This is a genomic window from Mycobacteroides chelonae (assembly GCF_016767715.1).
GTDB classification, from domain to species: Bacteria; Actinomycetota; Actinomycetes; order Mycobacteriales; family Mycobacteriaceae; genus Mycobacterium; species Mycobacterium gwanakae.
In genome coordinates this window covers 1-57,136 of the sequence record NZ_CP050145.1, presented here as the reverse complement: position 1 = coordinate 57,136, position 57,136 = coordinate 1, and the positions used below count along the sequence as shown (strand labels likewise).

Annotated in this window: 55 protein-coding genes and 3 tRNA genes (1 of these 58 cut by a window edge); 28 read left to right on the top strand and 30 right to left on the bottom strand. The window is 63.7% G+C overall.

The window, feature by feature from the left end; translation table 11 throughout:
- On the top strand, window positions 1-2,611 hold the 3' portion of the coding sequence (gene hrpA, locus HBA99_RS00290; RefSeq protein ID WP_070951741.1) for an ATP-dependent RNA helicase HrpA. The gene continues 1,274 nt to the left of window position 1, outside the view; only the last 2,611 of its 3,885 coding nucleotides appear in the window; its start codon lies beyond the left edge, outside the window; the stop codon is at window positions 2,609-2,611.
- Window positions 2,612-2,689: 78 nt separating this feature from the next.
- On the opposite strand, the gene HBA99_RS00285 is transcribed toward hrpA, so the two are convergent.
- The 5 genes from HBA99_RS00285 to HBA99_RS00265 form a co-directional block, all read right to left on the bottom strand.
- Window positions 2,690-2,980, bottom strand: coding sequence for a WXG100 family type VII secretion target (locus HBA99_RS00285; protein WP_005062633.1), 291 nt, complete (start codon window positions 2,978-2,980; stop codon window positions 2,690-2,692).
- A gap of 24 nt (window positions 2,981-3,004) precedes the next feature.
- Window positions 3,005-3,298 carry a type VII secretion protein EsxS gene (locus tag HBA99_RS00280; protein ID WP_030098163.1) on the bottom strand — a complete coding sequence of 98 codons (294 nt, stop codon included), beginning with the start codon at window positions 3,296-3,298 and terminating at the stop codon, window positions 3,005-3,007.
- Window positions 3,299-3,361: 63 nt separating this feature from the next.
- A complete protein-coding gene (locus HBA99_RS00275; protein ID WP_070951742.1) occupies window positions 3,362-4,879 on the bottom strand; it encodes a PPE family protein in 1,518 nt (505 codons plus the stop codon).
- 4 nt (window positions 4,880-4,883) lie between these two features.
- Entirely contained in the window at window positions 4,884-5,192 is a 309-nt protein-coding gene (locus tag HBA99_RS00270) for a PE family protein (protein ID WP_030095676.1), read from the bottom strand.
- 425 nt (window positions 5,193-5,617) lie between these two features.
- The gene (locus tag HBA99_RS00265) at window positions 5,618-6,199 is read right to left on the bottom strand and encodes a TetR/AcrR family transcriptional regulator (protein ID WP_057966667.1); all 582 of its coding nucleotides are present in this window, start codon (window positions 6,197-6,199) and stop codon (window positions 5,618-5,620) included.
- A 193-nt stretch (window positions 6,200-6,392) separates the two neighbouring features.
- On the opposite strand from HBA99_RS00265, the gene HBA99_RS00260 reads away from it, so the two are divergent.
- Both HBA99_RS00260 and HBA99_RS00255 read left to right on the top strand, forming a co-directional pair.
- Window positions 6,393-7,886, top strand: coding sequence for a flavin-containing monooxygenase (locus HBA99_RS00260; RefSeq protein ID WP_070951743.1), 1,494 nt, complete (start codon window positions 6,393-6,395; stop codon window positions 7,884-7,886).
- On the top strand, window positions 7,883-8,953 hold the full coding sequence (locus HBA99_RS00255; RefSeq protein ID WP_070950353.1) for a DUF6670 family protein: 1,071 nt from the start codon (window positions 7,883-7,885) through the stop codon (window positions 8,951-8,953). Before HBA99_RS00260 ends, HBA99_RS00255 begins: the two co-directional genes overlap by 4 nt.
- 18 nt (window positions 8,954-8,971) lie before the next feature.
- Here the strand turns inward: HBA99_RS00255 and HBA99_RS00250 are convergent, their stop codons facing one another.
- The 4 genes from HBA99_RS00250 to HBA99_RS00235 form a co-directional block, all read right to left on the bottom strand.
- Window positions 8,972-9,409: a DUF350 domain-containing protein gene (locus tag HBA99_RS00250; protein WP_070931873.1), complete on the bottom strand. Its 438-nt coding sequence runs from the start codon at window positions 9,407-9,409 to the stop codon at window positions 8,972-8,974.
- Between the two features lie 34 nt (window positions 9,410-9,443).
- Window positions 9,444-10,610, bottom strand: a complete 1,167-nt coding sequence (locus HBA99_RS00245) for a glutathionylspermidine synthase family protein (RefSeq protein WP_070951744.1) — start codon at window positions 10,608-10,610, stop codon at window positions 9,444-9,446.
- Window positions 10,610-11,227, bottom strand: coding sequence for a hypothetical protein (locus tag HBA99_RS00240; protein WP_030098151.1), 618 nt, complete (start codon window positions 11,225-11,227; stop codon window positions 10,610-10,612). Before HBA99_RS00240 ends, HBA99_RS00245 begins: the two co-directional genes overlap by 1 nt.
- 242 nt (window positions 11,228-11,469) lie before the next feature.
- Window positions 11,470-11,552, bottom strand: a tRNA-Leu gene (locus HBA99_RS00235).
- Between the two features lie 255 nt (window positions 11,553-11,807).
- On the opposite strand from HBA99_RS00235, the gene HBA99_RS00230 reads away from it, so the two are divergent.
- The 7 genes from HBA99_RS00230 to pknB all read left to right on the top strand — a co-directional run bounded on the left by HBA99_RS00230 (window position 11,808) and on the right by pknB (window position 21,386).
- A complete protein-coding gene (locus tag HBA99_RS00230; protein ID WP_030098150.1) occupies window positions 11,808-13,163 on the top strand; it encodes an FhaA domain-containing protein in 1,356 nt (451 codons plus the stop codon).
- Window positions 13,164-13,324: 161 nt separating this feature from the next.
- Window positions 13,325-13,789, top strand: coding sequence for an FHA domain-containing protein FhaB/FipA (locus tag HBA99_RS00225; protein WP_030098149.1), 465 nt, complete (start codon window positions 13,325-13,327; stop codon window positions 13,787-13,789).
- The gene (locus HBA99_RS00220; RefSeq protein ID WP_070951745.1) at window positions 13,786-15,300 is read left to right on the top strand and encodes a PP2C family protein-serine/threonine phosphatase; all 1,515 of its coding nucleotides are present in this window, start codon (window positions 13,786-13,788) and stop codon (window positions 15,298-15,300) included. Before HBA99_RS00225 ends, HBA99_RS00220 begins: the two co-directional genes overlap by 4 nt.
- Window positions 15,297-16,730: an FtsW/RodA/SpoVE family cell cycle protein gene (locus tag HBA99_RS00215; RefSeq protein ID WP_057966662.1), complete on the top strand. Its 1,434-nt coding sequence runs from the start codon at window positions 15,297-15,299 to the stop codon at window positions 16,728-16,730. The genes HBA99_RS00220 and HBA99_RS00215 overlap by 4 nt, the downstream gene beginning before the upstream one ends.
- Window positions 16,727-18,241, top strand: a complete 1,515-nt coding sequence (locus tag HBA99_RS00210; RefSeq protein ID WP_030098146.1) for a penicillin-binding transpeptidase domain-containing protein — start codon at window positions 16,727-16,729, stop codon at window positions 18,239-18,241. The genes HBA99_RS00215 and HBA99_RS00210 overlap by 4 nt, the downstream gene beginning before the upstream one ends.
- Window positions 18,238-19,500 (top strand): serine/threonine-protein kinase, encoded by a 1,263-nt coding sequence (locus tag HBA99_RS00205; protein ID WP_030098145.1) that lies wholly within the window; start codon window positions 18,238-18,240, stop codon window positions 19,498-19,500. Before HBA99_RS00210 ends, HBA99_RS00205 begins: the two co-directional genes overlap by 4 nt.
- Window positions 19,500-21,386 carry a Stk1 family PASTA domain-containing Ser/Thr kinase gene (gene pknB, locus HBA99_RS00200; protein WP_057966661.1) on the top strand — a complete coding sequence of 629 codons (1,887 nt, stop codon included), beginning with the start codon at window positions 19,500-19,502 and terminating at the stop codon, window positions 21,384-21,386. Before HBA99_RS00205 ends, pknB begins: the two co-directional genes overlap by 1 nt.
- A gap of 3 nt (window positions 21,387-21,389) precedes the next feature.
- Here pknB and HBA99_RS00195 read toward each other — a convergent pair whose 3' ends face one another.
- The gene (locus tag HBA99_RS00195; RefSeq protein WP_057966660.1) at window positions 21,390-22,064 is read right to left on the bottom strand and encodes an aminodeoxychorismate/anthranilate synthase component II; all 675 of its coding nucleotides are present in this window, start codon (window positions 22,062-22,064) and stop codon (window positions 21,390-21,392) included.
- Between the two features lie 68 nt (window positions 22,065-22,132).
- Window positions 22,133-22,849, bottom strand: coding sequence for a DUF881 domain-containing protein (locus HBA99_RS00190; protein WP_030098142.1), 717 nt, complete (start codon window positions 22,847-22,849; stop codon window positions 22,133-22,135).
- 203 nt (window positions 22,850-23,052) lie between these two features.
- On the opposite strand from HBA99_RS00190, the gene crgA reads away from it, so the two are divergent.
- The 5 genes from crgA (at window position 23,053) to HBA99_RS00165 (ending at window position 26,981) form a co-directional block, all read left to right on the top strand.
- The gene (crgA, locus tag HBA99_RS00185; RefSeq protein ID WP_005082859.1) at window positions 23,053-23,316 is read left to right on the top strand and encodes a cell division protein CrgA; all 264 of its coding nucleotides are present in this window, start codon (window positions 23,053-23,055) and stop codon (window positions 23,314-23,316) included.
- Between the two features lie 121 nt (window positions 23,317-23,437).
- Window positions 23,438-23,860, top strand: a complete 423-nt coding sequence (locus HBA99_RS00180; protein ID WP_070951747.1) for a PH domain-containing protein — start codon at window positions 23,438-23,440, stop codon at window positions 23,858-23,860.
- A gap of 58 nt (window positions 23,861-23,918) precedes the next feature.
- The gene (locus HBA99_RS00175) at window positions 23,919-24,818 is read left to right on the top strand and encodes a class I SAM-dependent methyltransferase (protein ID WP_070951748.1); all 900 of its coding nucleotides are present in this window, start codon (window positions 23,919-23,921) and stop codon (window positions 24,816-24,818) included.
- 161 nt (window positions 24,819-24,979) lie between these two features.
- Window positions 24,980-25,945 carry an SAM-dependent methyltransferase gene (locus HBA99_RS00170; RefSeq protein WP_070951749.1) on the top strand — a complete coding sequence of 322 codons (966 nt, stop codon included), beginning with the start codon at window positions 24,980-24,982 and terminating at the stop codon, window positions 25,943-25,945.
- Between the two features lie 130 nt (window positions 25,946-26,075).
- Window positions 26,076-26,981 carry an SAM-dependent methyltransferase gene (locus HBA99_RS00165; RefSeq protein ID WP_070951750.1) on the top strand — a complete coding sequence of 302 codons (906 nt, stop codon included), beginning with the start codon at window positions 26,076-26,078 and terminating at the stop codon, window positions 26,979-26,981.
- Here the strand turns inward: HBA99_RS00165 and HBA99_RS00160 are convergent.
- Together HBA99_RS00160 and HBA99_RS00155 are read right to left on the bottom strand one after the other, a co-directional pair.
- Window positions 26,969-27,730 carry a rhomboid family intramembrane serine protease gene (locus HBA99_RS00160; protein ID WP_070951751.1) on the bottom strand — a complete coding sequence of 254 codons (762 nt, stop codon included), beginning with the start codon at window positions 27,728-27,730 and terminating at the stop codon, window positions 26,969-26,971. The genes HBA99_RS00165 and HBA99_RS00160 overlap by 13 nt on opposite strands.
- A 111-nt stretch (window positions 27,731-27,841) precedes the next feature.
- Window positions 27,842-28,378 (bottom strand): peptidylprolyl isomerase, encoded by a 537-nt coding sequence (locus HBA99_RS00155; RefSeq protein ID WP_193601848.1) that lies wholly within the window; start codon window positions 28,376-28,378, stop codon window positions 27,842-27,844.
- A gap of 116 nt (window positions 28,379-28,494) precedes the next feature.
- Here HBA99_RS00155 and cwsA point away from each other — a divergent pair, with 116 nt between their 5' ends.
- The gene (cwsA, locus tag HBA99_RS00150; RefSeq protein WP_030098135.1) at window positions 28,495-28,899 is read left to right on the top strand and encodes a cell wall synthesis protein CwsA; all 405 of its coding nucleotides are present in this window, start codon (window positions 28,495-28,497) and stop codon (window positions 28,897-28,899) included.
- Between the two features lie 34 nt (window positions 28,900-28,933).
- Here the strand turns inward: cwsA and HBA99_RS00145 are convergent.
- The 4 genes from HBA99_RS00145 to gyrA form a co-directional block, all read right to left on the bottom strand.
- Window positions 28,934-29,006 (bottom strand) — tRNA-Ala (locus HBA99_RS00145).
- Window positions 29,007-29,132: 126 nt separating this feature from the next.
- Window positions 29,133-29,209, bottom strand: a tRNA-Ile gene (locus HBA99_RS00140).
- Window positions 29,210-29,257: 48 nt separating this feature from the next.
- On the bottom strand, window positions 29,258-30,214 hold the full coding sequence (locus HBA99_RS00135; protein WP_070951752.1) for a DUF3566 domain-containing protein: 957 nt from the start codon (window positions 30,212-30,214) through the stop codon (window positions 29,258-29,260).
- Window positions 30,215-30,224: 10 nt separating this feature from the next.
- Window positions 30,225-32,738 carry a DNA gyrase subunit A gene (gene gyrA, locus HBA99_RS00130; RefSeq protein ID WP_030098132.1) on the bottom strand — a complete coding sequence of 838 codons (2,514 nt, stop codon included), beginning with the start codon at window positions 32,736-32,738 and terminating at the stop codon, window positions 30,225-30,227.
- A 154-nt stretch (window positions 32,739-32,892) separates the two neighbouring features.
- Between gyrA and HBA99_RS00125 the strand changes: the two genes are divergently transcribed.
- Window positions 32,893-33,858: an SAM-dependent methyltransferase gene (locus tag HBA99_RS00125; protein WP_070931884.1), complete on the top strand. Its 966-nt coding sequence runs from the start codon at window positions 32,893-32,895 to the stop codon at window positions 33,856-33,858.
- A 3-nt stretch (window positions 33,859-33,861) separates the two neighbouring features.
- On the opposite strand, the gene HBA99_RS00120 is transcribed toward HBA99_RS00125, so the two are convergent.
- From HBA99_RS00120 to HBA99_RS00105, 4 genes are all read right to left on the bottom strand, one after another.
- Complete coding sequence (locus tag HBA99_RS00120) at window positions 33,862-34,434, bottom strand: YdeI/OmpD-associated family protein (protein ID WP_070951753.1); 573 nt, start codon at window positions 34,432-34,434, stop codon at window positions 33,862-33,864.
- A 547-nt stretch (window positions 34,435-34,981) separates the two neighbouring features.
- Window positions 34,982-36,529: a hypothetical protein gene (locus HBA99_RS00115; protein WP_070951754.1), complete on the bottom strand. Its 1,548-nt coding sequence runs from the start codon at window positions 36,527-36,529 to the stop codon at window positions 34,982-34,984.
- 9 nt (window positions 36,530-36,538) lie between these two features.
- Window positions 36,539-36,826, bottom strand: a complete 288-nt coding sequence (locus HBA99_RS00110; RefSeq protein WP_070951755.1) for a hypothetical protein — start codon at window positions 36,824-36,826, stop codon at window positions 36,539-36,541.
- A gap of 16 nt (window positions 36,827-36,842) precedes the next feature.
- On the bottom strand, window positions 36,843-37,067 hold the full coding sequence (locus HBA99_RS00105; protein WP_070952379.1) for a hypothetical protein: 225 nt from the start codon (window positions 37,065-37,067) through the stop codon (window positions 36,843-36,845).
- Window positions 37,068-37,209: 142 nt separating this feature from the next.
- On the opposite strand from HBA99_RS00105, the gene HBA99_RS00100 reads away from it, so the two are divergent.
- From HBA99_RS00100 to HBA99_RS00050, 11 genes are all read left to right on the top strand, one after another.
- Window positions 37,210-38,046: an arylamine N-acetyltransferase family protein gene (locus HBA99_RS00100; protein ID WP_070951756.1), complete on the top strand. Its 837-nt coding sequence runs from the start codon at window positions 37,210-37,212 to the stop codon at window positions 38,044-38,046.
- A 9-nt stretch (window positions 38,047-38,055) separates the two neighbouring features.
- Window positions 38,056-38,760, top strand: a complete 705-nt coding sequence (locus HBA99_RS00095) for a methyltransferase family protein (protein WP_199252992.1) — start codon at window positions 38,056-38,058, stop codon at window positions 38,758-38,760.
- 205 nt (window positions 38,761-38,965) lie between these two features.
- Window positions 38,966-39,241: a hypothetical protein gene (locus tag HBA99_RS00090; protein ID WP_131822819.1), complete on the top strand. Its 276-nt coding sequence runs from the start codon at window positions 38,966-38,968 to the stop codon at window positions 39,239-39,241.
- A gap of 17 nt (window positions 39,242-39,258) precedes the next feature.
- Window positions 39,259-40,701 (top strand): hypothetical protein, encoded by a 1,443-nt coding sequence (locus HBA99_RS00085; RefSeq protein WP_131821695.1) that lies wholly within the window; start codon window positions 39,259-39,261, stop codon window positions 40,699-40,701.
- Between the two features lie 15 nt (window positions 40,702-40,716).
- Window positions 40,717-42,111, top strand: coding sequence for a glycoside hydrolase family 19 protein (locus tag HBA99_RS00080; RefSeq protein WP_199252991.1), 1,395 nt, complete (start codon window positions 40,717-40,719; stop codon window positions 42,109-42,111).
- Between the two features lie 13 nt (window positions 42,112-42,124).
- Window positions 42,125-42,901: a DUF3298 domain-containing protein gene (locus HBA99_RS00075; protein ID WP_081347655.1), complete on the top strand. Its 777-nt coding sequence runs from the start codon at window positions 42,125-42,127 to the stop codon at window positions 42,899-42,901.
- A 59-nt stretch (window positions 42,902-42,960) separates the two neighbouring features.
- Entirely contained in the window at window positions 42,961-43,890 is a 930-nt protein-coding gene (locus HBA99_RS00070; protein ID WP_070951758.1) for a lipoprotein LpqH, read from the top strand.
- 76 nt (window positions 43,891-43,966) lie between these two features.
- Window positions 43,967-44,275 (top strand): hypothetical protein, encoded by a 309-nt coding sequence (locus tag HBA99_RS00065; RefSeq protein WP_030097714.1) that lies wholly within the window; start codon window positions 43,967-43,969, stop codon window positions 44,273-44,275.
- A gap of 160 nt (window positions 44,276-44,435) precedes the next feature.
- A complete protein-coding gene (locus HBA99_RS00060; protein ID WP_070951759.1) occupies window positions 44,436-44,834 on the top strand; it encodes a hypothetical protein in 399 nt (132 codons plus the stop codon).
- The gene (locus tag HBA99_RS00055) at window positions 44,831-45,433 is read left to right on the top strand and encodes a DUF3558 family protein (protein ID WP_070951760.1); all 603 of its coding nucleotides are present in this window, start codon (window positions 44,831-44,833) and stop codon (window positions 45,431-45,433) included. Before HBA99_RS00060 ends, HBA99_RS00055 begins: the two co-directional genes overlap by 4 nt.
- A gap of 18 nt (window positions 45,434-45,451) precedes the next feature.
- Entirely contained in the window at window positions 45,452-46,657 is a 1,206-nt protein-coding gene (locus tag HBA99_RS00050; protein ID WP_070951761.1) for a hypothetical protein, read from the top strand.
- 48 nt (window positions 46,658-46,705) lie between these two features.
- Here the strand turns inward: HBA99_RS00050 and HBA99_RS00045 are convergent, their stop codons facing one another.
- The 9 genes from HBA99_RS00045 to dnaA all read right to left on the bottom strand — a co-directional run bounded on the left by HBA99_RS00045 (window position 46,706) and on the right by dnaA (window position 57,136).
- Complete coding sequence (locus HBA99_RS00045; protein WP_234798063.1) at window positions 46,706-47,260, bottom strand: DUF3558 family protein; 555 nt, start codon at window positions 47,258-47,260, stop codon at window positions 46,706-46,708.
- 28 nt (window positions 47,261-47,288) lie between these two features.
- Window positions 47,289-47,531: a hypothetical protein gene (locus HBA99_RS00040; protein ID WP_070931904.1), complete on the bottom strand. Its 243-nt coding sequence runs from the start codon at window positions 47,529-47,531 to the stop codon at window positions 47,289-47,291.
- Window positions 47,531-48,742: a hypothetical protein gene (locus tag HBA99_RS00035; protein WP_070951762.1), complete on the bottom strand. Its 1,212-nt coding sequence runs from the start codon at window positions 48,740-48,742 to the stop codon at window positions 47,531-47,533. Before HBA99_RS00035 ends, HBA99_RS00040 begins: the two co-directional genes overlap by 1 nt.
- A 132-nt stretch (window positions 48,743-48,874) precedes the next feature.
- Window positions 48,875-50,902 (bottom strand): DNA topoisomerase (ATP-hydrolyzing) subunit B, encoded by a 2,028-nt coding sequence (gene gyrB, locus HBA99_RS00030; RefSeq protein WP_030097703.1) that lies wholly within the window; start codon window positions 50,900-50,902, stop codon window positions 48,875-48,877.
- 212 nt (window positions 50,903-51,114) lie between these two features.
- On the bottom strand, window positions 51,115-51,666 hold the full coding sequence (locus HBA99_RS00025; protein WP_070923930.1) for a DUF721 family protein: 552 nt from the start codon (window positions 51,664-51,666) through the stop codon (window positions 51,115-51,117).
- Complete coding sequence (gene recF / locus HBA99_RS00020; RefSeq protein ID WP_070951763.1) at window positions 51,659-52,807, bottom strand: DNA replication/repair protein RecF; 1,149 nt, start codon at window positions 52,805-52,807, stop codon at window positions 51,659-51,661. The genes HBA99_RS00025 and recF overlap by 8 nt, the downstream gene beginning before the upstream one ends.
- Window positions 52,808-52,826: 19 nt before the next feature.
- Complete coding sequence (gnd, locus tag HBA99_RS00015; RefSeq protein WP_030097700.1) at window positions 52,827-53,720, bottom strand: phosphogluconate dehydrogenase (NAD(+)-dependent, decarboxylating); 894 nt, start codon at window positions 53,718-53,720, stop codon at window positions 52,827-52,829.
- Between the two features lie 49 nt (window positions 53,721-53,769).
- Window positions 53,770-54,969, bottom strand: a complete 1,200-nt coding sequence (gene dnaN, locus HBA99_RS00010; protein WP_030097699.1) for a DNA polymerase III subunit beta — start codon at window positions 54,967-54,969, stop codon at window positions 53,770-53,772.
- Between the two features lie 691 nt (window positions 54,970-55,660).
- Window positions 55,661-57,136 (bottom strand): chromosomal replication initiator protein DnaA, encoded by a 1,476-nt coding sequence (dnaA, locus tag HBA99_RS00005; protein ID WP_057968880.1) that lies wholly within the window; start codon window positions 57,134-57,136, stop codon window positions 55,661-55,663.

Sequence of the window (57,136 nt, the reverse complement as noted above, 5' to 3'; positions counted from 1 at the left end):
CCGCTACACCGATCCGGAGATCCTGCGCACCAACCTTGCCGCCGTCATCCTGCAGATGGCGGCGCTGCAGCTCGGCGATATCGAGAACTTCCCGTTTCTGGATCCACCCGACAAACGCAGCATCCGCGATGGTGTGCAGCTGCTGCAGGAATTGGGTGCGTTCGATACCGGCGGCGCCATCACCGAGCTGGGGCGACGGCTGGCACGGCTGCCCCTCGACCCACGCATCGGCCGGATGATCTTGCAGGCCGATGCCGAGGGCTGCGTCGGGGAAATCCTGGTACTCGCGGCCGCACTGTCGATTCCCGATCCACGGGAACGACCGGCCGACCGCGAAGAGGCGGCTCGCCAAAAGCACGCGCGCTTCGCCGACGACCATTCCGACTTCAGTGCCTATCTCAATCTCTGGCGATACATCCAAGATCAACGAAGCCAACTCTCGGGCAGCGCCTTCCGGCGCATGTGCCGCGAGGAGTTCCTGCATTACCTGCGCATCCGGGAATGGCAGGACTTGGTGGGGCAGCTACGCAGCATCGCGCGTGACCTCGGCATCCGCGAGTCGGGTGAGCCCGCCGATCCGGGATTGGTCCACGCGGCCCTGATCGCGGGCCTGCTGTCCCATATCGGTCTGCGCGAAGGCGACTCCCGCGACTATTCCGGTGCGCGCAACACCAAATTCGTACTCGCCCCCGGCTCGGTGCTGACCAAGAAGCCACCCCGATGGGTGGTCGTTGCCGATCTGGTGGAGACCAGTCGGCTGTTCGGCCGGATCGCGGCCCGCGTCGAACCACAATCGGTAGAGCGGATCGCCGGGGATCTGGTGCAGCGCACCTACAGCGAGCCGCACTGGGACGCCGAGCGCGGATCTGTGATGGCCTTCGAGCGGGTGACTCTCTACGGGCTGCCACTGGTGCCGCGCCGCCGGGTGGGCTACGCGCAGGTGGATCCGGAGCTGGCTCGCGAGATGTTCATCCGGCACGCGCTGGTAGAGGGCGACTGGCAGAGCAAGCACCACTTCCTGCGGGACAACGCGCGACTGCTGCGCGAGCTGTCCGAGCTCGAGGACAAGGCGCGCCGGCGCGATCTGCTGGTGGGCGATGACGAGATCTTCACCCTGTACGCGGCACGCATACCGGAGGATGCCGTGTCCGCCAGGCATTTTGATGCCTGGTGGCGCAAACAGCGGCACAAGACGCCCGCTCTACTGACGTTCACACGTGACGATCTGCTGCGTTCCGAGCACGCGACCGACGATATGCCCAACACCTGGAGATCCGGTGATGTGGCGTTGCCTGTCAGTTATCGATTCGAACCCGGTGCGGCTGATGACGGCGTATCCGTGCATATTCCGGTCGAGGTTCTTGCTCGCCTGGGCGGTGACGAATTCGCTTGGCATGTACCGGCTCTGCGTGAAGAGCTGGTCACCGCCCTCATCCGTTCGCTACCGAAGGATCTGCGCCGCAACTTTGTTCCCGCGCCTGACACCGCCCGTGCGGTGCTCGAGAACATTGAGCCCGGATCCGAACCGCTGGTGTACGCGTTGGGGCGGGAGCTGCACCGGCTCACCGGCATCCGTGTACCCACCGATGCGTTCGACCTGGACAAAGTGCCCCCGCACCTGCGCGTGACCTTCGTGGTCGAGTCCGCCGACGGCACCGAGGTGGCACGTGACAAGAACCTCGATGCGCTGCAGCAACAGCTCGCGGGCTCCACCCGCCAGGCCGTGGCGGCGGCGGTCGCGGGGGATTGGGCGCGCAGGGATCTACGCGGCTGGCCGGAGGACTTACCCGAATTGCCCTGCACCGTCGAACAAGTCAGCGGCGCCCACACCGTACGCGGATATCCGGCGCTGGTGGATACGGGCAACGCGGTGGACATTCACGTCTTCGCCACCGCTGCCGAGCAACGGGCCTCCATGGCGGCGGGCACCCGCCGCCTGCTGCGGCTGTCGATTCCATCACCGATGAAAGCCGTTGAACGCGGCCTGGACCCGCGATCCCGGCTCGTACTCTCGTCCAACCCAGATGGTTCCTTGGCCGCGTTGCTCGACGACTGTGCCGACGCAGCCGTCGATCTGCTGGCCCCCGCACCGGTATGGACCCGGGCAGAGTTCACGGCGCTCCGCGACCGTACGGCACAGAGTCTGGCAGCCACCACGCTCGATACCGTGCGCCGTGCCGAGAAGGTTGTGACGGCCTGGAGTGAGGTACACGTGGCGCTGCCCACCACAGTGCCTGGGGTGCAGGCCGATGCGATCGCCGACATGCGCGATCAGCTCGCCAGACTCCTGGAGGCGGGATTCGTCGCGGCCACCGGCGCCGCGAAGCTGGCCGACCTTGCGCGTTACGTCACCGCGATCGGTAAGCGACTGGAACGTCTGCCCCAGGGGGTGGAGGCGGACCGCGAACGCATGCAACGCGTGCATGCAGTCGAGGACGTCTACGACGATCTGCTGCGTGATCTACCCGCCGGGCGCTCCGATGATCCCGATATCAGGGATATCGCGTGGTTCATCGAGGAATTGCGGGTGAGCCTGTGGGCCCAGCAGCTCGGCACCGCGCGTGCGGTCAGTGAGCAACGAATCATCAAGGCCATCAACGCAGCTCGATAGGTTTCGTCGGATCGGCAAAGCATAAGGGCCAGAAACTCTTGAGAGTTTCTGGCCCTTATGCGAATTGCTAGCCGGCGTTTATGCGCCCCATTTGGCGCCTTCGGCCATGTCGCGGGCGTTCATCGACAAGGTGTTGGTTTCGTGGGTGGAGCCCATCGCGCGGTAAGCGCGGATGAGCTCTTCCATCGCGGTGTTCCACTGAGCCTGCCAAGCGGCCTGGCTCATCGAGGTATCACCGTGCCAGGCCGCCTGCAGGGAAGCCTGCTGGGCGGCCAGGTCAGCACCCAGGGCGGTCAGCACACCGGAATAGGTGTTCATCTCACCGGCATGGGCCAGCATCGCGGGGTAGTTGAAAGTAATCTGCGACATTTCTATCTCCTCAAAAGTCCGGTCTTAGACACCGACGTAACGGCTGGCGGCGGCGGCATCCTCGGCCACATAGGTGGCGGCGGCATCACCAAGGTTGATCTGCGCGATATCGAGCAGCGCGTTGACCTTCGCGGCGACCTCCACGAACCGGGCGTGCGCGGCCTGGAAAGCCACCGAAGACTCACCGACATGGAACGCCTGCGCCGACAACGCCGCCGACTCCGCCTGCGAGATCGTCGAACGCATCAGAGCAGTCTTAGCACCAAAGGTGCCCTCCGCAGCCACCAGGGCCGGAATGTGCGCATCAAGCAAACTCATTGTTCCTCCTGAATTGTGTTGTGTTGCATGTGATTCAAATGGTCAGTGAAGTGGGGCGGCCGGTCAGCTGCTGGACCCCCCTTCGGCGGGTCCGTCAGGTTCGGCTCCCCACGTGGTGGGGATCATGGGCATGGTGCGCGTGCCGTCCATGCTCTCCGAGGCGGTCTCGCGTTCGATCAGACCGGCCGCGCTGGTGCTCGAGGTACTCCTGGACACGGTCCCGGAAAAGCCGAGCTGGCCAGTGCCGCGAGAAGAAGCCCCCACGCCAGCGGGCTGACGATCTGCCGGTTCCGAAAAGTCCGGGTCCACGGTGGAATTCATGTCCATGAACTGCGGGGCCGGATCTTTGATCCGCGCCGCGCGCTTGCGGCGGGCACGTGAACGCGCCGACGCGGCCGCTGCGGCCGCTGCGGAGATCCCCGCTGCCGGCGCCTTGGCACCTGCACCTTCATTCAATGTCGGCCCAAACCGCGCCGCCGGCGGATCCTCCTGCACCGCGTACACCATGTATGCGGGAGTGGCGGCCACCGGAGCCGGTGATGTGGACGTGGGTGCACTGGAAGTCGTTGGGGCGGAGGATGAGCCGCCCGGCATCGACTGCCCCGACGGCACCTGCGCGAGCTGTAGATCCTGTTGGAGGTTGCGGCGCTCGATCCGTGCAGGCTCGCGGCCGGGCTCGTCCTCATGCCCGGGCTCTTCGATACCGGCGGGCGGAACCAGGGCTGAAAGAGCGAGTCCGAGCACAATCGGCAGCCAGGCCGGCGCCGAAAGCACAATGCCCCAGAAGGTGAACCCGAAGGGAATGAAGAACGCCTCGTACGCGATGAAGAACAACAGTGGGAACCACGCGAAGAACGCAGCGATCGGGTTCTTCATGAAGTCTTCGATCATGTCCTGGAGCGTGCCGAGCGGATTGGTCATGAACCGCATGAGCTGGTCGATCATGTTGTTGCTGTTATCCAGCGCGGTACCGGATTCGAGGGCTTGCGGTTGCGCCGCCATCGAGGTCATATCAGCGGACATCCGCGACATTTCCCCGCCCGGAGCCATGATCATCGGCGCGGGTGTCGTCGGCGCGACCGACGCCACAGCGGCCGTGGAAACCCCTTGGTAGACGCCCATGGTGGTGGCGGCCTGGACCCACATCCGGATGTAGTCGGCCTCATTGAGCGCGATCGGAATGGTGTTGATACCCAGGAAATTGGTGGCCAATAGCACGCCGTGAATCATGTGGTTGGCCGCCAGCTCGGCCAGCGTCGGCATCGCGGCCAGAGCCGTCGTGTAGGCGGCGGCGGCCGTCTCCTGCAGCACGGCATTGGTGGCGCTCAGCGCGCTCTGCTGGGTCAGCCAGGCCAGATACGGTGCGTGGCTGACGACGTACTGGGTGGCGCTGGGCCCCTGCCAGGGCCCGGCGTTGGTGGCAGCGAGCAACTGCGTCAACTCCGTTGCGGCAGTGGTGTATTGCACCGAGAGTGCCTGCCACTGAGCGGCTGCCGCCAACAGTGCTCCCGGCCCGGGTCCAGCGCTCAGTAGCGCCGAGTGGACCTCGGGAGGGAAAGCCATCCAGATGGGGGCAGACAATGAACTACCCCCGCGCGATCATGTACGTTGCCGCGGCCTGCATATCCCCGGTGGTGTAGCTGGCCGCGGACTCCGAAACACCCAGCCCGGCCCGGCCCAGCTCCTCAACAGCCAGCGCCGCCACCCCGGTGTGTTCCACACCGCGGGCACTGAAACCGGCCGCGGTCTCCAACGACACCGGATCGGCCGCCGGCGGTACCACCGCACCGATCACCGGCGCGGCAGCAGCATGTGCGGCCGCCAGACGCGCGGTCAGCGCCTCCACCGCAGCACTGGTGGCAAGCAGACCTTCCGGAATGACATTCAGATTCATCGTGGGTACTCCCTTCCCTGAGCAGCATGCTCACTGATGAGCGAAGACGCGGCCTGGGCGCATCTGCGCGCATCGGCACGAGGAAACGTCCTCACCTGCAGGCGATTTGAAGTAGCTGTAAAGATCATTGGTGATCGACCAACCCTGCGAATCGATGACCGCATAAAGGGAAGTTAGCATCGCCTAACACTGTTGTCGATAGTTCGCTCAATGCTTATTCACTAGTGCTGAGCTGTTTCAATTAGAAACTTATAGGTTGCTGAGATCGGTATTCGGCCCCATTGACGCCCCGCGCTTGGGTGTGAACTGCGCTTATTACGCCCTCGGTCTAGAAAAATCTCTTTAGTGCGCTAACGGCTTGGGCTTCGCGAATCACCGGACCACTGTGGCGCAAGTCACTAGCAACGACGCCTCCGGCGTTGGGATCACCCAACCGGACGGTCGGACAGTGCCGAGAGAACTCTGCGTGCACGCGCCGCCATCTCATCAGCCGACCGCTCGGGGTGGTGCCACCACCACTGCACCAAGGCCGAAACCATGTTCTCCCAGACCAGAGTCGCGGCCGACAGGTCATCCTCATCACTCAGGCCCAAGGCACCGAGCGCCTCCGTCACCGCCGCTGCGGCCTGTTCACGCAGTACGGTTCGCTGGCGCCTAGCCGCATCCCGGGCTCGTCCGCGGGGCACTGTTCTGTCGTAGAGAACCGGCCAGTCGCTGCGCCGGTCCTCCAAGGTGGCGAAGATCGCCGTCAACACCGATTCAGCGACCTCCTTACCCGCGGACGATCCGGACAGCGCACCGCCGATTGCCGCGGCCAGCCGCTCCCCGGCCCTTTCGACACACGCGACGTAGAGATCTTCTTTGGACCCGAAATAGGCCAATACGAGGGCTTTCGATACCCCGGCACGGGCAGCGATCCCGTTCATGCTCGACGCCACGAAGGTCGATTCCCCGAACTCGTCCGCGGCGGCAGTCAAGATCCACTGCTCCCGCTCCTGCCGGGGCATTCCCTTGCTGCCGGACCGGACGGGTTGCACGCGTATGACGGTAGCGGAGTGCCCTCGCACGTTCCTGACGCATGCCACCTGTGCTCGCGATTCACACCAACGAAGGGATTGACCGCACGGTCACTTAGTCATATATTACCGAGCGGTCAATTCGTGACGCCGAAAGCCGTCGCAACGCAGAGAGGCGGTTGAAATGACATCAGTAGCGATCATCGGTGCGGGTTTCTCGGGCCTGGCAGCAGCCATCGAGCTCCTTGCCGCAGGCCACGACGTCATCCTCTACGAGCGAGCCGAAGACGTCGGCGGCGTCTGGCGCGAGAACACCTACCCGGGCGCGGCCTGCGACGTACCGTCTGCCTATTACTGCTTTTCCTTCGACCCGCACCCCCGCTGGTCACGGCGGTATGCCCCGCAACCCGAGATTCTGAAGTATCTGCGCACGGCAGCGGACAAGTACGGGGTGCGCGAGCGAATTCGCTTTGGCACCGCCATCGTGTCCGCGTCCTTTGATGCGGACGCCGGCCGATGGTGTCTCGAGTCTTCCCACGGTGACCGCTTCTGGGCCGACATCCTCGTGCCTGCCGTCGGGCAGCTGTCACGACCCACGCTCCCGGAAATCCCGGGGCGTGAATCCTTCGCCGGCCCCTCGTTCCACTCCGCCCAGTGGGATGACACCGTGTCCCTTGCCGGAAAACGCGTCGCCGTCATCGGCACCGGCGCGAGCTCCATACAACTGGTGCCGGAGATCGCTCCGATCGTGCATTCTCTCAAGGTCTTTCAGCGCTCCGCGCCGTACATCGTGCCGCGCCCCGATTCGCCGCTCACGCGCCTGCACCATGTCCTGGCGTCTCGGATTCCCGCCACCCTGCGCGCGCAACGCCTGAGCTGGCAGGCACTCACCGAAGGATTCACCGGCGTGCTGCACTACTCGCCACTGTTATCGCGCGCCATGACCAGCATGTCCCGTGCCTTCATGCGATATCAGACCCGTGGCGACGCGGAACTTTTCGGCAAGGTCTGGCCGGACTACCCGTTGGGATGCAAACGGGTGCTGTTCTCCAACACCTATCTGCCCGCCCTGCGCCGCGACAATGCCACGCTCATCACGGATTCGATCGCCGAGATCACTCCCCACGGAGTCTTATCCGCGACCGGCGAGCACCACGCCGCCGATATCATCATCTACGGAACGGGCTTCGCCGCAGGCGGTTTCCTCGATCATGTGACCATCACCGGACTCACCGGCACCGAGTTGCGTGAGCAATGGAGCCAGGGCGCGCGTGCCTATCTGGGTATGGCGGTCCCGGGATTTCCCAACATGTTCCTCATGTACGGACCGAACACAAACCTCGGGTCCGGTTCCATTGTGGCGATGCTCGAATGCCAGGCGGCATACATCCGCCAGGCCGTCGATGCCGTCGGCCCGGGTCTTGCCCTTGATGTCCATCCCGGCACCGAAGACGTGCACGACGCTGCGCTGCAGGCGCGTCTCGGCGGCGGTGTGTGGTCACGCTGCGAGAGCTGGTATGTGGGTCCCAACGGCCGGGTTACCACGAACTGGCCCGGTCTGGTCAGTGAATACCGGAGCCGCACCAAGGAATTCGCGATATCCGACTACCGTGTCCTACAGCCCGAATCCGGAAAACCGACTCGGCGTGCCGCAATGACCGACGGAGGGAATCGATGAACGGCCAGCCCATCTCCCGTGCACTGTCCCGCCTCATCGTGGACGGGCTCCTTCCCCGTATCGATCGCCGCCTCGAGGCGTCCCGAAAACCCTTCACCGACCAGTCCATCTTGCGACCGCACGCCAGTAGCGGCCCCTGGACGGCAACGCACTACGGCGTCTTCATCCCGGACCTGGACTCGCCGTATCGGTACCTGAACACCATGACCCTGATCGGCGCGATTGGCGCGGAACTGTTCGACAACGACTACCTGACCGTCGCCGATGCGCGGCATACCGCCACGGTCCTGTCCTCGACCGCATCCGGCGACCAGCATCACTACCGTGCCTACGACTCCCAGCGCGACTGCCTCTTCGCCCCAGATGGCAGCGTCTTGCGCTGGGGAGAGGACTTACAGATCGAGGTCGATCTCCCACGGGTAACCGTTCGCGGCCGTTACCAACACTTTTCAGCTGATATCGAGCTGACCGTCACCGATCAGGTCTCCTACTTCGTCAAGACCCCAATTTATGACCACCTGAGCCTGCTCGCCGAATACACGGGCGTCATCGCCGACGCGACGGGAGCGACGGCGATCAACGGACTCGGCACCTTCGAGTACGCACGGTTCCTCAGCCATCAGTCGCTCACGCGGCGGGCGCTGCCCAGCCAACTCAAACTTCCCATCGACTTCTTCACCTATCAGATCATCGATCTGGGTAATCGAACCCAGGTGCTGCTCACCGATGTCCGCGCCCGCGGTGCCATCGCCTGCCGGCTGGCGCATGTACGTGTCCTGGGCAAGTCCACCGAGGTGTACACCGATGTCCGAATGGACGTCACCGAATACCGAGAGAAGCCGACGATCGACGAGCAGGGGCGTTCCATGCGGCTCCCTCGCCGCCTGAACTGGACCGTCCGCGACGACCACGGACACCTTGTTCTCGCTGTCGACGGGCTCGTCGACTCACCTCTGCGCTACGGCCATGGCCGGGGCTACGTGGGTGCCTACAGCTATACCGGTGAATACCAAGGTAATCCGGTAGGCGGTTCGGCCTACATGGAGTGGGTGGACACCGCGCGATAGGTGGCCCGCGGGTACGGACTACAGAATCGCGGCGGCGATGATCAGACCCACGGCCACGTAAGCCGCGGCGACGACGAGGGTCGCGGGTGCGAACCTCCTGTGCGCCAGCAGGTCTCCCACATCCAGACCCACCGCCCACTCGATCAACCTGATGCAGATCGTCTGGGCCGCGATACCGATAAGCCCGAATACCAACGCGCGCACCAGGCCCTCGGTGATGTTTCCCGAGGCCGTGTAGATCGCCAGCACGATCACGAATGCCTGTGAGAGAAGTCCCGCTGCGGTAATCACGGCAGCGTTGGGCAATCCCGCGCGGACCATCTGGCGCAGCGGGCCCGGAGTCGTCCAGTCCAGCACAAAGAATCCGATGACCATCAACGCGAAACCGACAGCCGCGTAAAGCCAGATCGCGGCCGCTCCATGAGCGACTATCGACCAGTACCCTGCTGCGCTCATGGTTGCCGTCCCCATCTCTCGTGTTCGGGTGTCGCTACTGAGGTGATATCCGGTGTGGAATGAACGCGGCGCCGTCGTCGGTGATCAGGCCTGCGGTCTCCCGGATACCCAGCCCTGCCGATTCGTCGCCGACAATCCAGGCACCCAGGGCCGGCCTCATACCGTCGAACTCCGGCAACGGGTCCAGCAGCTGGTAGACATAGCCTTCCTCACCGTAGACGCCGCCGGTGGCCGTCTCATAGCCCGCTCCCACCACCGTGATGTTGGCACCTTCCCGGCCCAGTTTTGGCTTGCGGACGTACTCGGTCAGTTCGTGTGGGCTGTCGACGTAGGCCGGAAGCAGATTGGGGTGGCCGGGGTACATCTCCCACAGCACCGCCAAGATCGCCTTGTTGCTCAACAGCGCTTTCCACAGGGGTTCGATCCACAGCGTCTCGGGCAGCAGGTCCAGGGCATGGCGGCCGAAGTCGTCGTCGACGATCCACTCCCACGGATACAGCTTGAAGATCGATTCGATCGGCGCCTCTTCCAGATCCACGAGACGGTTCAGATCGTGATCCCAGCCGATGTCCTCGATCGGCAGGCCCACCGTGTTGATGCCGGCCTCCGCTGCGCATTCCTGGAGATAGGCCAGGGTGACGTTGTCTTCACCGCTCTGGTCCGCCGATGACCACGTGAAATGTGTTTCAGCACCGGCTAGTTGCTTGCCGATCTGTTTCCAGCGCGCGACTAGTTGTTCATGCAGAGAGTTCCATTGGTCGTCTTCGGGGAACACCTCTGTCTTCCAGTGCCACTGCAGGATCGAAGCCTCCAGCAGCGAGGTGGGGGTATCGGCGTTGTACTCCAAGAGAACCGGCGGCCGTCGGCCGTCATAACGAAGATCAAAGCGCCCGTAAAGGTGTGGATCTCTTCTGCGCCAAGATTTTTCGATGTGTTCCCATGTCCATTCCGGCAGCCCGAAGTCTTGGTAGCGCCCGGTGAGGACAACGTGCTCGACGGCGTCCAGGCACATGGAATGCAGTACTTCCACGATCGCCTCGAGGGAGAGCACCTCGTCCATATCGAAGACGTAGTGCACCGACTCGTCCCAATAGGGACGGTCGCTGCCGTCTGCCATCCGCGCCGGTGTGCCGTAGCACATTCCTTGGGAGGCCACGATTTCTTCCCAGCCCGCGCGGGGCCGCGCATGCTCACGGCGCATCAGCTTCCCGAACTTCCCGAGCTGCTGGATCCGAAGCCACCTCGCGAGACCGACGGAGACCGGGAAACACTGCCCGAGTTATCGGATTTGGTGAGGGTGGTGCCCGAACTGGTTTTGGCCCTCGTGCCCCTGGGCAGCTCCACACTGCCGCCGGTCGCGATGGTGCCGATACCTCGGTTGTGTCCGCCGTAGTAGTAGCGATAGGGCGAACCGGCGTAGATGAACACGCCGCCCGAGGACGAAGCGGTGCCCCGCTCGCAGTACTCCTCAGGGGCCACGACATTGGAGCCGTCCTGCACGCAGGTCGCCTCGATGTCGTCATCACGGTCGATCACCGCGTAACCCACCGCCACCACCGCCGCGATACCGGCGACCACCATCGAACCCATCAGGACGTGGTTGCGGGTCCGGCGCCGTTCCTCGGCCTTCTGAGCCTGAACCTCTGCGAGCCTGCGCTCGGCTTCGCGCGTCCGGCGCGCCTTGTCGCGGGCCCGTGACTCGGCGACGGTGGGCGGCCGCGGCAGGGTGATACCTGGCTCCTGCCAGCGAACGGCGCCGCGGACCGGTGGCGGCTCGCGGTGTTCAGATTCTTCGTCGCCTAAGGACGAATCGGGCATCTCTTCCCCCCTAGGACCCGAATCATAGGAAACACACTACGAATCAACTTACAGCAGCAGCCTCGAATGACGGCCTGTGCGGGAAACGTTGCAGCAAATACTCTGGCGCCAGCGTGCGGCACCCACGCCGACCGCCGTACGCGGCGGCTGCCCGAACCTGACGTCTCTACCAACAAACAAGAAGGCCGGAAACCCTCGGGTTTCCGGCCTTCTGTCGTTGGGCTTCTTGGCCCACTCACTTGTGGGCGAAGGGGGACTTGAACCCCCACGTCCCGAAGGACACTGGCACCTGAAGCCAGCGCGTCTGCCATTCCGCCACTCGCCCCAACGACCGCGAGAGCCTATCACGCTCCCGGCCTCATCTTGGAACCGCGAACAGCCCGCCAGAGCCCGCGCACACACGTCAATCCTCTCAAATGGCGAGCATAGAAGGCCTCTTGGTGCCAAGACGATGTCGTCTCGTAATAGAGGAGTGGGTGCCGACGATCATCAAACCGATACGATCTACTCGAGATCCGCTCGTGGCGGAGCGCTGTGTCATGCGCTCAGAACTGCCACGCGACCGCCGAAAGGAGGAGGCATGGGAATTGTCCAACGCTTCGAGCGCAAGCTAGAAGACGTGGTCGGCGATGCCTTCGCCCGCGTGTTCGGCGGCAGCATCGTCCCTCAGGAAGTGCAGGCCTCACTGCGTCGCGAGGCCGCCGACGGCGTCCGGTCAGCGGGCCAGGGACGGCTGCTGGCTCCCAACGAGTTCTTTGTTCTCCTCAGCACCGGAGATCACGAGAAGGCGGCCGACGACCGCGATCTCAACGCAGACACGTTCGCCGAACACCTGCGCGAATATATTCGCGATCAGGGGTGGCAAACGTATGGTGAAGTTGTTGTCCGATTCGAACAATCACCGAACTTGCACACCGGCCAGTTTCGCACGCGCGGTGTGGTCAATCCCGACACCAAGCGGGACCGTACGCACGGCGCCGTGACGACTGCCCCTTCGACCCCGGATCCACAACCAGGAGCATCCATGACTGACAACCCAGGTCCCCAGCAGGGACGCCCCGGCGAAGAGTACGGCCGAGAGGACGACCGCTACGGACGTCCCGAACAGGATCCACGTGGTCAGCAGCCTCCGCAGGGTGACCAGGGATACCCCCCGCGCCAGGGCGGCTATGGACAGGGCCAGCAGTACGGCCAGGACTACGGTCGTCCGCCGGCCGGCTACGAGCAGGGCGGCTACCAGCAGCGCCCGCCGCAGCAGGGCGGATACGACCAAGGCGGCCGTGGCGGCTACGAGCAGGGCGGCTACGGCGGCGGTCAGGAATACGGCCGTCCCCCGGCACCTCCGCAGCAGGGCGGCTACGGCGCCCCGCCGCAGCAGGGTGGATACGGCGAGCCTCCCCGTCCCAACTACGGCGAGTACGAGCAGGGTGGCGGCTACGGCGCACCGCAGGGTCCGCCTCCCGGCCAGGACTACGGCCGTCCCCCGGCCTACCCGCAGCAGGGTGGCTACGGTGCTCCGCCGCAGCAGGGCGGATACGGATCACCTCAGGGTGGTTACGGCGAGCCCGAGTACGGCGACTACGAGCACGGCGGCTATCAGAGCAGCCCCGACTACGGCGCCCCCACTGGAGGCGGTGCCGGTGCCGGTCGCACCACCGTCACGCTGCAGCTGGACGACGGCAGTGGACGCACGTACCAGTTGCGTGAGGGCACCAATGTGATCGGCCGTGGTCAGGACGCCCAGTTCCGTCTGCCCGATACCGGTGTCTCACGCCGCCACCTCGAGGTGCGCTTCGACGGGCATGCCGCGCTGCTGTCGGACCTGAATTCGACCAACGGCACCACCGTCAACAACGCACCGGTCACCGAATGGCAGTTGGCCGACGGCGACATCATCCGGCTGGGCCACTCCGAGATCATCGTTCGGGTCCAGTAGGGGGCAGGAGAACCGCACCCACAACGCCGCGCTCGACACAGGCTGCACGTATCGAGCCCCGGCGGGTAACCCGGCCAAGTATCGTTGCCCTGCCGAATATGTCCGGTCTTCCGGACACCCTCGCCGAGGCGCGATGGACCAGCGAGAGGAACGACAACCGGATGCAGGGACTGGTGCTCCAGCTCACCCGCGGTGGGTTCCTGTTGCTGTTGTGGGTGTTCATCTGGTCGGTGCTGCGCATACTGCGGACCGATATCTACGCCCCCACCGGTCAACTGATGGCCAATCGTGGTTTGAACCTGCGTGCGATCAGTCCCGCGAAGGCGGGCCGGCGGCAGATGCAGTACCTGTTGGTGACCGAGGGCGCCCTGGCCGGCACCCGGATCACCCTAGGCACCCAGCCCATTTTGATCGGCCGGGCGGACGACTCAACACTGGTGCTCACCGACGATTACTCGTCGACGCGGCACGCGCGGCTATCGCCACGCGGGGCCGATTGGTACGTCGAGGATCTAGGATCGACCAACGGCACATATCTGGATAGGGAGAAGGTGACGACGGCGCTGCGGGTTCCCCAGGGGACGCCGGTACGGATCGGTAAGACAGTGATCGAGCTGCGCTCGTGACACTGGTGCTTCGCTACGCAGCGCGTAGCGACCGCGGACTTGTGCGGTCGAACAACGAGGACTCCGTCTATGCCGGTGCCCGCCTCTTGGCATTGGCCGACGGCATGGGCGGTCATGCCGCCGGTGAAGTCGCCTCACAGCTGGTCATCGCGGCGTTGGCCCCACTCGACGACGATGAGCCCGGCGGCGATCTGCTCGATACGCTGGCCGACGCGGTGCACTCCGGTAACGCGGCGATCGCCGACCATGTGCGCGCCGAGCCCGAGCTCGACGGCATGGGCACCACGCTGACGGCTTTCCTGTTCACCGGCAAGCGGCTGGGCATGGTGCATATCGGCGACTCACGCGCATACCTGATGCGTGATGGCGAGCTGGCGCAGATCTCCAAGGACGACACCTTCGTCCAGACCCTTGTCGACGAGGGTCGCATCACTCCGGAACAGGCACACAACCATCCGCAGCGCTCGCTAATCATGCGCGCGCTCACCGGCGCACCGGTCGAGCCCACTCTCGTGATCCGTGAGGCGCAGGCGGGTGACAGGTACCTGCTCTGTTCGGACGGACTGTCCGATCCGGTGAGCCACGAAACCATCGCCGAGGCGTTGGAGATCCCCGATGTCTCCGCCGCCGCCGATCGGCTCATCGAGCTGGCGCTGCGCAGCGGTGGACCCGACAACGTCACCGTCGTCGTCGCCGATGTCGTGGAGCTGGACTACGGACAAACCCGCCCGATCGTGGCGGGGGCGATATCCGCCGATTCAGACACCGACACCCCTCCGCCGAACACTGCCGCCGGACGGGCCGCCGCCATCCAGCGCGCCCTCAAAGAACCCGAGCCCACTCCGGACGAATCCGATAGTGACACAACCGATTCCGAAGCCACACGGCCCAAGAAACGTCGGCTCCGCTGGCTGATCGCGGCGGTGCTCGTGGTGTTGATCGCGCTGGCCGGTCTGGCGATCGGCCGCCGCGTAGTGCTCAACAACTATTACGTGAGCGCCTACGAAGGCAACGTCTCCATCATGCAGGGCGTCCAGGGCTCGCTCCTGGGTTATCGGCTGCAGCGGCCGGACCTCGTGGGTTGCCTCGACAGCCGGGGCGACCTGTCGCTGGTGAGTTACGGCGAGTCCGCATCCAGCCTGTCCTGCAAGTACTTCAAGGTGTCCGATCTGCGTCCGTCGGAGCGTCAGCAGGTCGAAACCGGCCTACCCGGCGGCACTCTCGACCAGGCCATCGGCCAGCTACGTCAGCTCACCAAGAGCGCGTTGCCCCCCTGCGCACCCCCCGCACCCAAGACGGCGCCGCCCGCACCGACCACCGCGGGTCGCTCCCCGTCCGCCACGTCCGGATCCCCCACGACGACGGCCACAACCACGCGGCCGTCGCCCGCGCCCACGTCTCCGGCGACGCCCGGCGCAAGCACCACGCAGACCACAACATCCACCCCCGCGCCGGCGCCACTGCCGGCGCCACCACAAGAGCCGGGCGTCACCTGCCGGACCGTGTCATGACGACGGCGCCCCAAACCGCTGTAGTGGCCCGTGGGGCAGGCACCTCGCCACCGCCCCAATCCACACGACGTAGCGCGGAATTGGGGCTCCTCGGGTTCGCCGCGGCGATCACCACCGTGGCCCTGATCCTGGTCGAGGCCAACCTCGAGCGTGGTCTTTCCTGGGATCTACTGAAGTACGGTCTTGCGTACCTCGTCCTGTTTACGTTGGCGCATCTGGGAATCCGCCGTTACGCCCCCTACGCCGATCCGCTGTTGCTGCCGTGCGTCGCCCTGCTGAACGGCCTCGGGCTGGTGATGATTCATCGCCTGGACCTGGCGAAAGCGGCCGCCGGCGACGGCTCCGAGACTGTGGAAGCCAACGCGCAGGTGCTCTGGACGCTGGTGGGTGTCGCCGCGCTCGTCGGGATCCTGGCAGTCGTCAAGGATCACCGGGTGCTGGCACGGTACGGCTACACCTTCGGCATCGTCGGCATCGTCTTGCTGGCCATCCCCGCGCTGCTGCCGTCCTCGGCCTCGGAACGAAATGGCGCCAAGATCTGGATCGAATTGCCGTTCTTGTCGATTCAGCCGGCCGAGGCCGCCAAGATCCTGTTGCTGGTGTTCTTCGCGGCCTTCCTGATGACCAAACGCGACCTGTTTCGCACCGCCGGCCGCAGCTACTGGGGCGTGGAGTCACCCCGGGCCAGGGACCTGGGCCCGCTGCTCGCGGTGTGGGCAATCTCCGTGGGCGTCATGGTCTTTGAGAAGGACCTGGGTACCTCGCTGCTGCTGTACACCTCATTTCTGACGGTGCTGTACATCGCCACGGCACGGATCAGCTGGGTGCTGATCGGCCTGGGCCTCTTCGTCGTCGGCGCGTTCTTGGCGTACTTCTTATTCGCACATGTGCGCGTGCGGGTCGAAACCTGGCTCGACCCCTTCGCGGATGCGGACGGCAACGGCTATCAGATGATGCAGTCGCTGTTCAGCTTCGCCACCGGTGGCATCTTCGGCACCGGTCTCGGAAACGGTCAGCCGGGCACAGTTCCGGCCGCCTCAACGGATTTCATCATCGCCGCGATCGGTGAGGAACTCGGACTGGTCGGCCTGGCCGGAGTGCTGCTCGTGTTCACCATCCTCATCGTCCGGGGCTTCCGCACCGCACTGGCGGTGCGCGACAGCTTCGGCAAGCTGCTGGCCTCCGGCCTCTCGGCGGCGCTGGCGCTGCAGCTGTTCATCGTCGTCGGCGGCGTCACCAAACTCATCCCGCTGACCGGGCTCACCACGCCCTGGATCTCCTACGGCGGCTCGTCACTGGTGTCCAATTACGTGCTGCTGGCCATCCTGCTGCGCATCTCGCATATCGCCCGGCGACCGCTCACCACCACCTCCGCACCCAACGCCGCCCCCATCGCGGAGGCCCGGACGGAACTGATCGATCGCGTATGAACACATCGATCCGCCGGGTGTCTCTCGTCGTCATGGGACTGGTCGTGCTGCTGCTGGCCAATGCCACTCTCACCCAGGTGTTCACGGCACCGGGACTGCGCGCCGACCCCCGCAATCAGCGGGTGTTGCTCGACGAGTATTCGCGCCAGCGGGGGCAGATATCGGCAAGCGGGCAGTTGCTCGCCTCCTCGGTGGCCACCGACAGTCGCTTCCGGTTCCTGCGGCAGTACGCCGATCCTCTGGTGTACGCGCCCGTCACCGGTTTCTACTCGCTTAACTACTCCAGCGCCGGGCTGGAGCGCGCCGAGGACAGCGTGCTCAACGGATCCGATCCCCGGCTGTTCGGCCGCAGGCTCGCAGACTTCTTCACGGGTCGCGATCCGCGTGGCGGCAGCGTGGTCACCACCATCCGTCCCGATGTCCAGCAGGCCGCCTACGACGCCATGCAGCACGGCTGCAAGAACGGCTGCCGCGGCTCGGTGGTCGCGCTCGAGCCCTCCACCGGAAAGATCCTCGCGATGGTGTCGACGCCCTCCTACGACCCCAATCTGCTGGCCAGCCAGGACTCCGAGAAGGAGAACGCGGCCTGGAAGCAGCTGCAGGAAGACCCCGCCCAGCCGATGCTGAACCGCGCGATCTCGCAGACCTACCCACCGGGATCGACCTTCAAGGTCATCACCACCGCCGCGGCACTGGCCGACGGCAAGACCGTCAACACCGAGGTGACCGCGTCCCCAACCATCTTCCTGCCGGGTAGCAACGCAACCCTGGAGAACTACAACAGGACCTCCTGCGGCGGTGGCGACAACACCACCCTCAAGGAGGCGTTCGCGCGCTCCTGCAACACCGCCTTCGCCAAACTCGGATCCGAACAACTCAAGCGCGACAAGCTGGTCAAGGCCGCGCAAGCATTCGGACTCGACCACGAAATCGACGGCATCCCACTCCAGGTGGCTACTTCCACCGTCGGGTCGATGTCCGATGACGCGGCCGTCGCGATGTCGAGCATCGGGCAAAAGGACGTCGCGGTAACCCCCCTGCAGAACGCGATGGTCGCCGCGGCCGTTGCCAACAAGGGTGTGCTGATGCAGCCGCACCTGGTCGATAGCCTTAAGGGCCCAGACCTTTCGAATCTGTCCACCACCACCCCGGATGACATTGGCCAAGCCGTGACACCCGCTATCGCGAACACATTGACCGAACTGATGATTGCCTCAGAACAGCGCACCGCACAGACCGGAGCCATCCCCAGCGTGCAGATCGCATCCAAGACCGGCACCGCCGAGCACGGCACCGATCCGCGTAACACCCCACCGCACGCGTGGTACATCGCCTTCGCACCGGCATCGAGCACCACATCGGATCCTCAAGCCACGGTGGTCACCCCTAAGGTGGCCATCGCGGTACTCGTCGAAGATGGCGGAGACCGCGCCCTGGCGGCCACCGGCGGCTCCGTCGCCGCACCCATCGGGCGGCAGGTCATTGCCGCAGCACTACAGGGGGCCTCATGACAGTTCGTGTGGGAGAAACGCTTTCGGGCCGTTACCGGTTGCAGCGGCTCATCGCTACCGGCGGTATGGGCCAGGTCTGGGAGGGCACCGACAGCCGCCTGGGCCGCAAGGTAGCCGTGAAGGTGCTCAAGGCCGAGTTCTCGTCGGACCCCGAGTTCATCGAGCGGTTCCGTGCCGAGGCACGCACCGTGGCGATGCTCAACCATCCCGGCATCGCGAGCGTGTACGACTACGGCGAAACCGACATCGACAGTGAAGGCCGCACCGCCTACCTGGTCATGGAACTGATCCACGGCGAGCCGCTGAACTCCGTACTCAAGCGCACCGGCCGGCTGTCGCTGCGTCACTCGCTGGACATGCTCGAGCAGACCGGGCGTGCCCTGCAGGTCGCGCACGCCGCGGGCCTGGTGCACCGCGACGTGAAGCCGGGCAACATCCTGATCACGCCCACCGGGCAGGTGAAACTCACCGACTTCGGCATCGCCAAGGCCGTGGACGCCGCCCCGGTCACCCAGACCGGCATGGTGATGGGCACCGCCCAATACATCGCCCCCGAACAGGCCCTGGGGCACGACGCCACCCCCGCCAGCGATGTCTACGCACTGGGAGTTGTTGGCTACGAGGCAGTTTCGGGTAAGCGCCCGTTCTCGGGCGACGGCGCTCTGACGGTCGCGATGAAGCACATCAAGGAAACACCGTCACCGCTGCCCGCCGATCTACCCCCCAACGTGCGCGAGCTCATCGAGATCACGCTGGTGAAGAACCCGCAGAATCGGTACACCAGCGGCGGCCCGTTCGCCGATGCGGTGGCGGCGGTGCGTGCCGGTCGCCGCCCACCCCGGCCCAACCAGGCGCCGACCATCAGCAGGGCCACGCCGGCGGCCATCCCGCCCGCCACGCAGGTGCGACCCGCCGTGGGGACACCCAGCCGGGTTGCCCCGCCCACCTCCCGCACCCGACCGCCGACGGGCTCGCATCGGCCGCCACCGCCCCGGCGGGGCACGTTCTCACCCGGTCAGAAGGCCCTGATGTGGGCGGCCGCGGTGCTGGGCATCTTCGCGATCATCATCGCGGCGCTCATCCTGCTGCGAGCAAGTGAGCAGAAGAATGACGTGCCGCTCCCATCGGCGACGACGCCCAGCAGCGAGGCACCCTCAAGTCCGGCTTCAGCTTCGCCAGGAGCGCTTGCGCCAGCTAATATCGTGGCTCTGCTTCCGGTCGCCGAACCGGACCCGATCACTGGGACGAAATCACCGTAATGACCACTCCGCAGCACCTCTCGGACCGCTATGAGCTGGGGGAGATCCTCGGCTATGGGGGCATGTCCGAGGTTCACCTGGCGCGCGACCAACGGTTGAACCGTGACGTCGCGATCAAGGTGCTGCGCGCCGATCTGGCCCGGGACCCCAGCTTCTATCTGCGTTTCCGCCGGGAGGCGCAGAACGCCGCCGCACTGAACCACCCGGCGATCGTGGCCGTCTACGACACGGGCGAGGCCGAGACACCCACCGGGCCGCTGCCGTACATCGTCATGGAGTACGTCGACGGCATCACCCTGCGCGACATCGTCAAGGACGACGGCCCCATGCCGATCCGCCGGGCGATCGAGGTCATCGCCGACTCCTGCCAGGCGCTCAACTTCAGTCACCAGCACGGCATCATCCATCGTGATGTCAAGCCCGCCAACATCATGATCAGCAAGACCGGCGCGGTAAAGGTGATGGACTTCGGGATCGCGCGGGCCGTGTCGGACGCCGGCGTCAGCGTCACCCAGACCGCGGCGGTCATCGGGACCGCGCAGTATCTCTCGCCGGAACAAGCGCGCGGCGAAACCGTGGACGCACGTTCCGACGTGTACTCCCTGGGCTGCGTCCTCTACGAATTGCTGACCGGCGAGCCGCCTTTCGTCGGCGATTCACCTGTCGCGGTGGCCTACCAGCATGTGCGTGAAGATCCGGTTGCGCCCTCCAAGCACAACCCCGAGATTCCACCCGGCCTTGATTCGGTTGTGCTCAAAGCACTTTCGAAGAATCCCGACAACCGGTACCAGAACGCTGCCGAGATGCGCACCGACCTCATGCGGGTGTATCAGGGCGAGCAGCCGGAGGCCCCGAAGGTTCTCACCGACGCCGAGCGCAGCTCCATGCTCAGCACTCCCTCCAACACCAAGGCTTACCCGGCCTCCGGGCCGCAGACCAACCCGCTGCCCAGCCATTACGCAGAATCGCGGCGCAATCCACTGAGCCGCTGGCTGGTCGGACTTGCCGCACTGGTGGTGCTGACCGTGGTGGTCACCTTCGCCATCATCTTGGGCAACGGCCCCTCGCGTGATGTCCAAGTCCCCGACGTGACGGGCAAGTCCCAGGCCGACGCTGTCGCCGCCCTGCAGAACCTCGGGTTCAAGACCAAGATCCAGAAGAACACGAGCTCAAAGCTTGCTCCCGAGAGAGTCATCGACACCGATCCCGCGAAGGGTTCTACCGTGACGGCCGGTTCCGAGGTGACTCTGAACGTGTCCATCGGGCCGGAGAGCCAGCAGGTGCCCGATTGCCATGGCCTCAGCTTCGGCGACGCGGTCAAGAAGCTGCAGGCCGCCGGGTTCAAGGGCACCTTCACCCAGAGCGAGACCAAGTCGCTGCCCGAGGACAAGGGCCGGGTCATGGCCACCAACCCGCCGGCCGGACAGTATTCGGCGGTCACCAACAACATCACCATCGTTGTCGGTAAGGGACCAGGGGAGAAGCCGGCACCGGATCTCGTGGGCCAGAACATCGACGTCGCCATCAAGAACCTGCCCAACTACGGGTTTACCGCACCGCCCACTATCATCACCGTTCCCAGCCCCGAGTCGAAGGGGCAGATCCTGAGTATGAACCCGCCGGCCAACACGATGTTCCCTGAGGACGGGATCATCGAGATCCGGGTCTCCGGTGGCGGTCAGTTCCGGATGCCAAACCTCATGGGCAAGTTCTGGACCGATGCCGAGCCGCTGCTCTATCAGGCTGGGTGGCAAGGCGGAGGCCTCAGCACCGAAGACGTGCCCTCCGACGGCAACAACCGAGCTCGCGTGGTCTCGCAGGATCCGCCGGCCGGTGCCGGGGTCAACTACAACGGACCAATCAAGCTGCGCTTCGGCGCGGGCTAGACCTCAGCCGCCGAGGGCGCTCACGCGGCCGCTGACTCCGTCCAGCGCCGAGGCGACCTCTGCCTCGAGCGCGCACACCAGCGATTCATCAAGGGGCGCACCACAATAGGTGAGCCAGTTGGCCAGCATCCGGTGCCCGCCCTCGGTCAGGATCGACTCCGGGTGGAACTGCACCCCGTGAATCGGGTGTTCGGTGTGCATGACACCCATGATCACCCCGCTGGCGGTGCGGGCGATCACCCGAAGCCCCTCGGGCACGGTGTCAGGGAGGATCGTCAGCGAGTGGTACCTGGTGGCCGTGAACGGGTTTGGCAGCCCGCGCAGCACGCCAGCGTCTTCATGCTCGACAGTGCTCGTCTTGCCGTGCAACAACTCCGGTGCGCGGTCGACGGTGCCGCCGAACGCCACGCCGATCGCCTGGTGTCCCAGGCACACCCCGAGCAGCGGGGTGCCCGTTTTCGCGCAGGAATGCACCATCGCGATGGACGCGCCCGCGCTCTCTGGTGTACCGGGGCCGGGGCTAATCAGTACGCCGTCGAAGTCGGCGGCCACCGCATCGGTATCGGCCAGTCGCGGGTCGTCGTTGCGCCACACCGTCGCGTCCACGCCGAGCTGACCCAGGTACTGGACCAGGTTGAACACGAAGCTGTCGTAGTTGTCGACGACCAGGATGCGCACAGGTCAAGGGTACGGACCCGCACCAGCGGATTCCCAGCCGGTTTACCCGGACAGGTGCCGACGGATGTCTACCGGCCCTCCAGGGGAGCCGCACGGCCGGGCCCCACCGCATCCCGATATCCGGCCACTTCGAGGTGATGGCCGCGAGTCACCGTGTATCCCAAGCCAAATCGCGCGACGTACTGCCGGTACAGCGTTACCAGCGGAGCCGCGTCGAGTGCTGCCTGCATGGCATCGGCATCACCGATGGCCGTGATCACGTAGGGCGGGCTGTAGGTACGACCGTGCAGCAGCAGGGTGTTGCCGACACATCGCGGTACCGAGCTCGCGACCAGGCGCTGATCATCCTGCATCTGAATGGCCTCGGCGCCCGCACTCCACAAGGCATTGAGCACACCTTCGACATCCTGCTGGTGCACCACCAAGTCATCCGGTGACGCGTCGCGGGGGAAACGCCCGTACGCATCACGCTTGGCATCGGTCAGCGTCACCACCAGACCGGGGCCGGTGACGGGTTGGACGCCCGCGGCATCGGCCATCTCACCGGTTTCGGCGAGCGCCGCCGCCACCTGGCTGTCACCCCCGGCCGATTGTGCCCGCGCGGCAGCCATCTGATTCGCCAAGCCGTCACGGGTGGCGCTGAGTTTGTCGACGGACTTCTGCGTCTCGCGCACCAGATCCACCAACCGGGGCGCCGGAGAATCGCCCCGCCGGATCTCGTTGCCACCCGACACCGTGTGCGTCGCGGCCAGCAGAAAGCCCGCCAGCGCGCACACCAGGGGCACCCCGACCCGCCAGAGAAGGCCCCCTCGGGCGGAAGGGGCCGCCGGTTCGCGCTGGGGGCTGCCCTCGCTCCTGGGGGCCTCATCGGCGGTCACCAGAAGATTGTCGCAGCATCGCGCTGTAACCTGCGTAGGAACCCATGACGACTCCGGCCATGGCGACCCGTCGCCGTGCCGCCATATCCCAGATGCTTCCGAGGTAGTCGATGCCCAAGTCCAAGGTCCGTAAGAAGTCAGCGTTCAACGCGACCACCGTTAGCCGTACTCCGGTCAAGGTGAAAGCCGGTCCGTCGAGCGTCTGGTTCGTCGCGTTCTTCCTCACCCTCATGCTCATCGGCCTGGCCTGGCTGATGGTGTTCCAGCTCGCCGCACAGCACATCACCTGGATGCTGGATCTGGGGCCGTGGAACTACGCCATCGCGTTTGCCTTCATGATCACCGGACTATTGCTGACCATGCGGTGGCGGTGACACGAGACGAGAGGGAGCCCGGGCTGCCGTTGCCGGTCCGGTTAGCACCCGTTTCCATCGAGTCCACCCAAGAGACACCCAATCACAACGATGTGATTTATCCCCACTGTGGATAACGCCTGTGGATAAACCGACCGCATCCCCAGCCGAATGGGGCCCGAAACCAGCCGGTATCGCTGCCGCCGCCCTTGTGGGTGTCGCGTTCGGTATCGCCGTTTTCCTGGTCGCCGATGCGCCGGGGCGTCTGTTGGCCTCGGTGGCCGCGCTCGGTCTGCTGGGGTTCGCCGCCGTGTCCTGGCGGTGCCGTCCGAAACTGCGCATCGCCGACGAGGGTCTTGAGCTGCAAGGCCTGACCCGCCTCACGCTGCTACCCCGCGCCGCGGTGGACTCGGTGAAGATCAGCGAGTTCCGCCGACTGGGCCGACGCACCCGGCTGCTGGAGATCGAATCCGGAGATGACCTGATCGTCCTGAACCGTTGGGACCTGGGTACCGACCCCCGTGACGTGCACGAGGCACTGCGCGCCGCCCAGTATCGGGCGTGAACGCCGCAACGCGCGTATCGTTGCCTTAGGTAATTACTCCGAGGTAAGAGGCGGGCACATGACACGGACTGAGGGCGATCAGTGGGACATTGTCAGCAGCGTCGGTTTCACGGCCCTCATGGTGTCGTCGTTCCGCGCCCTGGAGACCACCCGATCTGAGCCACTCATTCGCGACGAGCACGCCCGCGCCTTCGTGGAGGCTTCGGGGGAGCCTCATCTCACCGAGGCCCTGGCCGCGCCGCGTCCCGAGTCCGAATGGGACGTGGCCACCACCTACCTGGTCAATCACCTGGCCGTCCGCACCAAATACTTCGATGAATTCTTCACCACTGCAACAGCTTCCGGTGTTCGACAGGTAGTAATCCTGGCCGCCGGACTGGATGCGCGGGTCTACCGGTTGCCCTGGCCGCACGGCACCGTCGTCTACGAACTGGACCAGCCGAAGGTCCTCGAATTCAAGGACCACGTCCTTGCCGAAGAGAACGCGGTCGCGCGGGCCGAACGGCGCGAAGTCGCCGCCGACCTACGCGATGACTGGATCGCCGCGCTGGAGGCCGAGGGCTTCGACGCGGGCAAGCCCACGGCCTGGCTCGCCGAGGGCTTGCTGGCGTACCTGCCGGGTGCCGCCCAAGACGCGTTGTTCGAGAAGATCACCGCCCATTCCGCCCCCGGCAGCTTCCTGGCCACCGAATGGCGCCGCCGCGTGGCCACCGCCGGCCAATGGCAGGACGCCGTGAACAAACTCAAGCCGGACTTTCTCCAGAACGTCAGCATCGGCGATCTGATCTATGACGATGAGCGCAAAGACCCGATCGAGTGGCTCGGCGAACATGGTTGGCACGTCGACGTCACCAACCGCCTGGAACAGGCTGCCGCCTATGGACGGCCCGCCCCCGAGGAGCACAGCGAAATCACCTCGCTGTGGTCGGACGCTTACTTCATCACCGCCACCCGCTAGGCCCTGCGCGCAAGGCACGCGGACCGACGCTGGGGTGGGACCTTCGGTCCCGTTTCGACTAAAGTTTCCCATGCAATCGATCACAAGGGTGCCGTCTGTACGAACAGGTCATTTGGCAAAGGCTTGTCGTTTGACGGTTGGGGGATTGAAAGCTGGACTTTATGCCAGGAGATGGGCATAGCAGCGGATTCGTCCGCCAGAGTATGCAGATCGGGCTGACGATCGCCGCGATGAAGGCGCTCGAGGTACGCCGCGCACAGCCGTTGCTGTTCGACGCGCACGCCCGGACCATCCTCGATGCCGTCGCTGATCCCCACACCCAAGCGCTCCTGGACGTCGGCCTTCATGAGAACCCGTCGACGGCGAATGAGCTGAGCACCCATCTGCTCGTCAACTACGTGGCGGCGATGTGCCGGTACTACGACGAATCCCTGCTCGCGTCCGTCACCAACGGGATCCGCCAGGTTGTGCTGCTGGCCGGGGGCCTCGATACCCGCGCCTACCGGCTCTCCTGGCCCGCGGGCACAGTCGTCTATGAGGTCGACTATGCCGAGGTCCTCACCGTCAAGATGAAGGCGCTCGACAACGCAGGAGCTGAGCCTCGTACCACACAGCGGATGGTCCTGTGTGGTCTGGGCGAGCAGTGGCAAGCGGAGCTGACGCTGGCCGGATTCGACCCAGACATCCCCACCGCGTGGCTCGCCGAGTGCGTCGTCTGCAACCTTCCCGGTGGCAGCCACGACACGATGTTCGAGCGGATCATCGAGATGTCGGCTCCGGGCAGCATCATCGCGACGGACAACGATCCGCTGGCCCCGTCCGGGCGGACATGGGGCGAGGCCGTGGACGCCGTCCTGCCGGACGCGCTTCGCGGCGCCGACTATTCGGCGCTGGCACATCGTGACGAACGCACCCATCCCGGAGACTGGCTCTCCGGGCACGGGTGGCTGACCCAGACGTACACGACACGTGAGCTCGCCGAGCGCTATGGCCGACCGTTCGGGAACGAGCTGGTGCCGGGTTTCGACGATCTCGCAGACCGTCGCTTCCTCACCGCGATGCTGCCGACCGATTACCTTGCGCATTCCACAGAATCGCCACTGAGTGACGGGCCGGCGGACCAGTGAGCTTGGTTCCGTAGCCCGATCTCGCCGGACAGCTTGCGCAGCACCATTACCTTTGCGCCGCGCGATGGCTATCTTGGGGGCAACGTGCACGAAGGCAGGTGATTCCTTGGATGGTCAACCGGAAAAGGCTGTGACCTCACCGGCGCACAAATATCAGTTCGATCTGATTGCCGCAGCTCTGCGAGCGCTGGAAAGTCGGCGCGGCCATCCATTGATCGACGATCCACTTGCGGAGGTCCTGGTCACCGCGGCGAACGAGCCGCTCAGTAGTGCCTTCCTCGCCACCGGATTTCCCGAGAACCCCTCGGCTGCCGACGGCACCTTTCTTCTCATCAACGCGTCGGGAATCTTCACGCGGTACGGCGACGACTTCATTGCCACGGAGCTTGAGTCGGGGACCCGGCAAGTCGTGCAATTCGTCGCGGGTCTGGACACTCGGGCCTATCGACTCCCGTGGCCGGCCGACGCTGTTCTGTACGAGGTGGACCATCCGCACACGCTGGAGTTCCGGTCCCGTGTGCTCAGGGAGCACGGCGCTGCCGCCTCGGTGACCCAGCGGCTCATACCCGCGGCAACAACCGCGGATCCCTGGGCGGAGGATCTGTGCGTTGCGGGCTTTGACCCCGAGCAGCCCACCGCTTGGCTGATCGCGCCGCTGATCATGGCGGGTCTGCCCGGACAGGCGCAGGACCTGCTCTTCGAGCGCATCATCGAGCTGTCCGCGCCGGGTAGCGCCATCTGCAGCGATGCCAACATTTTCCTGCCGTCAACCGAGACCTGGGATTCACTGGCCGAACCCGTTGTCCCCGAAGACATCCGGGCCGCCAATTTCTGGATGCTGACATATCCGGATTCCCGCACGCCCCCCGCGGACTGGCTGACGGGCCACGGCTGGGCCACCGACGTGCAGACGGCCGCCGAGATCGCCGCACACTACGGCCGGCCGTTCACCGATGATGTCCCAGACATCGTCAAGCAGCACACCCAATGGCAGTTCCTCAGAGCCAAGCTGCCGCACGTGCACTATCCGGAATAGGTGAGAACCCTCGCCACGATGAGCGTCACCGACAACGCGATCACGACCGCAACCAGCACCCACGGCGTCGAGGGCTTCTGCACCAGGTCCGGTACACCGGCCCCACGGCACACCTCGCGGTAGTACAGCAGCGCACCTGCGCTCAGAACACCGAACAACAGGCCGCCCATATGCCCGGCCAACGAGATGCCCGGCAGCGAGATGCTCAGCCCGATGTTCAGCACCAGCACGATGATGATGGTCTGCGGGTTCAGCCGCTCCCGCAGATACAGCACCAGTGCCGCGCCCAGCAGACCGTAAATAGCGCCGGATGCACCGGCCACCAACGCATTCGGACTGAACCACATGGCGATGGCGCTGCTGCCCAGTAGCGCGGTGCCGTAGATCGTGGCGTAGCGCTCACGACCGAACGCGTGCTCGAGTCCGGGCCCGATCAAGGCCAGCGAGAGCATGTTGACCCCGATGTGCATCAGGCCGAAATGCAGGAAGCCCGCGGTGACCGTGCGCCACAGCTCACCCTGCGCCACCCACGGCAGGTACAGGACCAGGTCCCGGAACAGCGGGCTGGTGGTGACGGCCATCGTCTCGTCGGTGCCCCCGACCACGGCGGAGTACACGAGCACGTTGACAGCGATCAGCGCCCAGGTGACCCAGGCCCGTGCCTGCCGCAGCGGTTTGACCTGACGTACCGACTTGGCGCCCTGCTGGACGCATTCGACACACTGCTGTCCGACGGGCGCTGATCGCATGCAGTCCGGACACACGGGGCGCCCGCAGCGCACGCAGCGCACCGCGGTGGCCCGGTCCGGGTGCCAAGCGCACCCGTAGACCGGTACCTGTCCGGGATGAGCCATCGAGAGCTAGCTGATGGTGATGGAGTTGATCACGACGTCCTCGGTGGGACGATCGCCGCGATCGACGGAGGTGGAGGCGATGGCGTCGACGACCTTCTGCGAAGCGGGGTCCACGACCTCACCGAAGATGGTGTGGCGACGGTTCAAGTGCGGGGTCTTGCCGACGGTGATGAAGAACTGTGAGCCGTTGGTGCCCGGTCCGGCGTTGGCCATGGCCAGCAGGTACGGCTTGTCGAACTGCAGCTCGGGGTGGAACTCGTCGGCGAACTGGTATCCGGGGCCACCGCGGCCGGTGCCGGTGGGGTCACCGCCCTGGATCATGAATCCCTCGATGACGCGGTGGAAGACGGCGCCGTCGTAGAACGGGCCGGCGGCCTCGCCCTTGGCGTTCTTCGTGGAGTAGTCCTTGCTGCCGTCGGCGAGACCGACGAAGTTGGCGACGGTCTTCGGGGCGTGGTTGCCGAAGAGCGCGATGACGACGTCGCCGTGGTTGGTGTGCAAGGTGGCGGTCTGTGTCTGGATTGGTGAAGTCACGACGACCACCTTATCCGCGCCGAAAAGACATTCATGCGGATGTTTCCCAATAGGCGGCGCAAAGATGGCAATCTGGAGTACCAGTCATTCTGGAGATCACCGCCCGACGAAGGGACCCGCTGACAATGAGCCTGCTGACCAAGACCTCCGAACCCGCCGTCAAGCTGACCTCCGGGGAGCGGCTCGTGCGGGGTCTGAAGGAGGCCGCACTGGCCCCTATCGACGTCTCACGCGGTACCGCTGGCCTCGGGTTCGGGCTGGCGAAATCGGCGGCGGGCGTGGCCGGCAAGCTGGTGCGTCGCGGCAAGGCGGTGTCGTCGGAGGTGCAGGACGCCGTCGCCGATGTCGTGGACACCCTGCCCGAGGTGGTCAGCGGAGCCCGCAAGCGCAAGCTGCCGCGCGCGCTGACCGGCCTTGCGGTGGTCGGTCTGCTGGGTGCGGGCGCCGTCGCATTCAGCGTGCTGCGGCGCTCAGGACAGCCCGAACCGTCGCCGCTGGCACCGAGTGTGGATTCGCAACCTCAGCCGTAGGGCCGGATCGGGTCGCGCGAACGAGAAACTTGAGTGGAGCCTAGGAGAATCGAACTCCTGACATCTACCTTGCAAAGGTAGCGCTCTACCAACTGAGCTAAGGCCCCTCACCTGCTGCTGTGTGCCACACTTCCATGTTGTTGCGCGCCACGGTGATTGCTGCCGCGTAGGCCACGCCCAGCAATGTGAGCACCAGCAACAGCACTCTCATGTGGTCGACCTCCCAACGAGTGTGGTGGGGCTAGGAGGACTCGAACCTCCGACCTCTTCGTTATCAGCGAAGCGCTCTAACCGCCTGAGCTATAGCCCCTGAACCGAAGGCAGAGATTACCGCACGGATGGGTTGCATCCCAAACCGTTAGTCGCGATCGGCCAGTGTGACCTCGATACCGCCAACTAGATCGGTGGTCAGGTTGTAGATGAACGCACCGATGGTGGCGGCCGCGGTCATCAGCACGATGTTCACCAAACCGATCAGTAGCGCGGTGCCGAAGATGGTGCCACTGGACACCAGCTCACCGCCGCCGCTGTTGGTGATGAGCTCACCGACGTTCTCGTTGAGCTTCGACCACACACCCATCGCGCCGAGCACCAGGTACAGCATCGCGACGGCGATCATCCAGACGAAGAAGAACACCACCGACAACACCAGCGACACCTTCAGGGTCGCCCATGGATCCACGCGCCTGATCTGCATGGCCGCCCGCAGCGGGCCGCGGCGCGAGGGGCCCACCGTCACTGCCGAACCACCTTGTGCCGCATCACTTCTGCGTGGAGGGCGGGGGACCGGGCCCGACAGGTCGGGCAGGTCATTGTTCTTGGGGGCGCGCACGGGCTCCTGCGCGCTCGCCTCGCCCCACGGGGTGCCCGAACGCACCGGCTCGGATCGTTGGGGCCGCTCGGTTCTTTCGGGACGCTCCGGCACCTCGGGATGCTCCGGCGCCTCGTCGTAGGGCTCCAGCTCCGGCACTGCTGCTTCGGGTTCGGGACGCTCCGGCGGGGTGTTGAATCCGGCCGGGGCCGCGGTGCCCGAGATGAACCGGCTGAGCCGGGCATCCAGGCCGGCCGACGGGCGGGGCCCGGGCCGCGGCGCCGACGTCGGAGCGGTTGGAGGCGCGGTGGCGTCGTCCACGATGGGGATGATCTCCGTCGGTGCGCCGCCGGGGCGCGGTTCCCTGCTGGGAATCCGCTGCGGGCCGGTGGCGGCGGCGTGTGAACCACGCCGCCGCTCCGCCCGCTGCCAGGGAGGCAAGTCCGCCTGGTCCACGGGGCGTTCGTTGGCGCCAGACTCCCCCGGATCGTTCGGTGAACTCACCTACAGCTCCTTACTCGCTTGCGCCGGCTGTGTCGTCGTCAGGGTCAGCATCACCCTCATCGGCATTATGCGCGATTGCCAATAAGGTGTCGCCCTCGCCGAGGTTCATCAACCGCACGCCCTTGGTCTGGCGGCCGGCCTTACGAACCTGTTTCGCGATGGTGCGGATGACCCCGCCGCCCGAGGTGATGGCGTAAAGCTCGGCCTCTTCGTCCACGATCAGCGCACCCACCAGAGAGCCGCGGCGCGGGTCGTACTGAACCGTCAGCACACCCTTACCGCCACGCCCCTGCACCGGGTACTCCTCGATCGCGGTGCGCTTGGAGTAGCCGCCCGACGTGGCCACCAGCAGGTAGGTGCCCTCGCTGACGACGTTGAGCGATAACAGCTCGTCCTCGCCGTTGAACCGCATGCCCTGCACACCGGAGGTAGCGCGGCCCATCGGCCGCAATGCCTCGTCGGTCGCACTGAACCGGATGGACTGACCATGCGCCGATACGAGCAGCAAGTCGTCCTCGGCCGCGCACAGCACCGCGCCCACCAGTTCGTCGCCGTCGCGCAAGTTGACGGCCACCAGGCCGCCGCTGCGGTTGGAATCGAAGTCGGTGAGCTTGGACTTCTTGACCAGACCGTTCTTGGTGGCCAGCACCAGGTACGGCGCGTCCTCGTAACCCTTGATCTGGATGACCTGCGCGATGCGCTCCTCGGGCTGGAAGGCCAGCAGGTTCGCAACGTGCTGGCCGCGCGCGGTGCGGGCGGCCTCGGGCAGGTCGTACGCCTTAGCGCGGTAGACGCGACCCTTGGTGGTGAAGAACAGGATCCAGTCATGCGTGGAGCACACGAAGAAGTGCTTGACGATGTCGTCCTGCTTGAGGCCCGCCCCCTGCACGCCCTTACCGCCGCGCTTCTGGCTGCGATACAGGTCGGTCTTGGTGCGCTTGGCGTATCCGGTTTCGGTGATGGTGACGACGACGTCCTCACGTGCGATGAGGTCTTCGTCGGCGACATCGCCGTCGGCGGAGATGATGCGCGTGCGGCGGTCGTCGCCGTACTTCTCGGTGATCTCGGCGAGTTCGTCCTTGACGATGGCGCGCTGACGCTCCGGCTTGGCCAGGATGTCCTCGAGGTCGGCGATCTCGGCCTCGATCTTGGCCAGGTCGTCGACGATCTTCTGCCGCTCCAGGGCCGCCAGGCGACGCAGCTGCATGTCGAGGATGGCCTGGGCCTGGATCTCATCGACGTCGAGTAGCTCGATCAGGCCCTGGCGCGCGATGTCGACCGTCGCCGAGGCGCGGATCAATGCGATCACTTCATCAAGGGCGTCAAGGGCTTTGACCAGACCGCGCAAGATGTGGGCGCGCTCGTTGGCCTTGCGCAACCGGTACCGGGTACGCCGAACGATGACGTCCAACTGGTGATTGACGTACAGCCGGATCAGCTGATCCAGGCGTAGCGTGCGCGGCACGCCGTCGACGATCGACAGCATGTTGGCGCCGAAGCTGGTCTGCAGCTGGGTGTGCTTGTAGAGGTTGTTCAGCACCACCTTGGCAACGGCATCGCGCTTGAGCACCACCACGATTCGCAGGCCGACACGGTCGGAGCTCTGGTCTTCGATGTTGGAGATGCCGGCGATCTTGCCGTCGCGCACCTGCTCGGCGATCGAAGTGATGAAGTTGTCGTGGTTGACCTGGTACGGCAACTCGGTGATCACCAAAGACGTCCTGCCCTTGGAGTCTTCCTCGATCTCGGCGACACCGCGCATGCGGATGGAGCCGCGCCCGGTGGTGTACGCGTCGTGAATCCCTTGTGTCCCAACGATCAAGCCGGATGTCGGGAAATCGGGGCCGGTGATCTTTTCGCAGACCGCCTTGAGGGTGGTCTCCTCGTCGGCCTCGTGGTTGTCCAGCGCCCAGTACACGGCCTCGGCCAACTCACGCAGGTTGTGCGGCGGCATGTTGGTGGCCATACCGACGGCGATACCGCCGCTGCCGTTGGCCAGCAGGTTCGGGAACCGGCTCGGCAGCACGGTCGGCTCCATGACCCGGCCGTCGTAGTTGGGAATGAAATCGACTGTCTCCTCATCGATTTCACGCAACATTTCCATGGCCAGCGGTGTCAGCCTGGCCTCGGTGTAACGCATGGCGGCGGCGGGATCGTTACCCGGCGAGCCGAAGTTTCCTTGGCCGTCCACCAGCGGGTAACGCAGCGACCAGGGCTGCGCCATACGCACCAAGGTGTCGTAGATGGAGGCGTCGCCGTGTGGGTGGTAGTTACCCATGGTCTCGGCCACCGAGCGCGCCGACTTGGCGTGGCTGCGGTCGGGCCGGAACCCGGAGTCGTACATCGCGTAAAGGACGCGGCGGTGCACGGGCTTGAGGCCGTCGCGCACTTCGGGCAGGGCGCGGCCCACGATCACGCTCATGGCGTAATCGATGTAGCTGCGCTGCATCTCCTGCTGGATGTCTACCGGTTCGATCCGGTCGACGGCGTCGTCACCGCCGGGGGGCAGCGTTGTGTCGGTCATGTGCTCCTCGTTCATGCTGCGCCCGGAGAAGGCCGGGCAACCCCACCAGCCTAGTCACTTCTGCGATGGGTTTCTCGGATCCAGGCCCGTGCGTCGTTCTCAGCGGCTTTAGATGCCGATATCCCAGGTATCCGGTACTGTTTGTTACGCAGGCGTGAGCCGCAACGAGGCGGCCAGGGCCGAAAGGGAGCTGCCAGCCATGACCACTCTGACGTCCGATTTCACCGAGGAATCCACCGGCGAACGGCTACGCCGATGGGCCGACGAGTGGCGGCGCATGGCGGCGGTCGCGGTGTCGAACGCCGACGGCCCCAAGACCGGAATGGTCTACGACATCGTCGGTCCGCAGAACTTATTCGGCGAAGAGTCGCTCTTCATCAACTTCGGGTACTGGCGCGACCACCCGACAACCCTCGACGAGGCCAGCCGCGACCTTGCGCGCCTGGTTGCCTCTAGCGCGGGGTTCACCTCGAAGGATGTGGTGGTGGACTGCGGCTGCGGATACGGCGATCAAGACATTCTGTGGGCCAACGAGTTCAAGGTGAAGAAGATCACCGGGGTCAACATCGCCGAGGAGCAGATCGCGATCTCGACTCGACGGGTCGCCGAGGCCGGTCTGTCCGACACGATCTCCTACGTCAAGGCCTCGGCCACCGATCTACCGTTCGGCAACGAGTCCTGCACCAAGGTGGTGGCGCTGGAGTCGGCCTTTCATTTCCCGTCGCGCATCGACTTCTTCCGGGAGGCGCTGCGCGTGCTCAAGCCCGGTGGACGCCTGGTGACGGCGGATATCGTCCCGCGGCGCACCGCGCTGACCGCGCTGGCACGCAATCAGGTGGCGCGTCGGGGCTGGCAGGGTGCGTCACCGAGCGCGGTGCCCTGGGCCGTCGATGTACAGGGATACCGAGATCTGCTGCTGGACATGGGCTTTGCCCGGGCCGAGACATGGTCCATCGCCGATGATGTCTATCCACCGCTGTCCAAGTTCCTGGCCAAGCGGTTGCGCCAACCCGACATGAAACATGTCAACCCGCTGCTGCGCGCGCAGTTCAATTCGGTGGGTATGCGGCTCTTCTCGCTGCATTCGGACTACATCGTGTCCGTGGCGCACAAGGCCTGAGCGCTAGCTCAACTTCTTTCCCTGCGCCAACAGCTCGACGTACTGCACGATCCGCCGGGCACGAGTATCTGGTCTCTTGATGGTGGTGAGGCGGAACAGGAACGGCCAGCGCGCCGTCTTGGTCAGAGAGTCGAAGAACTGCTGTGCTTGCGGCTCGGCGCGCAGTGCCTGCGCGAAGTCCTCGGGGACTTCGATGGTGGCCTGCGAGCTGTAGGCGGCGTCCCAACGGCCGTCAGCCTTGGCGGCGTCTACTTCTCGTAGGCCTGCGGGCCTGAGCCGGCCCTCGCCGGTAAGCCGTTCGATATGGCCGACGTTGATCTTCGACCAGGTGCTGCGGGCGCGGCGTGGGGTGAACATGCGCAGGGTGTACAGCTCGTCGAGCGATTTGGCTTGTCCGTCGATCCACCCGAAGCAGAGTGCTTCCTCCAGGGCTTCCTTGTGGTTGACGCTGGGGATGCCGCTGGCCTTCTTGGCCATCTTGATCCACACGCCGGGGGAGTCCGCGTGGTTCTCTTCCAGCCACTCTTCCCAGTCTCGTTGCGACGCAAAGTAGATGGTGGGGGGGTCGGCGGCCATGCGGTTAGGGTACGGGTGGGCGGTGACAACAGTTAGAAGGTCCAGCTGCCTTCGGGACGCAAGACGAAACCGTGGTTTCCTCTGGTGTTGATACACGCAACGAGGCGATCACCGCCAACAGCGCAAGTCATATCACCATCTACCAGCTTTTCGTTTTGATTCAGCTTTTCACCAGAGTACGGCGGGCAGTGGACGGTCGTACTTGAAAAACTGTACTGATCCCAACCCCCCACCACGGCGCATCCCGCTCCGTCACCACTGCCCTCTGATCTTGGAACACCCGGAAGATCTCCTCGACACCCAGAGCTAGAACCGCTGGCCATGGTGCAGCTAATCAACCCGTCAGCCGTCACAAAGCTCGAATACATGCCGCCTCGGGACTGCTGCCGGAAAGGCTTCGAGTCAACAGCCTTGAACCCACCTAGATCCGGGAAACCCTGTGGCGGTTGGCCGGCGGCTTCCGGCGCCGGAATCGCTTGGCACGCGATCGCAGACATCGCAATGACGAGACCCGCGGCCAGTCGCCCCATCAACATCATGATTTCTCCTAGGAGTTCGGTTGAAATATCGGCACTGACGTTTGATAAGTGACCGGAGGATATGCGCCCGGGAAACCCGGGACACCCCGCCAAACACTGATGCGGGTGTCCACGACATCGGCGCGAAGCGCTGGATCCCAACGAACACCCGTTGGAAGGGCCGCATAGGGCGCGCCACCGGGCCACGGAGTCTGGCCGGCAGGCATCAGGTCCGTGACTGGCCTGGCCTGCAGCAGCCCCTCGGGAGTTGACGCGGTGATGGCACCGACTGCCATGTTGCGGCCTTGCTCCGGGGTGTAGTCGTCGGCTCCAAACAGCGCGACGCCGCCATGCGGTAACGCGACGAGACTGCTCTCTCGCGAACCCGGCAGGCTAGTAACGTCGCCTTGATACCGCAATGTCTTCACCCAGTCGTTCGGATGGTTGGGGTCGACCGGATCAGACCGCCACATACCTCGGGCCGTGTCGCTGCGTCCATCGCCATGGTTTCCGACGACATACATTCGTCCCGATGCTTTGTCGTAAACGACGCTTCCCTGGTAGACCTTGCTTCCGTCTACGCCCTGCAACTTACCTAGGCTTTGGGGCGGCTGCCTTGTAACGTCGTACGCCTCAGTTTGAGTGACATACACGCTCTTTCCGTTCTTGGTTTGGTTTTCTGCCCATGCGGGATCATCCGGGGGCCTACTTACGAGAGCGATCCTTTCCCCATTCGGACCCACTGTCGTCCCGGTCGGAAGTGTTCGATACGGATCGTTAGCATCCATATCCGCAAAATGATGGTCGCGGGGCGGATGGGGCACTCGTGGAGATCCGTCCGCGTTGTTGTCGGCCGGGTCCCCCCATACAGAATCCGGAACCGGCTTACCGGTTTTCGGGTCAATCACCACGTTTCCGTTCTCATCCAACATTGGAAGCGGGTTCCCGTTTTCATCCAAGAACGTGTAGCCCAGGTCGTAATCTTCCTGCTCGATTGGTCCGAGTGGTTTCGCTGGTCCCATGATCTTCGGATTGTTCGGATCTCCACTGAAGTCTGTATTACCGTCCGGGCCTTCAAGATGGAAATTGCCTAGGTCTTGCGCAATTTCATGCAGTTTGCGTGCAATCGCGTTGTCCGTCGCCTCCAGCTCGTTTGCCCTAACGGCAAGAATGCCCTGCAGCCATCGCCTTCGTATCGCCCGCTTCAGACGATCGAGCCCAGAATGTGACCGCCGCTCGGTCACCGACAGGTCCTCGTTCACGTTGAAGTCTTCGTCTTCGGGATCGTGAACGGCATACACGGCCTTGTCTTTGGCGCCCTTCAATTGTTGTTCGGACGATTCCGCCACCTGCTTGGCGGACTTCAATTTGTCCACTTTCGGCCGTGTTTTGTCGATGTAGCCTTTCAACCGCGTCCGAAATGCCTCGACAAACTGGCCTGAACCTTGCAGCCTGTCCAGCAATCCCTGTGCACCGTTGACTGCCGACTCAAGCTGTGTCGCTTGGTCGCCCCACGACTTAGCCGCTGCGCCAAGGTGATCCGTTCGCCAGTTGAGAATCTCTGTCTTTGTGGGCATCGCACGGACCTACATACTCTGCGGTCCGGTCACATTGATGTTGGCCGCGTTGTTCTGGTCCATATTTTCGAACGTCTGGACCGCGTGACCCAAAAACGCGGCCGCCTCCTGAAGCAAAGTGCCGTACTCCTTGGCGACGTGATCGCTCGACACGGACACCGCTAGGGTGGCGGCCACGGACTTTTCCGGGCCCGCACCCTCTGCGGCGGGTGAGCCGGCGGGGATCAAATGGTCACCGAGGCCCTTCAAGCCTGCCGCTACTTGCCGGGCTTGATCGAGATCTATCTGTAGTCCCACCGCCCACCCTCCGTCATCAGCGGAACCTCTGGAACTGATAGAAGTCATCCTCGTCAAGATCCGATGGTGACGACGCAGGCGGCCTCACCTGAGCCTGCGCATCCTGTACCGGGTTCGCGGTCGCCCGTCGATCGATTTCTGCGATGGCTTCCCTGCCTGCGGCTTCGATATCCATGACGCTGCGATCGGCGACACCACGGATCAGGTCGAGCTCACGCTGCAGCTCCTGCTCGTCATTCACGACCTTCACCTCCCGATCCCGGACAGAATTCCCCTCTTATTGTGCTCCGACGCACGGGCGGGCCATTCGGTTCCACCGTTCTGCCAGATATGGTCCGCGGCGCTACAGCGATACCCAGGGCTGCTAGTACGTTGTCCACACCATGTGGAACGGAGACGAGCTCGCGCTCGACGAATACCTGGCCTTCATAGGCTTCGACGGCGCCCGGTCGCCGTCCCTGGACACCCTGCGGCGCCTACAGCGCGGGCACGTCCTGAACGTCAAGTGGGAGAACCTCGATGCGGTGCTGCACAAGCACGTCGCACTGGATATCCCGGCGGTTCAGGCGAAGCTGCTGCGCGGGCCCCGCGGCGGCTACTGCTACGAGCACGTCGCCCTGTTCGCAGCGGTTCTGGAGCGCCTCGGCTTCGACTTCTTCGGAATTCAGGGGCGCGTGCAAATGGGCGCCACCACCATTCGGCCGGCGACGCACGGCATGCTCGTGGTCCGGCTCGACGGACAACAGTGGCTCTGCGATGTCGGATTCGGCACCAGCCCTCTTGCCCCGATACGCATTGTCGACGAGGCCACCATCGACGACGGATCGTGGACGTACCAACTGCTGCGCGGCAAGGTCACACCCGGCGCCGACGGCTGGACCCTGTCGGAGGCCGCCGGGGACGGAACGCTGCCGGGGTGGATGAGCCGGTACACCTTCGTGCTGGAACCGCAGTACCCGATCGACTATCGCGCCGCGAGTTACTTCGTCGCATCGAGTCCCCATTCACCCTTCAGTACAAGGGTTTTCGTACAGAAGATCACGCCCGATCACGCGTACATCCTGGACCACCGCGAGCTGCACGACATCCGGCCCGGCATAGGCCGCAAGACCCGGCAGCTGGTACCCGCGGAAGTCGTGGTGACACTGCGCGACATCTTCGGTATCGAACTGAAGAACGATGACTCGTCACTGCTGTTGGAACGGCTGGCACAGCAGTAACGTCGATGCATGCCCGAGGCCATTCCGTCGAAGACGCGGCTGCTGGTCAAGCTGCTCGTCGCTAACATCGTGTCCACTCTCGCCTTGGGCGGGCTCATGGTCCTGGCTGCGGGAACCTGGCATTGGCCCCAACTCTGGATCCTCGGTATCGAGGTCACCGTCCTGAACCTCGGTGTGCACCTCTGGCTGCTCAACTACAACCCGGCGCTGCTCGCCGAGCGGCTCGGCTCACCCCGCCAGCCCAACCAAACCTCATGGGACAAAGTCTTCGTGGTGTTCGCCATCATCGGCATGCCGATCTGGTTCGCGGTACCCGGGCTCGACCATCGCTGGGGTTGGTCAATGGTGCCGGTCTGGATTCAGGTCGTGGGCGCGGTACTCATCGCCGTCTCGCTGCTGTCCATGGTGCTCGTCTTCCACGCCAACAGCTTTGCCGCGCCCGTCGTGAAGGTGCAGGCAGAGCGTGGACATTCGATCGTTGATACCGGCCCCTATGCCTACGTCCGCCATCCCATGTACTCGGGGGCGATCCCGTTCCTTATGGGCATGCCCCTGCTGCTGGGCTCCTGGTACGGATTGATCGGGTCGATGGCGACCGTCCTCGCGTTGGGATTCCGCGCAATCGGGGAAGAGCACCTGCTCACCCAGGAACTCGACGGCTATCCCGAGTACGCGGCCCGGGTGCGCTACCGGCTGATTCCGGGCGTGTGGTGATTCCCAGCTCCGCACGGCGCTCGCCAGTACGCGTGGATCTTGATGCGCGGCAAGCGCTCCACCCCTGAACTATTGAGCCCACTCACCCTGAGTGGTGCCGTTCTCCACACGCCCAAATTCGATGGAACCGAATCTGGCATACCGCCGTCTCAAGTACTTAGAGGCGGAATCTGGACACTTCTAGGGCGTGAAGGGACTTGGGCAGATGGGCTACGCGGACCGGCTGTACGCCTTGCAACTGGAGTTTGGGCGCTCCTCTGAGGCTCGAAAACTGAAAACCGCCCAGCGCTTCCAGGAAATCCGCGCCGAGCAGACCCGCCAGGCACGGGAACGCGCCGCCTGGGAAGCAGGAAACGCGCCCTCGCCCGCGCAGGAGCCCCCCATTGCGACCAAAGATGCGTCCGCGAAGCGGCCTGCCCCAGCCGGCTGGGACGACGAGGACAGTTTCTGGGAATTTCGTGGAAACCGGCTGAAGTACTAGGGCTGAGGGGGTTTGTGGTGGTGGTTTATGACACGGGTCGGCAGGTGCTCGATGACGGTGCCAAGATCCGCGATTTTTGTGGGTACTGGGAGATTTTGAAGACTCACCAGGGCGAGTTGAGTCAGGCCGGCGTCGATTTATCGGGGCTGCCGATGGACCGCAGCGCCGCCGATTTTGAGGCCGCCTACTACAAAGAAGCCGACATCAACTTGAAGGTGATCCGCGAATCCGGAGACCACCTGCAAGACGCGGTCACCGGCGGCACCGAACAAGTCGGGCTGATCGGGGAGACCGAACGCCTCTCGCAATACGTCAAAGGCCATGCCGCCGATGCGGCGTGGGAGAAATACAAAACCAACACCGAACAACTACAAGCCAACCTTCAAAAACTCAAGGACGCCCAAGAAGCCGTCAAAGGCGTCGACGACAACCTGTACTTCGGCCTGAACAAAAAACAAGACGAATACACCGCCGCGATCACCCTGATGATCGAAGGCACAATTCAGAACAACCCCACAGATTTCGCCAACCGGCTCACCACCGGCGCCGCCGCGATCAGCGCCAACAACACCGGAGTCGAAGGCTCAGACAAACACCTGTACGCCTGGCACGGCAGCCCCGGCGTCAATTGGCCTGCCCGACAAGTCAAAGACGACCTACGCACCAGCGTCATCGGAGCATTCGCCACCGCCATCGCCGCCTTCAACGACGCCAACACCAGCATGGACCAATTCGTCACCGACAACTACACCATCCTGCGCCAAGCACTCAACATCGGCGAAAACGGCCCGGCCGTAGGGAATCCGCTCACCCCCGAGGAACAGGATCAGGTGGGCCAATGGTCGCAGTATTCACTCGAGGCCGGTGGCGGCGACTGCTCCCGGTGGGCATTGGCGAGCGCTCTGGCCAACAAGTACGGAACGCGAGAAGGCCCCAACGGCAAGGAGATCAACCTTCCCGCCGACGTGCAGAACAAGCTGATGGACGGTATGCCCCTGCACTTCCCACCGAATCGGGCGGAGATCGACCAGATCACCCGATGGCAAGGTGTCCAGATCTACGATCCCGGTGCCGAACGAGACGGCTTCCCCGGAGGGCCCGGTCTGATGACCCAGCAGCTGCAAAGCCTGGGAATCGACTCCGCCGTCAACAACGCCACAAGCAGCTCGCCGGAAGCGGTCACAGAACTGACCAACCAGATGACGGCTGATCTGCAGGCCGGCCGCCAAGTGATCGTCAACGGCTCGGTATCGCCGGGCGGTGGACACTTCCTATCGATCTCGCGTGTGACGTTCGATGACAACGGCCAACCGCAGTACTGGGTCAACGACTCCAACCGCACCTCGGCCGGGACCAGGAACGGCGGAACGCTGCCGTACCCGTGTGACCGCGCGACCCTGGAGAGATTCCTCCGCAACAGAACCGCTGCCCCGCCCGGGTACAGCACGGTTCCGTTCTAGGTTCGGGGGTTTGTGGTGGTGGTTTATGACACGGGTCGGCAGGTGCTCGATGACGGTGCCAAGATCCGCGATTTTTGTGGGTACTGGGAGATTTTGAAGACTCACCAGGGCGAGTTGAGTCAGGCCGGCGTCGATTTATCGGGGCTGCCGATGGACCGCAGCGCCGCCGATTTTGAGGCCGCCTACTACAAAGAAGCCGACATCAACTTGAAGGTGATCCGCGAATCCGGAGACCACCTGCAAGACGCGGTCACCGGCGGCACCGAACAAGTCGGGCTGATCGGGGAGACCGAACGCCTCTCGCAATACGTCAAAGGCCATGCCGCCGATGCGGCGTGGGAGAAATACAAAACCAACACCGAACAACTACAAGCCAACCTTCAAAAACTCAAGGACGCCCAAGAAGCCGTCAAAGGCGTCGACGACAACCTGTACTTCGGCCTGAACAAAAAACAAGACGAATACACCGCCGCGATCACCCTGATGATCGAAGGCACAATTCAGAACAACCCCACAGATTTCGCCAACCGGCTCACCACCGGCGCCGCCGCGATCAGCGCCAACAACACCGGAGTCGAAGGCTCAGACAAACACCTGTACGCCTGGCACGGCAGCCCCGGCGTCAATTGGCCTGCCCGACAAGTCAAAGACGACCTACGCACCAGCGTCATCGGAGCATTCGCCACCGCCATCGCCGCCTTCAACGACGCCAACACCAGCATGGACCAATTCGTCACCGACAACTACACCATCCTGCGCCAAGCACTCAACATCGGCGAAAACGGCCCGCAGGACAGCTCCTTCCACAAGGTGACGATGGACCAGCTGCAGGCCATCTTCAATCAGGGCGCCTTCGCAAGCCTGCCCCCGGAACAGCAACAACGAATTCTCGACCAACTCAACGCCATGATGGAGCACGCCGGGATAGATACCCCGCAGCGGCAGGCAGCGTTCCTTGCCACCTGTGCAATCGAATCCGGTGAGCTGACCATGTGGTACGAGGGCGCCTATCCGGGCGGGCCCGACGCCGACTGGTTCAACGCGCACTACGGCCCGCAAACTTCGAAGGGACAAGAACTCGGAAACACAGAACCGGGCGACGGTGCCCGGTTTATGGGGCGGGGCCCGATCCAGGTCACCGGCAGAAGCAACTACCAGCGATTCACCGAGTGGTACAACCAGAGCTACAGCCCAAATCCGCCAATGGATTTCACCCAAACGCCCGAACTGCTCCAACAGCCCGAGTACGGATTCGCGGCCGCGGAGTGGTACTGGACCGCACACGGGATCAATGCCGCTGCCGATAGCGGTGGAATCGATGCGGTGACCGATATCGTCAACTACTACGACGGCAACCGGGATAAGAAGCGTGATGTCTATCAGAGAGCGCTGTCGGCGCTCGGCGGATGACGGAAGGAACACCATGGCGACGATGACCGTCCGGAAACTACGCCCGCTCGCAGCACTTCTTCTGGCGCTGGCAGCCTGCTCCACCGCCAGCCCAGTGCAAAGCCCCGCAACCGCTGCGCCGCCGACAGACCTGTGCACGGACGTGGGTGGCACGTGGGACGGCTCCAAGGAAAGCTGCGCGCTTACGGGCACGAACGCAAAGAACACCACGGCGAAAGTTCAAGCCACCTATCCCATTAACCTACTGGAGGACCCAGTCACCGGGCCGGTGCTTCGCCAATTCCTAACCGGCTTCTTCAACAAATTCGGCCAGCCGAATGACAACCTCACGCAAAACAGCGAAGCGAGCCTGGGCTACAAGACCTACAAGTCTCCGCACACCGTGTCCGTCGTCTTCACAGAAGATTGGTTCGTCACCGGAACGCCGCACCCCAACGATGCGGTGGTCACCTTCACTTTCGACCAGACGAACAAAAGGCAACTCGAGCTCGCGGACCTGTTCTGCCCGGGTGTCGATCCGCTGACCGCGCTCCCGCCGCTCGTACGCCCTTACGTTGAGCAGGCCGCAGCCCTGGACAAGACCCCCCAATTCAGTATCGGCGAGTTCGAACCCCGGCCCGATCACGGCGGCTACAGCGGCGACTACAAGGCCTGGTACCTCGACGGCGACGACCTCGTGCTCGTCATGCCCGCCGAACGTATGGGGCCGGTTCACTCCGCAGCGTGGCAGCCCCGTATTCCGCTACCCGCACTGCAGTCCATCCGGCGCGGGGGTGCCTGCGCCGCATGATCCGTCGGCGGCCACGCAAGCGAAAAACTCTGATAACCAGATCAATTGAGGGGGCTCTGATGTTACGGATCTCGGGACTGAGCGCTAGCCCGGCCACGAAAAGGACCCTGGGAATCCTCCTGGCATTGCTCGTCGGGCTGCCCGCTGCCGCGTGCGATCCGAAGCCGCCGGCCGATACGCCCACCGCGACATCGGCGGTGGTGCCGGTCTCGACCACGACGGCGCCACTGCCTCCCAATTTCCCTCGCGGCCCGGCCACCATCGAAGCCACCCTCGACGGACATCCGCTGACGTTCAGCGACCCGGTCTGTCTCGGCTTTACTGAAGAGACCACAATCAGCTTTAGCACTGCACCACAAGCGAGTTCACTGAGCTTGCGGCTGGACACCGGGACATCCACCGTGAACGAGATCCGCATCGGTGCGCCGGACGGTGGCATGTACCTGTGGAAAACGTGGTCCCATCTGCCATCGCCTCCCACCGTGGTGGTGCAGGGCTCGACCTACAACGTTTCCGGTGTGGTGTTCCTAAATCTCGACCCGGGTGAGCCTAAGCCGATTCCGTTTACCGTCACGGCAACATGCCCCGCCTATCCCCATCCACAGCAGCCGTCGGCACCACCCCTGCCTCCCACGCCCGACCCCAAGGGACCGCGCGTGAACGCCACAGTGGACGGCCGAGTCCTGGTCGACGGCACCGATGCCGCCTCTTGCATCCGAGAACCGAACGGCTCGTTGAAGATTGCGGTCAAGCCGGGCTTAGGCAAACTCGGTAACACCCTCACCTTCGAGGTGAAAGATGATGCCGTACTTCACGGCTATGTGGGCGGGGCCCTGTTCAACTACACCACCCGCGTTCCCGCCGATGCCTCGGTGGCCAAAGAAGGCAACATCCTTCACGTCAAGGCCAACCTGTATCGGATCTACCAGAACAAGTCGTACGACGAGCCGCACCCCGTCGAGCTCACCGCTACCTGCCCGGGGCTGTAATCCGTCCAAACTCATGGAACCGATTCGCGCGGACCTGCGTCCGAATAGGTAGTTGAAACTAAGAAGGGTCGTTCTTATGACGTACATCGACTCTGACGGCGTCGAGAGTTTGGCGGGTGTGTGGGGACGTGCCGCCGAGGGTCTGCGGGCCCAGGGCGACAAAGTGAGGTCCTGCGAGCTGCGCGCCGAGACCTTTGGCTCTCACTATGCCGACCAGATGGCCGACATCGGACCCGCCGTCGAGCGACTGGCCGGACTGATAACCAGTGACGGGGCCCGTTGCGATGACTATCGCGACAAGCTTCGGCTGACCAGCACTGCATTCATCGCGACCGACGACCGGACCGCCTCCGGGCTCGGTGGCGACCCCTCACGTCAGGGCTAAAGCTTCGCCTACGAATATGACCATGGTCTGGGGTTTTTTTCTCAGCGGTCCGCGAGGTAGACCCCTCCTGGGCTCCGTCGAAGAAAGTTCAGGAAAGATGGAACCGAACCTGGGGTAGGGGCGTCGTATCCATTTGAGAGCAGGTTTCTGGAGGCGGAGCATGACCGATAAGACGTACAGCTTTGATCTGGGCGGAATGAGCCCCGACGCGCAGCGGAGCGCGGCCAACGATGCGGGCAAGGTTCTGCACATGGAGGAGAAGGCCGGGCAAACGGTTGCCAAGGAGCTACTCCCTGCCCTGGATCTCATCAACGAGGCGCTAACCCTTGCCGAGGGAGCCGGGCGCGTCGAGGGATTCGGAGCACTGAATACCGGAAACAAGGCCATGCAGCACTACCGCAAGCAAGCGCCCGAGATGGTGACCCACCTGACAGATTTGAAGAAGGACTGTCAGGACAAAATTGACCACTTGCTTGCGATGGAAGTGCTGTACAACAACATGGAGGCCTACAACGCGGGCCGCATCTTCGACCACAAGCTAACGGTCGAGTACAAATGACTAGCCTGTCCCGACTGGTGCTGTTGACGACGGTGGCTCTCACCGCCGCCGGCTGCGGTGGTGCTGTCTCTGGCGACGCCGTTACTGCAACGGTCACGGCCTCTTCAAACACCCTCACGACGGCCGGGTCCTCCCCCGCGGTGAGCAACACCCTTCCTGCGCCACATGCGCCTCCCGATCACAACAGTGACGGCACAACGTTCGATCCATGCCTGACCTATAGTGCCGCGGAGCTGATGGCGTGGGGTGTTGATCCAGCCTCCGTGGAAGATGCCGCTGACGGGCTCCAGCGAGGTTGCATCTGGAAAGGCGACGGCTGGATACTTCAGCAATTGGTGAACAATCAGACGATCGCTGACTACCTCAACCTCGATAACTACCCCGACGCTCGTCCGCTGAATGTCGCTGGCCTTCAGGGATCTGTAGACCGTGGACAGCAGAAGGGCACGACCTTTTGTTCTGTGCAGATTCCGTCACAGAAATCGGTCGTTGCGACTCTTGTCAGCGTTCGGGATAGCAAGGCCGAGAAGGTGATACCCGACGCGTGTGTCAAGGCTGTCGAGATCGCCACTGCTACCGCGGGAAAACTCCCGAAATGATCCGAGAGGGGAACGATCATGTCCGGTGACGGCTGGGATGGCATGTCGCACGCGGAAATTGTCGGGAAACTGGGTGAACTTAGACCCGACAATGCCTTCAGCTTGGCTCAAAAGTGGAGCGATATATACACAAAGGTCTCTGACGCTGCCGAGCACTACACCCGGGCGTCCAGCGTTATGCAGCCAATCTGGACAGGTGAGGGGCCGGAGACGGCACGCGCGGCGCTTAACGCCAAGTACCAAGAGCTCCAGGCCGAAGATGGCATCCCTACCAAGGCCGGAAAGCTGCAGAATGCACTGTTTCAGGATGGGGCTTGCCTAACCAACGCGGGTTACGTTCCACAGCAGTACCCCGTACCGCCTCAGGACACCGATAAGGACGCCAAGCAAAAGCTTCTAGAAGCCGTTCGGGCCGAGGCGCAGCGCCTCTATACCGAACCGCTCAGTGTCGATAGGCCCGAGGTTGATGAGACCAAGCAAGGTTCACTGATGGGCTCGATGCCTCAGGGACCCGGCGGTGGCGGCGGTAGCGGCGGCGGCAACTCGGGTGGTGGTTCCGGTAACAATCTGCAGTCCCCGGGCGGCGGCACCGACGGCCTGGCCAACAAGGACACCAAGCCACAGCTCGCCAACGGCGAGGGGCAGGGCGGACAAGGACAAGGGCAGGGCGCCGGTTCAGGTTCCGGCAGCGGCTCAGGCGGTGGGCAAGGCGCTGGCTCGGGTTCTGGTGCTGGCGGAAGCTCACCGTTTGGATCTGGAACCGGTACGGGCACAGGTGGTTCCGGCCTCCCGCTAGGAGCGACGACCGCTGCCGGTTACGGCTCCTCAGGTTCTGCCGGCGGGACAGGCCTCGCCTCGGGAACTGCCGGCGGCGCCAGCGCATTGCGCGCCGGAGGCGGACTTCCAGGCGGAGCCACCAGCGGAGCGGGCACCAACCCGGCTGCCGTCGGAGCTTCCGGAGTACGCGGCGGCGCAATGGGTCCCATGGGCATGATGGGGGGCGCGGGCGCCCACGGTAAGGGCGGTCACGACGAGGACGACGACCACGAGACCCCGGCGATCCTGATCAACCTCGACAACACCTACGAGTTCATGGGCGACCTACCCAAGGCATCACCAGCTGTCATCGGCGACTGGAGCGAGCAGGAGAAGGCCGACAAGCAAGCGCAGGAACGTGAGAAGCAGCGCTACAAAAAGCTTGGCTGGGACGTCAAGTACGAGTGATTCAGCATGACTTTGGGTAACTGGCTCTGTCACCCAAAGTCATTAGCCCTACTTCGTCCAACCTAACTTCTTGTTGGCCTCGGCGATCACGGGCGCTGAGAAATCACACCAGGTTTGACCGGCTGGCAAGCCAGCAGCGGCAACAGCGGCGGCACCCGGCTCGAATACAAACTTGGCGATGTTGTCCTCCGGATCCACCAATCCAACACCGCATTCGTCCGGCTCATCTTTCATGACATAGATCTGCGCGCCCTCAGATTCAAGAATCCGGACGTGGATCTTTCGGTAGTTCGAGGCCCCGTCCGAGTTCTTGAAGAGCGACACACTGAGCACCTCATGGCCACCGTCGTCCTTGTACGAACACTGTTGTACGCCGTTGGCGGTATCCGCCACTCCCGGCTTGATCGGTGTCGCTCCCTGCTGATTCAGCTGTTCCGGCGCTACCAGAGCGCATGGATCCGTCGCCGGGGTAAACGGTTGGTAGCCAGAGCTTTTCGCCTCCGTCGAGGGCGCAACCGACGATTCTGAAGAACTCCGTGTCGTTGCGTCAGGCTCCGTCTTCTGCGGCCCGCAACCCGTGGCAAGAAGGCCCGCCGTGGCCATGATGACTACGCATGCTCGCCTGCTCATATCACTTCCACTTCTTCCTGCCGAACGGGTCGTTGAACGCGTAAAAGTCGTCTTCTTCGAGTTCTGATGAGGTTGGCAAGAGAGGAAGAGGCGTCTCCTCTTGCTGCTGGCTTTGGAACACCGGCTCAATCGGGGTTTCGATAAACCGCTCGGCCTCCAATCGAGCCGCTTCCATCTCCGCGACGCCGTCGGCTACCTTGAGCACCAGCGCTCGCAGGTCGGGATCATCGGGAATATCGATCATCAGTTGCCATCATCCCACGGTGTACTGCCCGCACTCACGGGAAGCCCTCCGTCCGGGGCCCTCTGGTAGTCGTCAGCCGACAAGACCGCTGCGGGAAGATCCTTGGCAAGCTGTTTGCCTGCATCGCTTTCGATGCCCGCCTTATCCAGAGCACCGTCCAACGCCTTGTTCAGGGCATCCGAACCCTTGTCCTTCAAATACCCTGCCGGATCTTTGAAGAACTCGATGACGGACTTCACCAACTCGACGGCCTTCTGAACTTGGTCGACTAGCTTCGATGCTTCCGTCCAGACTTTGACGAGAATCTCGCCCAATCGCTCAATTTGCCAAGCTGTTCCCGCGATGGGAATTTTCTTCGCTAGGACCTTGAGCTTGTCCTTCCAGGTGTCGATCTGGACTTCCTCTTCCAGCTTTTTGACGACCAATTCGGCGATGGATTTGACCAATTTCTTGATCTGCTCCACCAGAACATCCAGGCAATCCTTGATGACCTTCGTCAGTGGCGCCTCCGCCTCCAGTGCCTTGCTCAGGTTCTTGGAGTAGGTGTCAAAGGACTGGGCCGCCTTGCCATCCCAATGCGAACCCGACTGCGTGGTCATCGCCTCCAGCGACTTGCCCGCGCCCTCCATGCCTTTCCCGGCCTTTTCGTACACGTTCCCGATGCGTGTCAGCTCCGCCCAGTTACCCACAACCTTTTTAAAGGTGTCATTGATGGGGCTCCATCCCGAAACCTTCTCGATCTGTTCATCTGCGTCGGCAACCCATCCAATGGAGTCTTTGATGAGTCCCCGCACATCCGCTTCTTCTTCCTTCGGAGCGGCCAGCTCCGGTAGATCCCCCGTCGCGAGGTGCGCAGCGGTAGTCGTCGCATCGCCGGCCTGGGGAGAGTCATGTCCCGGCAACGTCGACGCGGCGGCTCTGATCTTGGCGCCTCGCGTCCTCTCTTGTTCCTTGTACACATTCGCCAGCGAGATCAACTCATTGCCGGTCATGTACGTGGCAATCTGACGCTTGTCGTACCGCTTGGATGTCTCAGTCTTGGTGTTCTCAAACGGGCTCTTGAGCTGGGACATGAGTCCCTCCCACCCATTCTTCGGGCCACCATCGGAGTCCACCAGACCTTGAACCTTGCCGATGTATGCAGCTAGGTCCTGGACGCCGCCGCCAAAACCCGCCAACTTCTCGGTGTCGACACTGAACTTCTCACCCATCTAGACAATCCCTCCCGGCTGCTTTTCGTACTCGTACGTACGACGGCAGAACATCGGGATCGGTTCCATCGGAGCCAAAAGATTCAAGATCAAATTGAATCCGCAACTATCTCGCCGGTTGGGCAAGCGCCACTACACGTCGAGGAAGCGCACGTCCCTGGCGTTTCGGGTGATGAAGCTGCGGCGCGCCTCGACGTCCTCGCCCATCAGAATCGAGAACAGCTCGTCGGCCGCGGCAGCATCGTCGAGTGTCACCTGACGCAGCACACGCACGGACGGGTCCATAGTGGTCTCCCACAGTTCCTTGGCATCCATCTCACCAAGACCCTTGTAGCGCTGGATGCCGTCGTCCTTGTTGATCTTCTTGCCGGCCTTGAGCCCGGCCTCCATCAACCCGTCGCGCTCACGGTCGGAGTACGCGAACTCCGGCTGGCTGCGCTGCCACTTGAGCTTGTACAGCGGCGGCTGCGCCAGGAAGATGTGGCCGTGCTCCACCAGCGGGCGCATGAAACGGAACAACAACGTCAGCAGCAACGTCGAAATGTGTTGGCCGTCAACGTCGGCGTCGGCCATCAACACGATCTTGTGATACCGCAGCTTGGCAATATCGAACTCGTCATGGATACCCGTGCCCAACGCGGTGATGATCGCCTGGACTTCGGTGTTCTTCAAAACCCGGTCGATACGCGCCTTTTCAACGTTGATGATCTTGCCGCGCAGCGGCAGGATGGCCTGGAACATCGAGTCGCGGCCGCTCTTGGCCGAACCACCGGCCGAGTCACCCTCCACCACATACAGTTCCGACTTCGACGGATCGGTGGAGCGGCAGTCGGCCAGCTTGCCGGGCAGCCCACCGATGTCGGTGGCGCTCTTGCGACGGACCAGCTCACGCGCCTTGCGCGCCGCGATCCGCGCCTGTGCCGACGAAACCGCCTTATTCACAACGGTTTTTGCGTCGGCAGGATTCGAGTCGAACCAGTGCTGCAGCTGCTCGTTGCACACCTTCTGCACAAAGGACTTGACCTCGGTGTTACCCAGCTTGGTCTTGGTCTGACCCTCGAACTGAGGCTCACCGACCTTTACCGAGATGACCGCTGCCAATCCCTCACGGATGTCATCACCGGTGAGGTTGGTGTCCTTCTCCTTGAGAAGCTTCTTCTCCTTGGCGTACTTGTTGACCACCGTCGTGAGCGCAGCGCGGAATCCCTCTTCGTGCGTGCCGCCCTCGTGGGTGTTGATGGTGTTGGCGAAGGTGTGCACCGACTCGGAGTAGCCCGCATTCCACTGCATCGCGATCTCGACCTCGTGGCCTTCACCTTTTCCGGAGAAGTCGACGATGGTGGTGTGGATGGCCGATTTGGTGCGGTTGATGTGCTTGACGAAGTCGACCAGGCCATCGGGGTAGTGGAAGACGCGGTTCTTAACCTTATGCGGCGCAGCCGATTCCGCGGCCTGTTCCTCGGCGCTCTTAGGTGCCTCGGCGGTGTCGCTGACCACCTCGTCGGTCACGTCGGCGTTACTCACACGCTCGTCGGTGAGCTTGATGGTCAGGCCCTTGTTGAGGAAGGCCTGCTCCTGGAGGCGCCTGGCGACCGTCTCAAAGTCATAGGTAGTGGTCTCGAAGATCTCCGGATCCGCCCAGAACCGGACCGTGGTGCCCGTCTTCTTGGTGGCCGCGCCCTGCTGCAATGTGCCCGGCACTGAGGCCGTGTAGACCTGCTGCCACTCGTGGCCATCGCGCAGAATCTCCAGCTCGACCTTGGTCGAGAGCGCGTTCACCACCGAGATACCCACACCGTGCAGACCGCCCGACACCGCGTAGGAATCCGAGTCGAACTTGCCGCCGGCGTGCAGCTGGGTCATGACGACGTCAACGGTGGGTATGCCGGAGGCATGCATGGCCACCGGGATACCGCGACCGTCGTCCTTGACCTGGATGCCGCCGTCCTCAAGCATCGTCACCTCGACGGTGGTGGCGTAGCCGGCCATCGCCTCATCAACGGAGTTGTCGACAACTTCCCAGATCAGATGGTGCAGACCGCGTTCACCGGTTGACCCGATGTACATGCCGGGGCGTTTCCGGACCGCTTCGAGCCCCTCTAGGATGGTGATCGAGTCGGCACTGTATTCGCTCTTGGCACTCTTCTTCGGCGCAGCCACGATCGACTTTGTCTCCTGTCTGGAAGTAACGACTCTCGCGGGCCACAGACCCAGCGAACCGTGTTACCAACATCCTACTGGTCTGTACCGGCGGCACCTAGCTTCAGGGCATGTTTCATCCCCTCTATTTACGCCGTCCGTCGCATATCTCGGATCAGGCCGTGTCAGGCGCTCTAGACACCGGTTCTACGGCACGACGCGGCGATGAGCCCTCAACCATAGGTATCGCGCGGGCCGCGTCCGGCGATATGTCGGGGACCCTTACGCCAGGAGGGCGCGGTCGGCCCGGAGATCTTCAGACTTGTCACCACCCCGTCTCCCACCGCCGCAGCGATCTTCGCTAGCAGCTGCGCCTGCACCAGCCGCAGCTGCGTCGCCCAGGCTGTGGACTCCGCCGAGACTGTCAGTACTCCCTCGTTCAGGGCGGTCGGGGTCGCATGTGCGGCAATCTGCTCGCCGACGACGGCCTCCCACCGACCGAACACCGCGCCCTCGGAGACTCGCGAGGACCAGCCCCGGCGATTGGCCAGATCTCCTGCCGCCCTTCCCAGCAGCTGCGGATCGCGCGCATCCGGGCCCGGACCTGACCAGGTGCGGCGCCCTCCTGCGACCCGTCGACGCTGCTGCGGTGATCTGCCTCCTCTGCCGATGTCTTTACCTTGCTGTTTGGCTGCGCCACGTGCCTCTTCGAGCACCCGCCGCACCAAATCCATCCCTGCAACCCCGGCCAGATGCTCCGGCGGCCAGGCCTCTTCCTCACTCATGCGCCACCGACTTTCGTCCCGAAGGATCTTCCTGTACGTCGACGGTAACCGTGCGCGCCGACAATTCCTCGGGAACGTCGTCGGGGACCGCCGCCGTCACGAGTACTTGCTCCGCGTCGGCCGCGACAGTGGCCAAGGACCTCCGCCTGGCGCCATCGAGTTCTGCGAACACATCGTCGAGCATCAACAGGGGGTCGGTGCCGTCGGAACGGAGCAGGTCAAAGGCGGCAAGCCGCAGGGCCAAAGCGAAAGACCACGATTCCCCATGACTGGCGAAGCCTTTCGCCGGTCCGTCGCCGAGCCGCAGCTCCAGGTCGTCTCGGTGTGGACCCACCAGACAGACTCCGCGTTCAATCTCTGCCGACCGTTTGGCGGCCAGCCCGGCGTTCAGTGCCTCCGTAAGGCGTTCCACCGAAAGTTCTCCGTCGACGCCCTCGACGCTACTGCGGTACGCGATATCGGCCAGCCGCGATGCGGGCGCCAGCAGCTGGTACGACTTTTCCACCAGTGGCCGCAACTCACCCACCAATTCGATACGCGCAGAAAGTAATTCGGCGCCGTGTGCAACCAGATGCCCATTCCACACATCGAGGGTATCCAGCACACTCTGATCATTCCGCTGTCTCAACGCCGCACCTGCGGTCTTGAGCAGCGCGGTGCGCTGCCGGAGCACCTTGTCATAGTCGGCACGCACGCCGGCCATCCGGGGACGGCGCTGGATCAGCAGGTCGTCAAGAAAACGGCGTCGATCGGACGGGTCGCCGCGCACCAAGGACAAATCCTCGGGTGCGAAGAGCACCGCGTGCAGAATTCCAACGATCTCCCGTGGGCTGCGCACCGGGGAGCGGTTTATCCGGGCCTTATTCGCCCGCCCGGCCGCGATCTCCAGATCGATCGCCAATTCCCGACCGTCGTTGACGACGATGGTCGACACCACCGCCCTTTCGGCACCGTTGCGTACAAGGGGGGCGTCGGTGGCGACTCGGTGCGAACCCAAGGTAGACGAATACCAAAGGGCCTCAACAAGATTAGTCTTGCCGTAGCCGTTGGGGCCGACGAACACGGTGCGCCCGGGTTCGAGCTCCAGGTCAACTCTTTCCCACGACCGGAAGTCTCGCAGTCCCAGCTGTCGTACGTACACGTCGGTCCGCGCGCGTCCCTTATCCGGAGAGACCGACGCGCTTGACCGCATGGCCGCCGAACTGGTTACGCAACGCCGATACCGCCTTCATTGCAGGTGAATCTTCCTGCCGCGAAGCAAATCTCGCGAACAACGACGCGGCGATGACCGGCGCGGGCACCCGATGATTGATCGCCTCCTCGACCGTCCAACGTCCCTCTCCGGAGTCTTCGGTGTATCCGGAAATCGCGTCGAAGCCGGGATCTTCCTTCAAAGCCTTGGCCAGCAGATCCAACAGCCATGACCTCACCACGGTGCCCTTGGTCCAGGCCTGCAGTACGGCCTGCACATCGGTAATCAGCGGTTCGGCCGCCAGTAGCTCGTACCCCTCGGCATAGGCATGCATGAGGCCGTACTCGATACCGTTGTGAATCATCTTGGCGTAGTGACCCGCGCCGACCGGGCCGGCATGTACGAAGCCGTCCGCACGATCACCCTCGGGACGCAGCGTGTCGAAGATCGGCAGCGCCCGCGCCACATCGGCGTCGCTGCCCCCGACCATCAGCCCGTAGCCGTTCTCCTTGCCCCACACCCCGCCAGATACACCCGCATCGATGTATCCAATCCCCTTGGCCGCCAACAGATCCGCATTCGGCTGGTCTTCGGTGAACCTCGAGTTACCACCGTCGATCACGAGGTCTCCCTCGGACAATTCCTCGGCGAGCTCAGCAATCGTCTGTTGGGTAATCGGACCCGACGGCACCATCACCCACACCACACGAGGCGCCTCTAAGGCATCGGCCAGCCCTTTGAGCGAGGGCACATCGGTGACCTCCGGGCGTGGGTCGTATCCGATGACCTCATGCCCACCGGCGCGCAGCCGGTCGCGCATGTTGAAACCCATCTTGCCCAGTCCAACCAAACCCAGCTGCATGACCTATAACCTCCGATGACCAGTACCTATACCGATTGGGGTGCGAGCCCTAGCCGGGCAGGCGCACCGGCATCAATAGATAGACATAGTCAGTTTGCGCTGCCGTAAACGGCCCGGGGCCTTCTGGCGAGCTTTGATCGTCTTCCGCCGGACGCAGTACGGCCGGACGGCTGGGAGTCGTGAAGCCGAAAGTCACCCGATTCGAGTGCAGCGACCCCAGACCATCGGTCAGGTACGTCGGATTGAAGGCGATGGTCAGCGGTTCACCGACGAAATCTACTTCGAGTTCTTCCTCGGCACGGCCCACATCATCGGCACCTGCCGACAACCGCAGCAGTCCCGGCTCGAATTCCAGCCGGATCTGCGCTCCACGGTCGGCAACCAGCGCAACACGTTTGATGGCTTCCACCAACTCGGCGATACCGACGGTGGCCAGTGCGGTGTGCTCGGTCGGCAGCAACTGCCGGAACTTCGGGAACTCGGCGTCCAGCAGGCGAGTCGTACTGCGCTTGCCGTTGCTGACGATGCCCAACAGACCTTCGGATCCGATCGCCGAACCCGCACCCAGCGCAAGCTGCACGTCTGATCCACTGGACGCAGACTTTGCCGCCTCGGACAGCGTCTTGGCCGGAACCAACACCGCGGCGCTGATCTCGCCTGATCCGGATGTCCACTTCAGCTCGCGAACAGCCAGACGGAAGCGGTCTGTTGCCGCCAAAACCACTGTGTCACCGTTGATTTCAACCCGGATACCGGTCAGCATCGGGAGCGTATCGTCCTTACCCGCAGCGACCGCGACCTGGCCGATCGCCTCGGAAAACACCTCCGAACCCAGGGCACCGGTCTCCTCCGGCAGCGAGGGCAATGCCGGGTAATCCTCGACCGGCATGCTCGGCAGCGAGAACTTCGCACTTCCACAGCTGATCAACAGGCGAGTGCCTTCCAACGCCACATCGACGGGCTTATTGGGCAGCGAGCGGGTGATATCCGAAAGAAGTCGGCCCGACACCAGCGCACTACCGGAGGCGGCAACCTCTGCCGGCACCTGCACCTGCGCGGAAACCTCGTAGTCAAAGCCGGAGAGGGTCAAACCCGTGTCATGCGCGGTCAGCAGCACACCTGCCAAGACCGGAACCGTCGGTCGCGAGGGCAGACTCCGCGCAACCCACGCCACCGAATCGGCGAAGTCGTCGCGCGCGACCCTGAACTTCAGGCTGGTGTCTGCGGCAGTGGGGCTCGCAAGATCCATGAATACCCTTCGCTTCCTCGTTGTCCAGGTCGGACTGTCTGCACACAAAAATCCGTGATAGCCATCGTGGCACGCCCGGGTGACAGCGTTGACAGCGCATCGGACGACCCCGGCACGTCACCGGGGTACCGCGCACAAGTCCTGTCACTCGGTGTGGGAAGTCGTCAGGCCATGCGACTTCCGAAGCACAACCGTAGATGCTTTCGACGCATCGGGAAAGCGGATCGGTCTCTCCGACGATCCCTGAAGTCCATCGCTGGGTTACCGGTTGGACGGTCCTTGTTGACGCGTCCATCCACACAGCTGCTTTTCAAGAGAAAGATTAGATAGAGATCTAAGCAGTATTAGTAGGTGCTGTGGAATCTGTGGACAGACAAGTGTTGTCGCACGACAGAGGCCCGTAGGGGTTGTCAGGAGTTTGTGGATTCCGGGGAGGGTTGCGGCCCGCGGATGTGGAGGACATGTCATTAGTTCAGCAACCCCCAACCGATCGTAGGTTTGCCCCACAGCAGTCCACAGTCCTGTGCACAACTTCGATTGGTATGGATGTGACGTGTGAGCCACACGAGGTGACAAAAAATCATCGAGAAAAACCTTGAAAAGTCTTGAAATGGGCACGTGTTGAGAGCCCGGCGCGGTGCGGTGAGACAAAAAAACCCGGCCGCGGGGGCCGGGTGGGGGAGGACTTAGGTCAGTGCCGGGAACGCTGGCGGATTCGGGCGGTGAGTTCCTTGACGTGATCGAAAACCTCACGCCGCTGCGCCATTTCGCCACGAACCTTCTTGTCGGCATACATGACGGTGGTGTGGTCGCGTCCAAACGTTTGGCCGATCTTGGGCAGCGAGAGGTCCGTGAGTTCGCGGCAGAGGTACATGGCGATCTGCCGTGCCTGCGCGAGCGCCCGTGTCTTGCCGGGGCCACGAAGCTCTTCCACGGTGGTGTCGAAGTACTCCGCGGTGACCGCCATGATCGTGGCGGCGCTGATCTGAATGGAGTTTGAGTCGGGGATGAGGTCGCGCAGCACAATCTCGGCCAGCGACAGCTCGATGGGGGACTTGTTCAGCGAGGCGAACGCTGTCACCCGGATGAGCGCACCTTCAAGTTCCCGGATATTGCGTTCGATCCGGCTTGCGATCAGCTCCAAGACGTCATCGGGGACGTCCAGCCGGTCCATCTGTGCCTTCTTGCGCAGGATCGCGATCCGCGTTTCCAGTTCGGGAGGCTGAACATCGGTGATGAGGCCCCACTCAAAGCGGGTGCGCAGCCGGTCCTCAAGAGTGGCCAGGCCTTTCGGCGGCCGGTCGGAGGAGATCACGATTTGCTTGTTGGCGTTGTGCAGGGTGTTGAAGGTGTGGAAGAACTCCTCCTGGATACCTTCCTTGCCCTCGATGAACTGGATGTCGTCGACCAGGAGCACATCGATGTCGCGGTAGCTGCGTTTGAACGCGACCCGACGGTCATCGCGCAAAGAATTGATGAAGTCGTTGGTGAACTCTTCGGTGGAGACGTACTTGACGCGCATACCGGGAAACAGGCGCTGGGCGTAGTTCCCGGCGGCGTGCAGTAGATGCGTCTTACCCAACCCGGATTCACCCCAGATGAACAACGGGTTGTACGCGCGGGCCGGAGCTTCGGAAACTGCGACGGCGGCCGCGTGCGAGAACCGGTTGGATGCGCCGATGACGAAAGATTCGAAGGTATAGCGAGCATTGAGGCTCGTGTCAGGAGTCTCGGCCTTGTCGGCCCCGCCCGGACGGTTGATGAAGTACGACGGCCACGATTCGTGTGCGCTAGCAAGCGCCTCGGTGGTCTCGTCGACCTCGTCGACCTCGAGCTCGGGAGTGGGGCCGGCGACTTCCAAATCTTCGCCAGGAGCCGGTGCCGCGATGCGCACACCCAGTTCGACGTTCTCGCCGAGGCGACGCGAAAGGGCCTCCACGATGGGTCCTCGCAGATGCCGCTCGATCTCGTTTTGCACGAAGCTGGACGGCACCGAAAGCAGTGCGAAACCTTCGGCCATGGTGAGTGGCTTGACCAATGTGAGCCAGGCGCGCTGCTGGGGGGTGAGTGGCGGAAAACTCGACAAATATTGGTTGTCGTCACCATTGAGCTCTGCGACGACGGTATTCCATACCGCCGTGAACTGGGAATTCAGTTCATCAGTCAA

What these genes read in the sequence shown, in the direction of transcription:
- HBA99_RS00285 (WP_005062633.1), bottom strand. Translation starts at nt 2,980, where the DNA reads ATGTCGCAGATTACTTTCAACTACCCCGCGATGCTGGCCCATGCCGGT.
- HBA99_RS00215 (WP_057966662.1), top strand. Translation starts at nt 15,297, where the DNA reads ATGACGACGGCGCCCCAAACCGCTGTAGTGGCCCGTGGGGCAGGCACC.
- HBA99_RS00065 (WP_030097714.1), top strand. Translation starts at nt 43,967, where the DNA reads ATGACGTACATCGACTCTGACGGCGTCGAGAGTTTGGCGGGTGTGTGG.
- HBA99_RS00090 (WP_131822819.1), top strand. Translation starts at nt 38,966, where the DNA reads ATGGGCTACGCGGACCGGCTGTACGCCTTGCAACTGGAGTTTGGGCGC.
- gyrA (WP_030098132.1), bottom strand. Translation starts at nt 32,738, where the DNA reads ATGACCGACACAACGCTGCCCCCCGGCGGTGACGACGCCGTCGACCGG.
- crgA (WP_005082859.1), top strand. Translation starts at nt 23,053, where the DNA reads ATGCCCAAGTCCAAGGTCCGTAAGAAGTCAGCGTTCAACGCGACCACC.
- HBA99_RS00095 (WP_199252992.1), top strand. Translation starts at nt 38,056, where the DNA reads ATGCCCGAGGCCATTCCGTCGAAGACGCGGCTGCTGGTCAAGCTGCTC.
- HBA99_RS00055 (WP_070951760.1), top strand. Translation starts at nt 44,831, where the DNA reads ATGACTAGCCTGTCCCGACTGGTGCTGTTGACGACGGTGGCTCTCACC.
- HBA99_RS00250 (WP_070931873.1), bottom strand. Translation starts at nt 9,409, where the DNA reads ATGAGCGCAGCAGGGTACTGGTCGATAGTCGCTCATGGAGCGGCCGCG.
- pknB (WP_057966661.1), top strand. Translation starts at nt 19,500, where the DNA reads ATGACCACTCCGCAGCACCTCTCGGACCGCTATGAGCTGGGGGAGATC.
- HBA99_RS00225 (WP_030098149.1), top strand. Translation starts at nt 13,325, where the DNA reads ATGCAGGGACTGGTGCTCCAGCTCACCCGCGGTGGGTTCCTGTTGCTG.
- HBA99_RS00075 (WP_081347655.1), top strand. Translation starts at nt 42,125, where the DNA reads ATGGCGACGATGACCGTCCGGAAACTACGCCCGCTCGCAGCACTTCTT.
- HBA99_RS00230 (WP_030098150.1), top strand. Translation starts at nt 11,808, where the DNA reads ATGGGAATTGTCCAACGCTTCGAGCGCAAGCTAGAAGACGTGGTCGGC.
- HBA99_RS00100 (WP_070951756.1), top strand. Translation starts at nt 37,210, where the DNA reads ATGTGGAACGGAGACGAGCTCGCGCTCGACGAATACCTGGCCTTCATA.
- HBA99_RS00050 (WP_070951761.1), top strand. Translation starts at nt 45,452, where the DNA reads ATGTCCGGTGACGGCTGGGATGGCATGTCGCACGCGGAAATTGTCGGG.
- HBA99_RS00025 (WP_070923930.1), bottom strand. Translation starts at nt 51,666, where the DNA reads ATGAGTGAGGAAGAGGCCTGGCCGCCGGAGCATCTGGCCGGGGTTGCA.
- cwsA (WP_030098135.1), top strand. Translation starts at nt 28,495, where the DNA reads ATGAGCCTGCTGACCAAGACCTCCGAACCCGCCGTCAAGCTGACCTCC.
- HBA99_RS00240 (WP_030098151.1), bottom strand. Translation starts at nt 11,227, where the DNA reads ATGCCCGATTCGTCCTTAGGCGACGAAGAATCTGAACACCGCGAGCCG.
- HBA99_RS00115 (WP_070951754.1), bottom strand. Translation starts at nt 36,529, where the DNA reads ATGCCCACAAAGACAGAGATTCTCAACTGGCGAACGGATCACCTTGGC.
- HBA99_RS00160 (WP_070951751.1), bottom strand. Translation starts at nt 27,730, where the DNA reads ATGCGATCAGCGCCCGTCGGACAGCAGTGTGTCGAATGCGTCCAGCAG.
- HBA99_RS00045 (WP_234798063.1), bottom strand. Translation starts at nt 47,260, where the DNA reads ATGGCCACGGCGGGCCTTCTTGCCACGGGTTGCGGGCCGCAGAAGACG.
- HBA99_RS00210 (WP_030098146.1), top strand. Translation starts at nt 16,727, where the DNA reads ATGAACACATCGATCCGCCGGGTGTCTCTCGTCGTCATGGGACTGGTC.
- HBA99_RS00060 (WP_070951759.1), top strand. Translation starts at nt 44,436, where the DNA reads ATGACCGATAAGACGTACAGCTTTGATCTGGGCGGAATGAGCCCCGAC.
- HBA99_RS00175 (WP_070951748.1), top strand. Translation starts at nt 23,919, where the DNA reads ATGACACGGACTGAGGGCGATCAGTGGGACATTGTCAGCAGCGTCGGT.
- HBA99_RS00280 (WP_030098163.1), bottom strand. Translation starts at nt 3,298, where the DNA reads ATGAGTTTGCTTGATGCGCACATTCCGGCCCTGGTGGCTGCGGAGGGC.
- dnaN (WP_030097699.1), bottom strand. Translation starts at nt 54,969, where the DNA reads ATGGATCTTGCGAGCCCCACTGCCGCAGACACCAGCCTGAAGTTCAGG.
- HBA99_RS00265 (WP_057966667.1), bottom strand. Translation starts at nt 6,199, where the DNA reads ATGCCCCGGCAGGAGCGGGAGCAGTGGATCTTGACTGCCGCCGCGGAC.
- HBA99_RS00255 (WP_070950353.1), top strand. Translation starts at nt 7,883, where the DNA reads ATGAACGGCCAGCCCATCTCCCGTGCACTGTCCCGCCTCATCGTGGAC.
- HBA99_RS00035 (WP_070951762.1), bottom strand. Translation starts at nt 48,742, where the DNA reads ATGGGTGAGAAGTTCAGTGTCGACACCGAGAAGTTGGCGGGTTTTGGC.
- HBA99_RS00205 (WP_030098145.1), top strand. Translation starts at nt 18,238, where the DNA reads ATGACAGTTCGTGTGGGAGAAACGCTTTCGGGCCGTTACCGGTTGCAG.
- gnd (WP_030097700.1), bottom strand. Translation starts at nt 53,720, where the DNA reads ATGCAGCTGGGTTTGGTTGGACTGGGCAAGATGGGTTTCAACATGCGC.
- HBA99_RS00260 (WP_070951743.1), top strand. Translation starts at nt 6,393, where the DNA reads ATGACATCAGTAGCGATCATCGGTGCGGGTTTCTCGGGCCTGGCAGCA.
- HBA99_RS00120 (WP_070951753.1), bottom strand. Translation starts at nt 34,434, where the DNA reads ATGGCCGCCGACCCCCCCACCATCTACTTTGCGTCGCAACGAGACTGG.
- HBA99_RS00170 (WP_070951749.1), top strand. Translation starts at nt 24,980, where the DNA reads ATGCCAGGAGATGGGCATAGCAGCGGATTCGTCCGCCAGAGTATGCAG.
- HBA99_RS00245 (WP_070951744.1), bottom strand. Translation starts at nt 10,610, where the DNA reads ATGCGCCGTGAGCATGCGCGGCCCCGCGCGGGCTGGGAAGAAATCGTG.
- HBA99_RS00040 (WP_070931904.1), bottom strand. Translation starts at nt 47,531, where the DNA reads ATGATCGATATTCCCGATGATCCCGACCTGCGAGCGCTGGTGCTCAAG.
- HBA99_RS00270 (WP_030095676.1), bottom strand. Translation starts at nt 5,192, where the DNA reads ATGAATCTGAATGTCATTCCGGAAGGTCTGCTTGCCACCAGTGCTGCG.
- HBA99_RS00070 (WP_070951758.1), top strand. Translation starts at nt 42,961, where the DNA reads ATGTTACGGATCTCGGGACTGAGCGCTAGCCCGGCCACGAAAAGGACC.